The sequence below is a fragment of the Paenibacillus terrigena DSM 21567 genome, assembly GCF_000374845.1.
Lineage (GTDB): Bacteria > Bacillota > Bacilli > Paenibacillales > Paenibacillaceae > Paenibacillus_K > Paenibacillus_K terrigena.
The window spans coordinates 57,672-115,342 of the sequence record NZ_KB895412.1; the positions used below are offsets into that span (position 1 = coordinate 57,672).

Below are 57,671 nucleotides of genomic sequence, written 5' to 3' on the forward strand. Positions count from 1 at the left end.
CAATCAGGCGATGAAGATTGCCAATGAGATTATCCAAGAAGGCCGCGTCATTCGCGCCTACATGGGTGTCTATACGATTGATCTGAACAATGAATATGCGCCGATTACGGAGGAGCAGCGGAAGAGTCTGAAGCTGCCGTCGTCCGTGAAGGATGGCGTGATCGTCATGGAGGCGAGCGGTCCTTCGGAGAAGGCGGGACTCGAGCTGAATGATGTCATCGTGAAGCTGGATAACCAGGAGATCGACTCGACGCTTGCGCTTCGCAAGTATCTGTATCAGCACAAGAAAGTCGGCGATACGATGCTGGTCTCGTATTATCGTGAAGGCAAAGGAATGACCACAGAAGTGAAGTTAACCGATCGGCCTCAGGAGTAGACAGGGGTCGAATCGGATACGCTAATAGCAGCTAAGAGAAAGAGGGACATGTGCATGTATGTCGTATGTAAAGATCACGTTGAATTAGCCATCGATCGATTTGTCGATGAATTCGAGGATGCACCGGATGTGGTGGATCTGAACGAGGTGGATTTCCCGCAGTGGAAGCCGCCGGTCAAATGCATGGAATGCGAGCATGAAGCGAAATTCTTAATTGTGTAGGTGAAGGGCCCGAGAGATCGGGTTCTTTTTTTTGTGCGTTGAGGGCTGTGGATATGTTGGCGAAAAGGCGTTTGGACAGAAATTTATAGATATCCACAGGGTTTTAGGGTGGTTTTTAGGAGGAGATTGTGGATAATGTCCTCGATTTGGTGTGGAGATCATGGCTCCCCAGGGACTTGGATGCCTGAGAGGGCGCAGAATGCGTTGTAAGGCTGATTTGAGGGAAGAGGGCATTTGGCAGTAGGTTCACGCACATGAAGGCTGATAGAGGGCAATTAAGTCGGGTTTACGTTAACAAAGCTTGTTTAAAGTATCATCCTAATGGCATTATTCGTTACTCTTCGTTTTAACGATCTTCTCAATTGCTATAACCTCCTTGTATCCCTGTGATTTAGCCGCATTCCGTTTAAATCGATTTTATATCGTATAGTACGCCTGTCGAGCACTAAAATCGTTCTGAGAGTACGCCGTAATTAGGCATTTTTTTTGGCAATTTCGTGAGGGAGAGGAGGTCAAATGTACTGAATTATTATATTACATACAACTAACATAAAAATGAAAGTATATGTTATATCATTTTTGACCATTTGTAATTATCATCCAAACGATGTCATGAATCATTTCATCCCCTTCCTCTTTTTGCGGTTTTTCACCCTATTTTGACGATTTTTTTGGTTTTTCGCCCCGATTTTGCATCCAAATTTTGCGACGGTTTACTTTTGTAAGATATTAGGTGTCGTTCTTTTTGTCACCACTATTGCATAATTAGTATTACTGTGACGAACCACTATCCTCAAGGTTCATTGAAATCCCTTTGCTTATGGTATAATGATGCGATTATAAGGGTCGAATCAGACAACGTAGAAGGAGCGAATTTCTTTTGAATATACAGATCGTGTGCGTAGGTAAGTTGAAGGAGAAGTACCTGGTACAAGGCATTGCGGAATATAGTAAGCGCTTGGCACCATATGTGAAGCTAACCGTGCATGAGGTGCCTGACGAGAAGGCGCCGGAGAACATGAGCGACGCAGAAATGCGCCAAGTTCAGGAGAAGGAAGGCGACAAGATTTTGTCGCATATTAAGCCGGACACCCATGTCGTGGCGCTCGCCATTGGCGGTCAGTTATGGTCGAGCGAGGACCTCGCTGCACATATGGACAAGCTCAGTACCTATGGTACGAGCACGATCGCCTATGTGATCGGCGGCTCGAATGGCCTCTCCGAGGCGGTGCTGTCGCGTGCGCAGTCGAAGCTCTCTTTCGGCCGCATGACGCTGCCACATCAATTGATGCGACTGGTGCTGGTGGAGCAGATCTATCGGGCGGTGAAGATTAATCGGGGGGAACCGTACCATAAATAGGACGAAAACATAAAAAATATGGTAAAATATTGTTGAAATTGTTATATGTTGTGTTGTGAAAAAATGGGGGGGGAAGGAATATGTCATTTTTCAGTATAGATTGGGGAAAAGATGAAGCTAATGGAGATGAAAAGCTAAAGGAATATTTTTATCCAATTCCGGGGTATGAGGGGATAATTACAGGGGATAAAAGATATGTAATTGGAAGGAAAGGTACTGGAAAGACTGCTATTTGCGAAAGACTCAGAATAGAAAGTAGTTCAAATTCACACTGGTATACTACAAATTTATCGCTTCGTGGATTTCCATTGGGGTCATTTCGGACTTTAAGGAATCGTTCCTTTAAAGATAAATCGCAATACGTTCCGATTTGGAAATTTCTAATGCTCACGGAAATGGCAAGATTAGTTTTAAGTGATCCAATACAAAACTACGCATTGGAGAATGAAGGATTAAAGAAATTTATTTTTTCTAATTTTCCTTTTGGCACTTTTTCTGAAACGTTGCAAACTTTAGAAGATCAAAATGGTAACGTAATTATAGAAAGTTCATTAATAAACCCGACGTTACAAGGTGAAACAACAATTCGTTTTGAAAAAGTTATACCATGGTTACAAGATCAATTAAAGAAAATTCATAGCGATTCAAAATATTTTATCCTGATGGATGAACTTGACGAAGGATACTCAGCAGGGGATAGCAGTTTAAGATTAATTTTGTTGGCATTATTAAGGTCAACAGAAGAATTATCTTTACTGCTTCAAAAAGGGGATGTATCTGCCAACTATAGATTCCTAGTAGTGTTAAGGTCAGATATTTATGGAAACCTAGAAGATAATGATTTAAACAAACTAGATGATGCATTAATAAAGCTTAGGTGGAATTCAAGTCCTACAGCCTCCTATTCATTAAGGTCAATAGTAAATGCTCGTATTAAAGCTTCTTTAGGAAGCAAAGTGAATGACGCTTGGAAGCAAGTTGTAATAGATAGTGATCCAGAATTGCCGACTTCTGTTGCAACGGTTTGGAAATATATTTCTAATAGAACATTTGAGAGACCACGGGATTTATTAAAGTTTCTTAAATATTGTAGTTCAATACAAAATGCCAACCCTCAATTATTATTTAAGGTAGTTAGGGAGGCAGAAAATGAATATTCCGATTGGTTTTATAATGAACTAAGGGATGAAATTCAGGCTCATTTGAGTATATGGTCAGAATCTTTATCGTGTCTTACCAAAGTTGGGAAAGGTATAATGAGTGTTGATGATTTAAAGAAGGAATTAAGTAGAGATAGGGATGTATATGAATGGATGAAGAATAACAATAAATCAGAGGATTTTATTTTAGAAAAATTATTTGACTTTGGTGTTATAGGTACGCTTGTTCGCAATACTACTTGGGCATTTAAATATAAAGACCATACTTTAAAGTGGAACTCAAATGGGAAAATTATCGTTCATTTTGGATTACATAAAAAGTTGCGACTGCGTCAGGGGAGAAATTCATAGAATAATAAGGTGGTAATAGAAGTATGAGAGATTACTTAAGTCCGACATTTCGAAGCGGAGCCTTCAGTTGTCCACACTGTGGGGTTTATTCACAACAAACATGGGGGACTCTAGCTTGGCAAAATGAACTTGGTGATGAAATATATGATTGGGAAGCCTCTCTATGTCAGCACTGTAAAAAGTTTTCATTATGGATAAAAGAGCAATTGTTTTTTCCGGTTAATGGTCTTGTTCCGCCGCCTCATCCAGACATGCCTGAAGATATTAAAGAAGATTATAATGAAGCATCAAAAATTGTCCAAATTTCCCCGCGTGGTGCTGCAGCTCTCTTAAGACTATGTGTTGAAAAACTTTGTAAGTCTTTGGGGAAAGATAAAATGGATATCAATGATGCGATTAAGGCTCTTGTTAATGAAGGTTTGCCAGAAATAGTCCAACAAGCTTTAGATAGTCTTAGGGTTATTGGAAATCAAGCAGTTCATGCTGGTAAAATAGATTTAAAAGATGATAAAGATACAGCGCAATCGTTATTTCACTTATTAAATTATGTTGTTGAGGATCGAATAACGAGAAATAATTTAGTGAATAAGTTATATTCGTCTTTGCCAGAAAGTATTAGAGATTCAATTAATAAAAGAAATGGAGTCGCATAGTTATCAAAGAATAAAGGGGCTGCTGAGGCAGCTCCTTTCCTATCATTATATTTATCAGTGAAATGTGAGACGAGTCGTATTGCAATGATTTGTATTATTGCTGATAATATATAGGGCGTTTTAGCAACATAAATTTTCGTTTTCAAGATGATACGGTGAGTCTTACCATAAATAAAGGAGATACAAATAATGTATACAGAAATAATTTAATTTAATTGTTTTTCGAAAAGAAAAAGAGTATGTCGAGAAAAGATGCTTCTCACATAAAAGATAACCTGCTATCACGTGGAAACGTAGCAAGCGTTAAAAGAGCGTGGGGTCACATAGAGTATGTCAGGCAAAGGAAACTGTTATGATAATGCCGTTATCGAAAGCTTCTTTGGTAATAATCACAGGCAGATTAAATCAAAACTAAAGGGCATGAGCCCGGTACAGTACCGGACTCACGCCCTCAATGTCACCTAACAATATAGTGTCTAACTTTTTTGGGTCACTTCATTTCAGAAGTGGCTTTGTTTTATATGGAGATGTATATTTTGGCAAGTTTTTTGTCGTGGACCTTTATTTTTTGACCACAGGCACCCAAAATTCACCGTAGAAAGTGCCGTCGCCGTTATCTTTGCGATACGTCGCATTTGGACCGCCAATGTAAGCATAGTCGGTGATTTTGGCTAAGACTTCGCCAAAAGCACGGTAAGTCAGCTGATCAAACAAAGTTTCCTTGTCGCCATTTCCTGCGACCACGATATAATCGCTCTCCGGAAACTCGATGATTCGCGTTGCGTCAGCCACTGATTTTCCAGCTTCTACAGCGAAATAATTCCACGGTTTGCCTTGATAAACCTCATTAACTGACCATTCGAGATCGTCCTTTGCGGCGTCTTTAAGCTTAGTGAACCGCCCGTCAGCCTTGAGTTTGCCCCAAAACTCGGCTTTTTCCTTTTGCATAGCCGGCATGTCTTGAAAATTCGACTGGATTGAAAAACCATAAGCGGTCAATGTGAATGATTTTTTGTGTTCAAGCGTGTAATTTGTCATGGGATTGCTCCTTTTATCTAAGAGATTAGCGGTCAATTTTTTTTGCGCGAAGCCACATTTCGCCGTAGAAGTCACCGTTTTCAGCTGATTTGACGAAAGTAGAGTTACCGGGCCCCACGTATTTGTAGTCCGTGATTTCTTGCAGTATGCTGCCGAAAACTTTGCCTGTGATTTCGTCAGCAAGGCGGTCTTGGTCCGTGCCTGTGCCAGACACGACGATGTAGTCTCCTGCGAGGAAATCGAGGACGACCGAGCCTTCCACGTCGAATTCGCCCATCACGCCGAACCCGCGCCAAGCCTTACCGTCGAGGACGTAGTTGATTTGATATTCTTGCCCGTCAGCGAGCGCGAGGAGTTCGGCAAGCTTGCCGTTCTCGGTGATTTCAGCTTTTCTCGCTGCAGTTTTTGCTGCATTACCTGTCCAGTCGTTGTAGTCTTCAAGCGTAACACCGAAAGCCGTCATTTTGTAGTTTTCTGATACCGTTTGGATTGAGTAGTTAGACATATAATTCTCTCCTCTGTGGGATTTATTTCTTACAAGACTGATTCTATTTCCTTAATGTATCAAAAAATGATACTTTTTATTTGTTACATTTTGATATAATAAAGTCATGAAAAAAACAGAACGAGTGAACCTGATTATGCGCTACATCAATAACCGCGCGCATTTTACGATTGCCGAGATTCAACGGGAATTCAAGATTTCCCGCGCGACGGCGATCCGCGACATTAACGAGATTCAGGCGTTGGGTTTTCCGCTGACGACTGAGCTTGGGCGCGGCGGCGGCTATTATGTCCTGCAGAATCAGTATCTGCCCTCCGTCCGCTTCACGCCAGAAGAGCTGAAGGCGATTTTTATCAGCTTTATCGCCTCGAAAAATTCGCAGTTGCCTTATTTGCATAATCGCCGCTCAATCACTGAAAAACTCATCGGCATCGCGTCGCAATCCCAGCAAGACGAGTTGATTGAGCTGAATAACATCTTGCTTTTTGAAAATACGAACCCTGCCAATCCGAATCTATTGGAGCTTGATGATGCGGCGCCCGCGGAGCTGAACCAGTTGATTTCGCTTGCTGTGAGGGATAAGCACTTACGCTTGACGTATGAGATGAGTCCCGGCTGGCCACAGTTGATGGATGTTTTTTTGCTACATATTTTTAACTCGAACGCGCAGTGGCTGGTCGAGGTGTACGATCTGGATACGGATGAGTTTCGTTATTTACCTGTTGATATGCTCCGTGATTCGGCAATTTCTGAGCGGGAGATGAAATGGTCCGAGCAAGAAATCCGTAGCAAAAAACGGAACCGTGCACGTGAGGCCAATCTTGTTGTGAAACTTGATGCGTCTGGGATTCAACGCTTTAAGCGTATGCACCCGCCCGGGATCATTTTGTCGCTTACCGGAATGTTTCAGTCGAGCGGGATTTTCAATGTTCAGCTAGATGTGATTGATGCTGAGGCGCTAGCGTACTATGCGGATTGGCTTTTGTTTTTGGGGAAAGGGGTCGAGTTTGAACGGATTCCCGAAGAGCTGCGCATCATTTTGGAGGAGCGTTTAGCCAATTTAAGATTTTCTTGAGGTAGTTTTTCACTTCAGGAGCGTCTCATGCCGCTTCAGACAGCGCGGGGAGCCTTATCATGCGTAGCGGCATTGTTTAGGTGATAGTTCAACAAAGAAAGATCAAAGAAAGGGCCATCCCACAAAGGCTCACCCGTCTGATGCTTCATATTTCCACACGTCCGGCTCGAATGTCACGTGATTGGACGGATCCAACTCCACGTGGGTGCTTCCGCGATCGTCGGTCAGCACGAGCAAGCGCGAACCAATGATGGGGACGCGTTCGGCGCTGGTGCGCATGTGTGCTAAGACGACACGTGTCCTGCCGTCGACGTTGTAGCTTACCTAGACCGTGAATATTGGGAGATTGAAGAGCCATACAAATGGATTGAAGTTGGTTGTAAACAGTGTTACTCTTACAACGGTAAACTCAAACTCTATGCTCTACGATACTTTCAATAATAGTCACAAATCTAGTAATAAAGAAAGGTAATACCATGATAAAAGTTGAAAACTTATCCTTCTCATTTCCACAAAAAGAACTATATACAAACATTTCATTTACGTTAGAAGAGGCACAGCATTGCGCTTTTATAGGAACAAGTGGCAGTGGTAAAAGTACACTGATCGATATACTGATGGATCCAGAAAGATATTTGTTCGAGGGCAAGTTAGAGATAGATCCAACCTGCACAATTGGGTATGTAAGTCAGTTCTCCCAACTAGACAGAACGAAAGAAACAACCGTTTTTGAATATATTGGAGAAAAATTTATTAAAATACAAAATGAAATACAATCTCTTTGTACTGAAATGGAAACATCATCGGATATTGAGCCGTTACTCGAAAAGTACCAATTAGCTTTAGATGCGTTTGATGCAATCGGCGGCGATAATTTTGAAAGCAACATTAATAAAAAACTAAATCTAGCAAACCTCATGAAGCTAAAAGATGTTAGGGTATCCGAACTGAGTGGTGGAGAATTCAAACTTATTCAAGTGATGAAGGAGATGCTTAGTAGTCCCGACTTGATGGTTATGGATGAGCCCGATGTATTTTTAGATTTTGAAAACCTAAATGCGCTTAAAAATCTTATTAATTCTCACAAAGGCATACTGCTAGTTGTTACCCACAACCGATATCTATTGAATCATTGTTTCAACAAAATTATTCACCTTGAAAACATGGAGATCCAAGAGTTTGATGGGCGATATATTGAGTATAATTTCTCATTACTTCAGACAAAAATTGAGTTGCAAGAAATCGCAGTCGCTGAACAAGAAGAAATTGAGAGATACGATAACATTATTGATAATCTAAGAGCTATCGCAACTATTAATTCAGAAGCATCTAGAGGGAGAGCGTTAAAAGCTAGAGTTAGATTTCAAGAGAGATTGGAAGCGCGTAGAATTAAAGCGCCATTTGTTGATATTAAGCAACCGAATATTAGTTTTGATATTGATCATGAGATTGAAGACACCATTGTTATAAATGTCAGTAATTATAGTGTTGCCTTTGATGAGCTGCTTTTAGACAATGTTAGCTTTGAGATAAAATCTACGGATAAAGTAGCCATTATCGGTCCAAACGGTACCGGAAAAACGACTTTACTCCGAGATATCTTTAACAATAATCAAGATTCCATTGAAATAAATGCGGATGCTAAAGTGACTTATCTATCTCAGCTTCAAGGCGAAGTGTTAAAGGATTCTAATACAATACTAGAAGAATTCATTGATGCTGGGTTTAGCACTTATGATGAGGTTAGATCGTATATATCTCACTATGGCTTTGAAGGAGAAATCGTTAATCAGAAGATAGCATCTTTATCTGGTGGAGAAAAAAATATACTCCAATTGGCTAAAGTTTCTGCTAGTAAGGCAAACGTATTGCTTCTTGACGAACCTACAAGCCATTTAGACACCTATACGCAAATCGCGCTGGAAAAAGCCATTGAAGATTATAAAGGTGCGATTCTCATGATATCTCATGATTTCTATTCTGTTGTAAATGGTATGGATTATGTATTAATTATTGAAGATAAGACGATTAGAAAAATGACTATGCGAAAATTTAAACAGATGATTTATGCTAGTCATTTTGATAAAGACTATTTAGAAGCGGAACAAAACAAAAAAGCAGTTGAAATGAAAATAGAATTGGCTTTAAAAGATACTGATTTTGAACTTGCAAAAGTATTAGTTGATGAGCTAGAAGAGCTGATTAAGTTGCTTTAAATTACGACCCTCTGATTGAAATGAAGACCCCACAGGAATTAGAAGAGAAGGCACCCGATCGGGTGCCTTCTCTTTCGCTCAATAGATGATTTGCTGATCCGTATCATAAATAGGGGTAAAGCGGAGAATCAATATTAGTGGGGCGGGGTCCCGAGCGAAGTGGATAGGGCCGCAGGATCAACCGTCTTGTGCTGCATATTTCCACACGTCCGGATCGAATGTCACGTTATTTGACGGATCCAACTCCACGTGGGTTCTTCCGCGATCGTCAGTCAGCACGAGCAAGCGCGAGCCGATAATGGGGACGCGCTCGGCGCTGGTGCGCATGTGCGCTAAGACGACACATGTCCTGCCGTCGACGTTGTAACTTACCTCGACCGTGAATATTGGGAGATTGAAGAGCCATACGTTAGTAAAGTTCACGGCGGTCAGCGTTCCGATGAATGACGATCCCTCCATGCGGAGGCGCTCGATGTCCGCTTGACGCCGTCGGGCGTGGGCGACCGAGCCTGGTAGCCGCAGGAGCAAGATCGCGGTCCAGAGGGCACAGCCAGCTCCGACGACTGCGCCGAGCTCTGGCGGAATCGTTGGCGACGTTGCTATCGCTTCGAGGTTGAAGGGTCGCGATGGATCGCTTGTCAGCGTCCAGAGCAGGAGGATTGCTGCGACGACGACGAGTCCTCCTGTGAAAGCTAGCCTCGCGAACAGGCCGCCGATCCTGGTCTGTCCGAACTGCTCGACCGCCCTGGAGTACACTCCGCTCGTCACACCGATGGAGACGAAGAGCAGTACCACAGCGACGCTCACCGTGACCGGATGACCGAGGAATATGCTGATCGCCGGTGTCGGCGCTAGGCCGAGCAGGGCGCCGAACGGCACGGAGCCTGTTAGTGCCCACGGTGCAGCGGATGCGAGCAACCACGGCAGCAGTGGAGCCACTCGTCCTATGCGATGTCCCGGCTGGAGCGCAGTCATCCGTCCGTTCCTGTCCGTGGTGGAGAACAATGGTAGCGTCACGATGTGCTCTTGCTGCCCGTGCTTCTGTTGCCCCTCTTCTGCATCCCTCATCAACAACATAGCCCTCCCGAAGAATATTCTCGTAAAAATCATCTTCTCATTATCTTCATATATAGCGATACACACCTTCACGCCTGAAAAATTTTCTATATTTTACCACAAGAATGTCGTCCACTGTAGATACTCTATGTAAAAATATTTCTTGACTAAATTGTAGTTATAGACAACGCGCAGAACCGTACTACAAGTAGCGGCAAATAAATGGGTTGTTTGCGAAGGGGGTTTTTGTGGATAGTGGAATAGAGTGTGTTTTAACCTCTTCGAACTTCTGGTTTAAGGGGTTTTGTTTTGAAAAGAGATGAATATTTCTCCATATAATTTCACCATGTGATATCATAAAAGTGATGAGAAATGGAAAAATCTGATCGACAGTGCGTTACAGACGGTAGTGAAAACCGTCTGTTTTTATTTGATTAACTTGTGGACTACTTTATTGTTGAAAGGACGGTCTTTGAGTGACAAAACACAAGAAAAAAATGAAAAGGATCAACAAGATTCTCCTGACCGCGATAGGTGGCATTATACTTATCTTGGGTTCATTGGCGGGTTATATTTATTTCTTCATGCTTGAAAAGCCTGCTGAACCGGATAAATGGGCTGCTGCGGAGCGCTATGTCTGGAATAAGATCAAGTTTGACCAGGATGCACAAGTCATTTCTGCCGACGGTTCGGAATACTATTTACTTGCCAATAAGGGAGCAGCTGATGAAAATAAATTGATCATTTATTTTTCTGGGGGCGGTGTGGCCTGGGATGCGGTGACTGCCGCGCATCCGATCAGTCTGGGTAATGTAATGATGAACGGTAAGATCAAATATTACTTTCCGAACATTCCATTCTTTAAGGTAAGTACGCTGGGTGGCCTGTTGAAAAATAATAACCCTGACAATCCGTTCAAGGGTTGGAATATTGTATATATCCCTTATTCTACTGGTGATCTGCATATCGGGAATGTATTCAAGGAATATACGGACGCCAAAGGCAAGCCGTTCACAATGCGTTACAACGGTCAAGCCAATACGCGCGCAGCATTGGAATGGATTACAAGTTATTTCGCTGCGCCGGAGAAGATCCTTGTCGCTGGAGAAAGTGCCGGGGGATTCGGGGCTGCCTTTTGGGCGCCTGAGATTGCGAAACGCTACCCAGATGCCCGCATTTATCAATATTCAGACAGCTCTTACTTAAACACCGACCGCTGGCCAGATATTATTGATAACGAATGGAATGCCAACTTTGCAGCAACCTTTGGATATGAAGTCCACGGCGATTTGATCTCGTCCGTATTCACGGCGAACCGCAAGCTGCTCCCGAACAACGCGGTACTTTTGCAGTCCAATACACTTTATGATGAACTGCTGTTCGACTTTGAAAAGGATCTGAATGGTGACGTTTCGGATGACGGCGAATATGTGCATCGCTGGTCGGCGCGTATGCTGGAATCTGCCCGAGAGCTAACTGAAGTATTGCCAGGCTACTATTATTACATCACGGATTACGGTCTTAACGAGAAGACGGGCAGGACACCCCATACACTCTCCCCAGTAAATCATTTCTACAATGCCCAACAGGACGGGGTGAAGCTGATGAAGTGGCTGGACGATGCCGTGAATAAGGATGAATATTACTCCGTGGGGCGGCATTTTGTAGCAAAATAACTGAATCATCGATAACTAGGCCGCCGTGTATTTCGACGGCCTTCGGTGTATGTGTATGAGGCTTGATTTAGCTATTAGATCGGGTATAAAGGGTTGGCGGTCATGCGCCGCGGTGGATTTTTCGCCGATAGACCCGTTAAGCTGTACCATATCACAAATAACGCATTTTTTTGGTATAAAAGGGTGATAACCCTTCGGGAATAAGGTTTTTCTGGAGTTTCAGCAAAGTGCTAGTACTCTACGTGAACAGCAATACCCTTCTCCACAAGGCAGACAAGTCATTAAATTTCTTTTATACCTCTTTGCTCAAATACATTCATTACTTGTACCATAGCGCTGCATGCTTTTGGAAAACCAACATAAGCGGCACAATGAATAACAAGTTCAACGATTTCTTTTGGACTCATCCCCACATTGAGCGCTGCATTAAGATGAAAACCCATTTGCTCAAAAGCACCCTGCGAAATTAATGCTGTCAGCGTAATTGTTTCTCTTTGCTTATAATCCAATGTTTCTCTGGAGTAGATTTCTCCAAAACCAAACGAAACTAGAAAATCTGCAAAATCGGGATAGAATTTTTCGAACAATTCTATCGCTTTCAAGCCTGGTGCTCCAACCATCTCATTCAGAACTTCAATTCCCTTGTTATAGTGATCTGAATCTCTACTCATATTTATCCCCTCTTCATTGTTGGTGGAATTTCGAATGGATCAATCATAGCCTCAATAACAACCGTTCTATTTGCAAGTTTAGCTTGTTCTATCGCATCTGCTAGCTCCTCAGCATCGAAACATTTGAAAGAAAGAGCCCCCATGGATTCTGCAAACTTTTGAACATCTAACATCGTGTTATAAACAGTTCCCACAGCTTTTCCTAAGTGCAAAGTCATTCCTGTATCAACCATATCGATTTTGCCATTATTGAAAACGACAAAAATGACATTAGCACCGTAGTTTACAGCAGTAGAAATCTCAGTTCCATGCATAAAGGTGCATCCGTCCCCGGTTAAGCAAACAATCTTAGCTTTGGGATTTGAAAGCTTGGCTCCAATAGAATACCCTATAGCATGGCCCATTGTACCGAACACATCATCAAAATAAAAAGAACCGGGTATCTTGACGTCATAATATTTTATTGCGTAAAAAGTATGGCTTCCATCATCGCCAAAAATGATCGTATCTTCATCTAAAGCAGCACTCATTACTTTAACAGCTTCAACTGCAGACATTGGAGTTTTACTTTCAGTAGAAGGTTCTTTGATTTTATAATCATCCATATTAAAGGGCATTTTAGTTATTTCTTTGTAATTAAGTTTATCAAATAGCGCATTTAGATTTGTTTTAATATCACCAACAATAGGTAATGTTTCTACCTCAATAGTTTTACCTATGAAAGTTTGGTCAAAATCGAATTGAATGACGTTTTTCGGAAAATTGGAAGGTTTTAGACCGGCAATGGACATATCGGAAAGCTTGGTTCCAATGACGATCATCAAATCTAAACCGCATTCAACGTATGTACTAGATTCCTCAGTCCCCCCAAGACCGTATGCCCCCAATGACAAATGGTGATTACTCTCAAATACGCCCTTACCTCCTGGCGTGGTCATGACTGGAATGTTGAAAATCTCGGCTAACATTTTCACTTCTCGATATGCCCTGCTCGAATGTACGCCTTTGCCTAGAAAAATAACTTTTTTACCAGGACGATTTATTAAATCCTTACACTTATCTAAGTTTGGAGCAACAGGATAAATAACCTCAGGTAAGTCAATTTCAAATTCAGCTATACTTTCAGCTAAAACGTCTGCGGCTATGGATAGATGAACAGGGCCTTTAACTCCTGAGTAGGCTTTTTCTATGGCATGCTGAAAATAAGACTTAAAAGTATCCGCTCTTTCCACTCTGGCGCTAAACTTTGTCACAGGTTCAAACATTTTAACAATATCCGTTCCAAACATCGTTGAGTCTTGACCTAATGCTTTACCTGAATCTTTGATAGAAGGATGTCCAGTAATAAATAGAACAGGAAGATGAGATGCTCTTGCTTGACCGGCAGATGTCAAAAGATTAGTACCACCTGGACCCGATGTACCAATAGCAACGGCCAATTTATTAGTCATTAATGCATAACCAGCAGCCTCGAATCCAGCCCCCGACTCATGCTTGGACAATACGAACTCAATACCGTTATTATATAAATCAAGAATGAGTGGAGTGACTGGTTTGCCTGGAATGCCAAATATGTGGTTGATCCCCCACTTTTTAAAGTGGATTGCTAATATCTCGGAAATTTTTTTCATTTTAACCATCCATTTCGACTGAGTAATTGATTTTTATATCGTCATTCAGTTGATAAAACGACTTTTCAAAATCATCGACAGAAAGAGGCTTACTAAAATAATATCCTTGAATAACATCGCATTTTTTCATTTGTAAAAAATTGAGCTGATCTTTTGTTTCTACACCCTCTGCTACAACATCTAAATTTAAATTGTGTGCCATTGAAATAATTGTGCTAACAATATTTGAATCATTTTTATCCAACATGATGTCTCTGACAAAGGATTTGTCTATTTTTAAAGTATGAATAGGGAACTTCTTTAAATAATTCAAAGAGCTGTAACCGGTACCGAAATCATCAATACTAATTCTTACTCCTAAAGCGTTCAATTGACCCAAAACATTTATCGCACGCTCAACATCCATGGTCATCGTCTCCGTAATTTCTAACTCCAAATAATTAGGATCCATTCCGGTTTCAATTAAGGTATTGGAAATGACTTCAACTAAGTTATCCTTTAAAAATTGCTGTGAAGAAAGATTGACCGCTATTCTAAATTTAGGAAACCCCATTTCAACCCACCGCTTACTTTGATCACAGACCTCACTTAATACCCATTCACCAACTTGAGAAATTAATCCGTTTTCCTCTAAAATCGGAATAAATACATCTGGCGATACAATACCATAGTCTGGACTGTTCCATCTTAGGAGAGCTTCTGCTCCAATGATTTTCTTATTAATTAAGTCAACTTGCGGTTGATAGTACACGATAAATTCTTTATTTTCTAAAGCCTCTCTTAATGAAACTTCCAATGATAGTTTATCTTTTTCATTAGAATTGGACTTCATATTTGAATCGAATAGGGTATAATTATTCCTTCCCTTTGATTTCGACTTATACATTGCATTATCTGCGTAAACCATAAACGTTTCAGCGTCAGTCCCATCATTGGGATAGATTGCTATACCGATACTCGCAGTTACATGGAACTTGGAACCATTAATAGTGAAGGGAGTGTCAAATAAGTCAATAATTTGCTTACCTATGTGAGTAACTTCTTTTTGCCCATTAAGGTTATGAAATAAGAAAATGAATTCGTCTCCGCCCATTCTGAATACCTTTCCATTATCACCTAAAAATTGTGTCAGTTTACTGGAAACTTGCTTTAGTAATATATCACCATTGGAATGTCCAAAAGCATCATTAATCGTTTTAAAGTGATCTAAATCCAAGAACATAAGTGCCAAATCAATATTTTTGCCAGAAGTTAGAGATGAAGAAATATGATAATTTAATGTTTCATGAAGTGAGCGTCTATTTGGTAATGATGTTAATTCATCGTGATAGGCTAAATAGTTGTGCCGTTCTTCATTTAAATAACGTTCTGTAATATCTCTAAGTTGAGAGTATGAACCAATAAAATTATTTGTTTCATCATAGATGGGTTGAGCGTCGAATAAACAAACTACTTTTTGATTATCTACGGTTCTTAAAATCATTTGCACATTATCAAAACTCTGTTTGTTTTGTATTACTTGTTTCATGTGACTACTTACTAGACATTCTGGGTTGTGTTCACTTCTATCAACAATATTGGTATCTTTGTGAATACTGAATGTTTCGACCACAAAATCGTTTACTGAACTAATGATGCCATCAGCATTTGTGATGATAATGCCATTTCTATTTTTATTAACCATAATCTGATTTAACATATCTAGCTTTCTATTCTGTTTCCTAAGTAAAAGCTCTCTCTCAATAGAGTCAACAACTGTAGATAACATGGTTAAGAAAAATGGATTATGCAATTCAGTTGCAGTCATAATACATATACTTCCAAGTAAATTGTTGATATCTGTGTAATGAAAGGCCACTCCATAGCACGCTGAGTCATGAAGGATCGTATGGAAATGATTTGAACCTATGATTTGAACCGGGTGGCATTGTTGAAGAGATAAGCTCACGACATTCGTACCCATATCTTCTTGAGTAAATTGTGCGCCTACTTGTATACCTAATTGTTGAATTGTTTTTTTTATGGTTTCATCGCCAACCATATGTAGCAAATATCCATTTTCGTCAGATATTACAATTATTATAGGTGTTCCGCTTAACGAGTTTAAAATCTTTTTTGAGAAAAAATCAACAACGGATAAAATTTCACTATACGTGTTTCTTTTTTTCAACAATTCTTGTTCTGACATAGAACGTTTCGGTATTCTAATTTCATTTGGATCCATTCCTGCCTCAATACATCTCCGCTTAGACTCAACAATATAGTCCTGTTCATGATTCAGTTGTGTCATTATAATCACCACCGTTAATTTTTAGCTTTTTATTTAACGTGAATCCATGAACTCTACTTCATGAAATACATAGAAGCTATCAATTTTACTGTTTTTAAACATCCGAGACATAACCAGTTTGTGAGTGAATGCAGAATCTATTTCTAGTAATCATATCTTCCATTGTTATTCGACAAAAAGAGACATTACCCTGCAACAATAAATTTAGGACTTTAGCAATAATTGATATTGCAGTTAAGGTTGCCTAACTTTATTTCGTTAGTTAAGTTAGCGCAATGGTTCTCTGAGCTGAGTAGATGAACTTCGAGAAGGTGTCGCTTAGTGTTTAATGGGTATTTACATACAATAACGGCCCATCCGCCAAGTTATTGGCGAAACAGGAACCATTAGCTCCTGCACCGCCTTTTTGCTTAAAGCAGTTAAGCCCCTTTATTATGAAGTGACCCTATAAATTTCGCCGTTAGACCCGTTACGCTGAACCGTATCATAAGTAGGGCGAAATTTTTACATTGACCTCCTTCTAATCGTTGTCCAACAGTGCATACTGAACCACGCTGCCGAATACTTAGTATGGTGCTGACGCCTTTCATAATGCATAATAAGTGGAAGGGAAGGGGGAGTGATTTGTGCCGAACATTAAGGTGCTTATTGCCGACGACAATTCATTCATTCGCGAAGGGCTGAGAATTATTCTAACCACGTTTGAAGGATTTGAGGTTGTGGCCACGGTTCAGAATGGACAGGAGGCTGTTGCCTATTGCGAGCGGCATGAGGTCGATGTAGCGCTGCTTGACGTGCGAATGCCGGAAATGAACGGAGTGGAAGCGACCAAGCTGATCGTCGAGCGTACAGCAACAAGGCCGCTGATTTTGACGACGTTTGATGATGACGAATATATAAGGGATGCAATTACATACGGGGCCAAGGGCTATTTGCTGAAAAATAACAACCCCGAGCGGATCAGCGATGCGATTAAAACCGTGTATTACGGTCATAATGTGCTGCAGGATACGGTATTAGACAAGTTGAAATCGGATGTTGCTGGGGGAAAGACGGTGAAGGACACAGAGCCGCCCGCACTTAACCAAGGGCCCGGGATCGACAAGAGCCTCTTTACGGAAAGAGAACTGGATATCATGGCGCTGATCGCCAAGGGACGGACAAACAAGGAAATTTCCAAACAGATCTATATCTCTGAGGGCACCATTGCCAATCACGTTACTTCTATATTAGGCAAGACGGGCCTCACGCACCGCACCCAAATCGCCATTTACTATTTGACAGGTGAATTGACCTGATGAGCGAACCAAGAGATGCATCGGAACTATTGAAGATCGGCTATAAAGTGGCCCTACTTGTCTTTACAGTCGGCCAATCCCTATCATCTGAAACGAGCATAACGCCCTGGTATATTTTATCCGTATTATTATATCTAAGTACGAACCTGCTGTTTTATATGTTGAAAAAAGAGAGCTTTCGCCTCCTCGTCGCTGTGCTATCCATAGGAATAGCTATCGCCATGTTCCAGGATCATCCGCTGGTGATTTTGCTGCTTCCGGCTCATCTTTATGAGTTGGCGTCAATCTTTGTCGGTAAACAAGGAATTGCGTCGTCCCTCCTCATGATGATCCCCTTATTACTCGTGCCACGGCAACTAATGCTTCTCTACATACTCATTGCGGCAGTGACTCTGATCTATTTTTCCACACTAAAGTTATACGATAACAAGCTGCGCGGACAGCACTCCGAACTGGAGCGAATGCGCGGCGATCTTGAACGGGTGCACACTCGGCTGCAGGAAAATAACGAGTTTCTGCGGCAAGCGGAATATACGCTTAAGCTGGAGGAGCGCAACCGATTGTCCCAGGACATCCACGATAACATCGGACACGCGATGACCAGCGCACTGATCCAGATGGAGGCGGCAAAGCGTTTAATCAAGATCAATTCAGACCAAGCGTCGTTGCTGCTGGACAATGCTATCCATATATCGAAAGAGGGCATCGAAAGCATTCGTTTCGATCTGAAGAAGATGAAGCCGCCTACGGAACAGATGGGCGTCAACCGGATGAAATTGTTCATTGATGAATTTTCGGACAAATACCCGATCCGTACGGCATTTACCTATGAAGGAAATATGGATTTCATCTCGCCGATCCATTGGAAGATCATCCAAGATAATATGAAAGAGGCATTCACTAATATGATGAAGTACGCCGGAGCTACCGCGGTTTCAATCCATGTTCAGGTGCTACCTCTACTAATTAAGGCTACAGTTACTGACAATGGCCAAGGGAAAGGAAAGATCGTGAAGGGACTCGGTATTATTGGAATGGAGGAAAGGGCGGCGACAGTAGGAGGAAAGGTCATTGTCGACGGTTCGCGGGGGTTTTCGGTCACAACGTTAATACCATATACCCCATGAATGTTTGAAGGGTGATAACATGAATAAATTCATGGGAAGAGGATGAACTTGTGCACTTCTGCAAGGACGTCCTTTTTTTGTACGATAAGAACATCAGAAACGGACATAACGGGAGGGTGAAACAACGGTGAACATGCTGGAAATCAAACAGTTAACGAAAAAATTCGGAGAATATACCGCCGTGGACAATTTATCGCTATCGGTGCAAGAGGGAGAAATTTTCGGGTTTTTGGGCCCTAATGGCGCAGGCAAGAGCACGACGATTCATATGGCTACTTCCTTGCTCTCCGCGACGAAAGGTGAAATCGAGATCATGGGCCGGAATATCACCAAGCACAGTAGGTTTGCGAAGCAGGCGATCGGCTTCGTGCCACAGGATTTAGCGATCTATGAAGATATGACTGCTTATGAGAATGTACACTTTTTTGCCGGGCTATATGGATTAAGAGGAGCAGAGCTGAAACGCAGCGCAATCGAAGCCTTGGAATTCGTAGGCCTTGCTGATCGGCAGGGGAGCTATCCGAAGAGCTTCTCAGGTGGAATGAAGAGAAGGCTGAATATCGCCTGCGCGATTGCTCACAGACCTAAGCTGATCATAATGGATGAGCCGACGGTGGGTATCGATCCGCAATCCCGCAATTATATCTTGAACTCGGTTCGGAAGCTGAATCGAAGGGGCAGTACAATCATTTATACGAGTCATTATATGGAGGAAGTTGAAGAAATCTGCTCGCAGATCGCGATTATCGACCATGGGAAGATCATTGCGGAAGGGACGAAGGCAGAGCTTAAGGCGATTATTACGAATCAGAAAAATATTAGCATTACAGTTCGATCGACCGAACGTCTTCCGATGGAACAGTTGAAAAGCATTGTCGGTGTGAACACGGTCGAAGCGGCGGAACAGACGATTAACATCAGCTCCGCTGTAGAAATCAACAACTTAAATCCAATCATTCAGCTGCTTGTGGCAAGCGGCGTGGAAATTCGCGGCGTGGAAGCACAGGAGCCCAGTCTGGAGACCGTGTTCCTGACTTTAACCGGCCGAACGCTGCGAGACGAGTAATCAAGGGTCATATTACGAATACGAAAGAGGAAGGGGGCGGGACGAATGAACATTCTGCGGATCGCCGGGAAAGAATTGAAGGTATTTAGGGATATCAAAATGCTGCTGTTTATGTTGGCGACACCTGTCCTGCTGATGCTCATTTTGGGAACGGCGCTCTCCGGTAATTTCCACGGAACCGTGAAGGTCGATCCGATACGCGTGTTATATAGCTATAACAGTACTAGCAGTGCGGTAGGGAAGCAATGGGAGGCTTTTCTGCTGGAAGCGAAGGCCTCCGGCATTCGCTTCGAGGAGGCCACAAGCAGAACGGAAACGGACGTCGTCAAGGATGTGCAAAATGGTCTTTATACGGGTTATGCGCGGATCGCTGATAAGGGAATCAGCTATTACGGCAACAGCGGAAGCGGGAAGGAAAATGGTATCGTTCAGGGCCTATTGGCGGCGTTAGCGGATCGCTATAGATTGACGATAACAGAGACCGGCCTTTCCGCATCAAATGGAAATTATGTGACCGAAGCCTCGGTCGATGCGGTTAGACAGCCTGGGGGCTTGGACTATTTTGCCGTTGCGGTGACAACCATGATCATCCTGTACAGTGCATTAACGGCTGGGCAATTAATCGAAACGGAAAGAAGCAGGCATACCGATCTCCGTCTGTTGGTATCACCGGTCACGAAAGGAGAAATTTTCGCAGGGAAAATCGTCGGGACACTCGTGCTTAATGCAATATTTGTCGCGATTATCGTGCTGCTCAGCAAATATATGTTCGGCGCGAATTGGGGAGAACATCTGTGGCTTGTTTTCCTTGTCTTATTAACTGAAATTGTATTGGCCCTCAGCCTTGGACTCGGCGTAGGCTATTGCCTGAAGGGCAACGCAGCTGGAAGTGTACTTATGATCGTTATCCAAGCGGCGGCGTTTGTGGGAGGGGCTTATACGCCGGTCGATCAAACGACGGGAATGATGAATTTCCTTTCCCGATATTCCCCGTTGCATTGGTCTAATGATGCTATTTTGCAAATTATTTATGCGGGGAACCTTATGGCGGCGCCTCCGGCCATGATGCTTAACCTGGGATGTTCGATACTGCTGCTTGCCCTGGCAATTGTCCTAATGAGAAGAAGGGAGGGGTTGTAATGAGAGAGATGATCTGGGTAGTCCGCAGGATGGCGTTAAGCACGGTCAAAAACTATAAAATAATGCTGTTATATTTATGCTTACCGGTTCTTGGCATAGCGTTGGCTTCGTCAATCTACAGCGGCTCCGAAGAGAGCCCTTTGAGAGTCGGCGTGGTCAATCACGACGACGGTCAGGCGGTAACTGTGGATATGGTGGAGTATATCCGCAAGCTTGATCAGGTGGAAGTCCGGGAAGTGCGGACGGAGGAGGCGGAGGGGCTCCTGGCGAGTGGGAATATAGATGCGGTGTTAACATTCCCTAAAGGGTTTGCAGGTAGTATGTTGTCCGGCCAACCGGCAAACGTCGGCCTGACATCCGTTCAAGGCTCGCAAGTCACAGCTTATATCAAGTCGTATTTGAATGCATATATCGGGAATCTCTTGTCCATCGGCCGATCGTCCAGAGGGGAGCAGGCAAAGTTCGACCAGATGTACAAAAGCTATCTTCAAGCAGAATCCGGACTCTCGGTCGAAACGGTGGAGGATCGCTCCGTTCAGCACCAAAAGTCGGCTCAAACGGTAGGCTACCTGGTCGTGCTCATGCTGTTCTCAGCCGTCAATTTGTCCGGGATGATTCTGAAGGAAAAAGAAAACCGGACCTATTTCCGAGTGTTTGCCGCACCGGTGACGGGTCGCGCATACGTGGCAGCTAACATCATTGTGAACGTTGTCGTCATGCTGATCCAGATTGCTGTGACTTTAGTGGTTATGACCCGGTTCTTTCATATTGATTCAGGAATACCGGTTCTTCAAATGTTCTTGCTGCTTGGTCTGTTTGCCCTGGTGGCGGTCAGTCTGGCTTTGGCCATCATAGCGTTCTCGTCAAGCTCAATGGTGGCGGGCGGGATACAGACTATGGTCATTATTCCGACCTGCCTGGTGGCTGGATGTTTATTTCCGATCACAACGATGCCAGCGTTAATGCAGCAAGCCGCCCATTTTCTCCCGCAATACTGGCTATTGGATACGGTCAGTCGGCTGCAGCAGGGAGAGCCGCCATCCGGCGTGCTGTTGAATCTGGCCATTCTACTCGCCTTTGCGCTCGTCCTAGCATTAACAGCCGCTTATAAATTCGGAAGAAACAGAGAGATGCACTCGTTTATTTGATATGATTGCCTACAATCGGACGTTTTCGATGTCTGTTTGATGAAAAATATAGTAAACCAAAATGGAGTCAACCTTATTGGTTGGCTCCATTTCGATTACGCTTGCTTATCGTTAGCAAGGGGAAACTTTAGAAGGTACTGGCTTTACTCGTATCCGGACACCAGCGGGATGAGCGATAAAAACGGATCAAGATATCAACTGCTTCTTCCGTTCGCAGATGGGTGAGTGCTTCCGCTGCATAAGCTCTGACGTAACGGTCATTGCTGTAAAGCGCTTGCTCCAAGGAACGGACAACTTCTTGTACATAGCCTGATTTACCTATGCGAAGCAGGGAGAGCGCTGCCGTATATCCGATTTTATTGGTAATGTAGGTCTGAGATGCTGCGTAATTCACCGTCTTATTCGCTTGTGAAGCATCGTTAGTTTCGCATTTTAGAGAATCCATCAATACATTTGCTAATGCCGAACCTGCCTGTTCACCAGTATGTTTGATCATACCTAATGATTCAACGGCATTTCGACGAACCCATTCGCTCTCATCCTGTAAGCTTGCGATAAGTGAGGATACCACTTCACCCTCGGATGATCCGATCATCCCGAGTACAAAGATCGCCAACGCCCTGTGCTTATCATCCTCATGCTTCATAACACGAAGAAGCTCGGGAATTGCCTCGATGCTAGCACCTTGCAATCCATATGCAGCCCGTACTGCTGTCAGGTTCGATCCGTTAATGATTTGCCCGATCAGTTCCTCGATCCCTTGTATACCAAGTTGTCCAAGCTCATAGGCTGCATTCAATGAGGTGATCTCCTCCTCTGCCTCAAGCTCTTGCCGTAATGCCAACAATCGCTCTTCACTTATTGTGCCAGCTTGCTTTGCTGATTGTTCTCCGCGAAGCCAATCCCATACATCTTGCCATAAATTCAAGTGGATTGCTGGCGTTCCTTCCGGCACAATCATCTCACTGCTCTGATGATTCCAGGTCGGAATCTCCGGTGCGCTCAATCTGAGAAATTGAAACTTAAGCATATAACGATCTAGTTCGGATACATTAAGCGAAGCTTTATGCCACAAGTCGAAATGCACGAGTACCATAGTGCCCGCTTTCCCTGTGGGAAGCAGTGTCTCACCCCGGTCGCCGAGAAATTTTTCGTAGTATTGGGTGCCTGGCATGATTGCAGTAGGTCCTAAATCTTCGGTAATATCGTGGGTGTAATAGAAGATCATCGCCCACCAAGGTCGATGGCTGCGCATGGAAGACCAATAGCCGTCTTTATGCCATTGCCCGCCACCTGGCGTCGCATTTCCCGGTTGGTTGTAATGACAGTGGCGATGTGGATGCATGTAATAATCAGAACCTAGTACACTGCTTAAGGCTCCCTTGACGGTAGGTGTATCGAAAAGCTGCTGTATGTCCGGAACACGGGGTAGTATATTGTTTCCAGGATTGCCCTCATTATGCATAACGTAATTGATTTGGTTCATGATGCTCTGATGAAGCTGTTGAGGAATATCGTTCTGAAGTACAAGATAGCCTTTCGTAATATATTGCATCATTTGCTCATCAGTCAACAAATAGTTACTTTCTAACATGGTAGTACCTCCTTGGAGATCTATCTACTTTCTTCTAAATGTTACAACGCAATGAAATTTTTGTATTTGCAAAATCGTCAATTATTTATACAATCGTCATATCAATTATTAAATTTTTGAACAAGGTGGTGATCGTCTATGGATTTCGCCAACTTACATCCTTACGTGTACTATGCAACCAGGTATCCATTCTCCATGGGGCAGTCTGCCAACAATCGGATCTGTTATGCCTCCTCACTTTATTTGATCAGTGAGGGAAAAGGTGTCATTCATACGTGTGGTCGTACTTATGAAGCAACAGTTGGCTCTCTCGTGTACATACCAGCAGGGCAGCCCCATCATTGGGTTGCCGACAAAGAAGACCCGATGGTCCACATCTGCTGCTATTTCGACTGGTCATACATAGATCGTCGGGTCGAGTTCATCGATCCTAGTAGGATTTGTTATGATGAATCTACTCTTGTTCCAGCTTTAATCGGACCAGCTTTCCCCTTTTCTTTACCCGAGCATATGAATGTCGAGAATCTACGCTTGTGGATAGATTACTTTGAAAAGTTTTATATCGAAAATAAATATACAAATGAGCGGACGTTCGTTCGCAGCTTAAAGGTGCAGAGCAATTTCCAGCAGTTTATCGAGTTTTACCTCACATTTGCGCTGAAAGAGGAGCATATCCCCAATCTTCGCATGTCCAAGTTGCTCGAGCGATTGGATCAGGACTTGATACAAGGCAGTCTGCAGCCTTTGGAAGTCTATTACAGAGAGCTACGCATAAGCCGTGGTTACTTTTTTGAATTGTTCAAACAGGCAACTGGATTGCCACCTACACAGTATGTCACCCAATTCAGAATTAATCGGGTGAAGGACGACCTCCTATTTACGAATCTGAGCATTACTGAGATCGCAGATAAGCATGGTTTTTCATCTTTGCATTATTTTTCGAAGCTATTCCGCAAATTAATTGGACTATCACCACGGGAATACCGAGAAGAGAACAGCGAAGTGTGATGACGAAGCTTCCCCTAAGAAATTGGCAAAAGACCGCCCCTTATAAAATACTCGAATCGGGATTAGTGCCGCTTGATACCAAATGAATTATTCCAAGACAATACCTATGTAATTAAGGAAACATTAGATTAACGTAAAGCGTCTAAATAATATAATCGTTCTAGAAGGAGAAGAGGGCAGTGAAAGTAAAAAGAAGTTTGCGAGTGTTACTTCCAATTTTGGGGGCGTGTACGATTTTTGTCGGAACTGCTGTGGCTAGCAATTCTGTTGGTCTGTTCGTTAATGATAAAGCGCTGAGTCCTAAAGAAACTAAACTTGATCATTCGGTAAACATTCAAACAGGAATTACAAAGGATATGGTTGAAGATTGGATACGAAAGCAAGGCAATGAAAAGAGGGACTATTATTTTGATGGTTTATCCTTTGAAGAAATGAATGTAGATGGGGATTCCGAACCAGAAGTACTTGTGCGAATTGATGGAGGGGTACATCTTGGTGATTTCTTCATCTTTGACAAACAGTCCAACGGTTCATATAAATTAATCTTTGAGAAACCGTGGCATGTCGAATCTTGGAACATTGAGAATTTTCGAGCTGACGGAATGAATCCTTTATTTAATATCGTCACACGCACAGGCGGAACAGGTGCCGATGTTAGAGAATCTCATCTAATGTATATGAACGATTCTGGAGTATGGACAGAAGCTTGGAAAGGTACTCTTAAAGACCGCTCTGTATTTCAAGGTAAATATCATGTTGCCATGGGTAGTTACCAGTTCAATGATGATAATGGGGAACTTTTCTATTGGCAGACCGAAATGGACGCATCCTTAGAGGACAACAAGCAAGAGGGAGACTCAAAGACCACGATGAAGATTTTTAATCTTCAACAGGGAAAGTTTATTGAGAAGAAGTGAGCATCTAACGAAACAGTCATCAGGGGGAATGATCGTCATGAAGAAACGTATTGCTGTAAGCTTATTTATTTTTATTTTTGTCCTAAGTTTGGCCCTTCCAGGACAAGCTTCGATGGAAGCGTTTAGCCAAGAATCGATTATTAAAGATGGAAATCTCGAAAAAGCGATTCGTTCATGGATAGTTAAAAAAGACGATGAACCACTTACCAAAGCGGATTTAGAATCTCTCACCGTTGTATCTTTATCAGGTAAAGGAATTAAAGATCTGCAGGGATTGGAGTATGCCGTCAATATCACGGATCTCGATTTAGGCATTAATGAAATTACTGATCTTACACCGCTAAAGAAACTCTCAAAGATCCATACTCTCAGCCTCAAAGCAAATAAAATTTCATCGATTGAGGAATTGTCAGCTCTGAAGGAGATGAAATATCTAGAAATAAGCTGGAATCAGGTCTCATCCCTGGATGTAGTGAAACAATTGCCTCGTCTAATTGAGTTGGACGCCGACCACAATCAAATTTCGAATGTTCAAGCACTCTCTAGTGCCGCAGAATTAGCGTATTTGAAAATGAGCGACAACGCGATAGAAGACATAGTTCCCCTCGGCAACATGAAGAAGCTGACATATCTTAATGTGTCTTACAATAAGATTAAGGATTTATCGCCGCTACGGAAGCTATCCAAAAGTCTGACGTATCTGGGGATTAGCGGAAACCGGGTTACTGATCTTAAGCTGCTAGAAGGATTCAACAATCTCGAAGGTCTCTCTGCCAACAACAATAACATCGAGAGTCTTGCCCCTTTAGCGAAATTAACTAACTTGTCTACATTGGATCTATCCTCCAACGAGATTAAAGATTTAGACCCGTTAAAACAATTGAACAAGCTAGATATCCTCTACTTGGATAACAACCGAGTGTGGAATTTGGAACCGTTAAGAAATTTGAAATCCCTAAGAATTCTAAATTTGAACAATAACCGGGTATGGGATCTGGAGCCGATTCAAAATAATAGTTATGACTTTCATTGGGATACGGGGGCAGAACGCTACGGACTGCAGTTGAACGATAACTACTTGGACTTAAGCCAAGGAACCCAAACCTATAAAATATTTAACAAATTGAATGCGGATCGTTATGGTATTATGTCTCAGCGTAAGACTCAACGCTTGATGATCGGCAGCAAGACAGCCTATGTGGGCGACAGTATCTACAATATAACAGCAGCGCCATTCATTCAGATAGGCCGTACCTACGTACCTATTCGTTTCATTTCCGAGAAACTTGGGGCAAAGGTGAATTGGAACCAGAGTACGAAAGAGGTAACGATTCAAAAGGACGGTAAAACGATTCGTTGGTCTGTGGGGAATAAGCAAGTTAAGATAAACCAGCAAACTGTGATGTCCGACGCTCCTTTACTACTGAGAAATAACAGCGCTTTTGTTCCTATACGCTTTGTGTCGGAGCAGCTTAATACTTCTGTTGAATATTTAGGTAGCAAAAAAATGGTTATCATATTTGAGAATAAGACCGCATAAAGAATTCAATCTAGGGCGCATTGATCTAATAGATCAAGCGTCTTCTTTTTGTGTCAGATTGTATAATTCTACGGACCTTTCTTGAGAGAATATATGATAACGTAAATTAAATGAATTTCATACTAATGAAATTATTTCATTATATATTGAATGTTTCTCTTATATATATTACATTATTCATAAATATGAAATTTAGGGTGAAGTAATGAATATAGGAATGGAAATAAAGAAATTAAGGACTGAAAAAGGAATTACTTTGAAAGAGTTAAGTGAAAAAAGCGAACTATCTGTTGGATTTCTGTCTCAATTAGAAAGGGGGCTTACGACCATAGCCGTTGATTCACTTGAAAAACTAGCTGATATTTTGGAGGTACATTTAACACACTTTTTTGATTATCCACTTAAAAGGAAAGATATGGTTCTAAGAAGTTATGAACAAGAAATAATGGACGCAGAAGGTGGTTTTATTAAATATAGTTTAAGTACAAATTTGGAAAATAAACAACTTGTCCCAAGGCTTATAGAAATTCTTCCTCAAAGGAAAGATGAAGAAATATTATCCTATAAGCATGAGGGAGAAGAGTTCATTTATGTATTAGAAGGTATATTAACAGTCTACATAAATGGTACGAGGCATGAAGTATATCCTGGTGACAGTGTTCATATGGACTCAAATATTGACCACAATTGGGCTAATTATACGAATAAAAAGGTCAAGCTTATCGCTGTTAATACGCCTAATTATATCTACAATAGTCGGGTTAACAATGGATAAATTTATATTATACCTAATCGGTTCTTTTTTTGTAATCGGAGCTATTGATTATATTACCGGAAATCATTTGAAACTGGGTGGGAAATTTGAGGAAGGCATAAAGACCATGGGGGCTCTAGGGATTGGCATGATAGGAATAATTTCTTTAGCCCCTATATTTACAAATTTTCTGTCCGCTGTGATTATTCCAATCTGTAGCGTGCTTCATTTAGATCCTTCTATCGTTCCTGCAGCATTGTTAGCTGTAGATATGGGGGGCTATCAAATCGCTAATAAGCTAGCATTGACAACGGAAATGGGGGCATTCTCAGGGATTATCATCGCATCTACATTAGGAGCCACAATTAGTTTTTCAATCCCGGTCGCGTTAGGGATGCTCTCTAAAGAGGATGAAAAATATTTCTCTAAGGGTGTGCTGGTTGGAATTATTACTATACCGATAGGATGTCTTGCAGCAGGCATATGGCAAAAAATAAATTTCGGCATATTAGTATGGAATCTGGCACCTATATTTGTTTTTGCCATTATTTTAGGGGCCGGATTACTGAAAGTTCCTCATGTTTTTATAAAAGTTTTTAATGGTTTTGGAAAGCTTATCATGAGTTTGAGTATTGTTGGATTACTTTTACAAGGTATAGATGTGATATTTGGCGTAAAGCTTGTCTCAGGATTAACACCCCTATCTGAATGTACAATTATTGTAGGCAAAATCGCATTGGTCTTAGGTGGAGCATATCCTATGCTAGCATTTATTAATCGAATTTTTAAAAATAGTTTTGAAAAAATAGGGGAGAAATTTGGAATTAATTCCGTATCAGTAGCAGGCATTCTAGGAAATTTGGCTAGTAATCTGTTGATATTTGGAACATATAAAGAAATGAACCCTAAAGGAAAAGTGGTATGTGCTGCCTTTGGAGTAAGTGGAGCATTTGTATTTGGTGGTCAACTTGGCTTCGTGTCAGGAGTAGCCCCTGAAATGTTAGGAGCGTTTATCATATCAAAGCTTTCAGCCGGAATCATTAGTATCGTACTAGCCGTATGGCTGTATGATCGGGAAAGTAAAGAATTTAACCTTAAGAAAAATGGAGGTATTCGTAATGAGTATCAGGGATAGGGTCGCAAAGTTAAGGCAGCTAATGAAAGAAAATCAAATGGATGCTTATATTATTCCCAGTTTTGATGCACATCAGAGTGAATATGTAGCAGAACATTGGAAATCTAGACAATGGATATCAGGATTTACAGGGTCTGCAGGTACTGTAGTTATTACATTAGAGGATGCTGGGCTATGGACAGATGGCAGATACTATATTCAAGCTGAAAAGCAGCTTGAGGGATCAGGAATCAGATTGTTTAGAATGATGGATCCTGGGGTACCCTCTTATACCAAATGGCTAGCAGATGTTCTTAATGAAGGAAGCATTGTGGGCTTTGATGGAAATGTTTTTTCATTGGATATGGTTAAAAAGATGGAAAAAGATCTACGAGCAAAGAGAATCGAATTAAAAATGAATCAAGATTTCATTGGTGATCTGTGGGAAGATAGACCGGAGATTCCTAAAGGATCAATTTTTACTCATGACGTAAAATATGCAGGCAAATCGCGAGTAGAAAAATTAAACGAAGTAAGAGAAGAAATGAAAAATATAGGAGCCAATTATTATATTTTAACTTCCCTTGATGACATTGCATGGCTTTTGAATATAAGAGGGGCCGATGTGCCTAACAATCCAGTTGTCATAGCAAATGTAATCGTAGCAGAACATAAATGTTATTTATTTATTGATTCTTGCAAGGTTCCCACTTTGGTTAAAGCAGAACTGGAGGCTGAAGGAATCGAGTTAAAAGCGAATCATGAAATACAAACATTCTTGGAGAATCTTCCAAGCGGAGATGCCATTATGTTAGATTCGAATAAAACAAATATCAGGTTACATCATGCCATAAACAGTAATACAAAGAAAATTGAAAGTCCTGACATCACGACGAATTTAAAAGCTATTAAAAATGAAGTTGAGATAAAAAATTTAAAATGGTGTGAAATAAAAGATGGTTTAGCCATGGTGAAATTTATAAAGTGGCTAAAAAACGTTGTAGATAAAGAAGAAATTACAGAGATTGCTGCAGAAGAAAGATTAGAAGATTTCAGAAGGGGGCAGGATGGATTTGTTGGACCTAGCTTTGATACGATAGCAGGTTATCAAGAGCATGCTGCGATGATGCATTATAAAGCCAATAAAGAAACGCAATTTACACTTAAGAATGAAGGTCTTTTCTTAATTGATTCCGGCGGACAGTATTATGATGGCACAACAGATATTACACGAACAATTGTGTTAGGACAACTTACCGATGAACAAAAGAGAGATTATACTTTGGTGTTAAAAGGATTTATTGCATTAAGCTCAGTCAAATATTTATATGGAGCAACAGGCTCTAACTTAGATGTTTTAGCAAGACAACCCATCTGGCAGTATGGATTGGACTATAAATGCGGGACAGGACATGGGGTAGGTTTTTTCTTGAATGTTCATGAAGGGCCACAAAGCATACGAAATAATAATCATGTTACATTAGAAAAAGGCATGATTATTACGAATGAACCGGGAATATACCTCGAAGGTCAATATGGAATTAGAATTGAAAATATGATGTTAGTCGTAGAAGACGAGAAAACAGCGTTTGGTCAATTTATGAAGTTTGAAGCCATCACGTATTGCCCTATTGATTTAGCCGGTATCCAGATGGATATGGTAACAGAGAGCGAAAAACAATGGTTAAATAATTATCATCAAGAGGTATACACAAAGCTAGCTCCTTATTTAAATGAAGAAGAGAGCGTATGGCTAAGGGAAGAAACTAGGGAAATATAAATAGGTACTGCCGAATACTACTAGTCACGGAGAACCGTACCACAAGTAGGGTGAAAAATTTGAGTGTAAGAGGGCCTGAGGCCTGTAAGCATGATGAATGATAAGAATTCCAAGCCCTTAAATTGAGTTAGGGGCTTTTTTATATAGGAAATAAACGATAATGTTTCCATCTTGTGGTATGATTTTGCTAGTAACAATTATGTTTCATTATGATAGCTATTGAACGCAAAGCGAAGACCTATACTAGGAGAGTGACATAGGCTATACAACCATATCAACTTCTATCTGAACTCCTATCCCGAATAGAAGAAAATGTTTCTGGTACGAGCGAGACAGAATATCTGAATGATCTCCCGGTCTCCACGGTTCATTTGCGTCGGCTTTTCAAGTTCGCTTTCGGCGTGCCGCTACAAAGCTATATTCGCTCTCGAAAGCTGGCCGTCAGCTTAGAGAATTTGATGCAAACGGAGAAGCGGGTCCTCGACATTGCCATCGAATGCGGTTATGAACATGAACAAACCTACATACGCGCGTTTAAACGCGAATATGGGATAACGCCAGGCGAATGCAGGGAATCCGGCAAAAACATTCACGTAACGCCTCCTCTGCATCTATTTCCAAAGAACGATGTTTGCGGAAATATGGTATACGGGCCGGATCTGGTCATGATTCCATCCTTTCATGTCATCGGGCGAATGTATCAAATTGAGATCGTTGAAGCGCCGACCCAAGCGCCCGAAGCTGCCAAACAGTTCTGGTGGGACAAGCGGCATCATGTGCCTAATCCGGTGGAACCCAATATCTATTACGGTCTAACGAGGGCACCTGATCCATCGCTTAGCTGGACGTACTATCTACCGTCTATGCGTGTAACGGATCTGAACGATATTCCTGACGGCTTCACAGGCGACACCGTCCCAGCTACCATGTGCGTCGGCTTTCGCTATATTGGGAACCATCATTACGAGGAGATTAGCGAACTACGCGCAGAGGCGCTGTACACTGCCATCGATAGGCTTGCCAAGGAGCACAACGGGAGATACGAGCTTCTGGATAGCGAATTCTTCTTCGAAAAAATTGATACGGATGCATATGATGGGGAGTATTGCCAAATGGAATGGTTTGCGCCCATCAGGGTGAAGAACACTTAAGATGATCAAAAAAGTCCATTGAGCTTGCCGCGATTGAGGTATGCTCTTTTTGTATTCATAAATAGATGGTTGTACGAAAAGGAGAGATAGTTATAAATTATAACGAAGTTGTTGCAATCGGAGATACCTATTTACTTACAGTCGTATCAGAGTTGTTCGGATTAGAAGGCTATGAAATCCAGCGGATTCCGGCACATGATGGAGGGCGAAATGTCGTTTATACCTGTGAAAAAGAGGGCGAGGGCGCTAAAATACTTCGAATCGCTTTCTTACCAGACAGGTGTCGAGAAGATTTCCTAGGCGAAGTGGAATTTGTTCGGTATCTATTTGAGCACGGAGGTAGTGTCTCAAATGTCATCAGCTCCCGGAATGGGAATCTACTGGAGGAGATCACCCACAATAACCACACCTTTTTTGTCTGCCTGTTTGAAAAGGCCAAGGGCAAACTGCTTGTAGAAAATAATTATCGGTACCGAGAAGGGGCTCCAATTACCGAATATTATTATAACTGTGGCAAGACCCTGGGGAAACTGCACCACATATCGAAAGGATATACGCCTGTCCATCGCCGGTATAGCTTTTTTGATAAATATAATGCTGAATATATCGATAAACTGATCCCCGGCTCCTTATCCCTGCTTAAGGAAAAGCTGGTAGAGCTCCTTAATACTTTAAAAGGATTGGACAAGAATCAGGAGACTTTCGGTATGATCCATTTTGATTATAACGATGGGAATTATTCGATAGATTTTGATAACGGGCAAATAACGGTATATGATTTCGATAATTCTTGTTACTGTTGGTATATGTTTGACTTGGCCAGTCTCTGGTCAAGCGGAGTGGGCTGGATACAATTTGAACCCGATGCCGGCAAACGCCAACAGTTTATGGATGATTATTTTACAACAGCCCTCGAGGGATACAGATCTGAGACCAGGATCGAAGATTCAATGCTAGAAAATTTACCCTTATTTATCCAAGTAAACCTCATGGAGAATATTATAGATGCATTCGAGGTAATGCGGAACAATGGCGAAGAGCCGGAGTGTGATGAGAGAGTGTCGTATCTCATAAAATGCATGGAAGAAGATATATCGTATAGAGGATTTTTCGATAAAATTTATTCGTTTGATGAACCCTTTGAGTATGAGGAACGAAATATGAGAGACTCATCCGCATGCACCCAGAACTAAGCCGCCAAGCTCCTGCGATATATATGTGGCATCGATAGATAAAAGCCGATTTTTCACCTTTTATAAAGGAGGAAGAATCGGCTTTTCAACTATATTATACAATCGTTAAATGGTATTTTTGACTGTCCGGGCATTTCCTTTGACAATCAAGCTCCCAATAGCATAGAAAATAGCAGAAGTAACAAGGCCAACGACAGCCACGGATAGCTCCGGTGCGTAGAAATTTACAACTAATGAGATTGCTGCAGACAAGATCCACACGATAAATGCCATTGGTCTCCAAGATACTAAATCAGCAGAATCATTTTTGCGAAAAACCAAACGGTCCATAATCATAATGGAACCAATTGGTGGAATAATGACCCCAAGAAGGACAAGCCAGTCGAAAAAGTGATTATAGATACCGGATATCGCAGCGATAAGACCAACGACACCAATAATAAGCGTGATTGTTCTCATTTTTTTACCGGTCATATGTGACCAGCCCACAGCGCCATTATACAAGCAGTGTGTACCTACAGAACCTAAATTGATAAATACGAACAGAATGGATAAGATCGTGAGCAGTGGACCGTGTCCCGCTAGTACAGACATAAAATCGCCGCCAGTTGAAGTAGGATTAGGAATAACCCCCGTTGCTACAACAATTCCCCCAACAAGCTCCGCAATGAAGTTCCCGATGGGGAAAGCGAAAATGACGGATAAAGCACCTTCACGGCCGTTTTTTGCCCAACGTGTGAAATCGGCTGTCATGGTGCCAGAATCGGCAAATCCAGCGAATACTAAGGTAACAGCAGCTCCAAAAGACATAGCGCCGGTTACTTGCGGATGGTAATTCAAAATGTCCGATTGACCGCTTTTTACAGCCATAGCAATGACAATGATTGCAATAATAATGTAGAAAGGTGCAGCAATCCAGCCAAGGACGGACAACGCTTTAATACCAACATAAGTAATAGCGACATAGAGGATTCCGCCGACAATCGTCATTAATAAAAGGCTGGCGCCAAATGATCCATGCATGGTGGAACCGGTAAGGCCTACTTGTAGGGCGAACCACCCGATAACAACCGTAGAGAGTAAACCGGAAATGATATAATATCCGGAACGTCCAAAGGTTTTTTGCGCTGTCAGTGAAAAGTTCATTCCAGAACGACCGGCATCATAGCTTAGCAAACCAACCATGACGAACAGAAGTAGGTTGCCAAGGAGCATTGCTAATGCACCGGCTTTAAATCCAAGCTGTGCTGTAATAAGTCCGCCAATGACAGCACTGGTTAGAACCATTGGGAACCCAAACCAGACCGCTGCGACAGAGGATAATTTTTTTCGATACTCCTGAGGTACAGGTGCGTGTTCAAATTCCGGATCTAGTAATTTTTTATCAACATTTTCGGTTGACATACTTTTGCCCTCATTTCGTATGGTATTTATGTCCGCCTTCGCTCAACTTCATAAAAGCGCTTACAGTGCTTATTGTAGGTGGGAATGGGACTCGCGTCATTGTATAATGAGACCAAAAATTGATGATTTCTATTGGGCACAGTGTACAATGATAGGTTCTCTTATTTAAAAATATGATAAATAACGGAGGTACTCATGAGAGAATTCGAACAATTAACAAGCATTGCGTCAGCGAACGAATTTATCCAGCGCCATAAACTATCGTTTCTTTTTATTTTTGGCACGGACTGTAGTGTCTGTCATGCATTGCAGCCGCAGGTCCAGAGATTAATGATGAAATACCCAGAAATCGCACTGGGGGCTATCAATGCACAAGAAGTAAAAGAAGTCGCCGGGAGGTTCTCTATTTTCACTATTCCTGTTCTATTGCTTCATGTGGAGGGAAAAGAATATATACGAGAAGCGCGAATCGTGCATCTGGATCTGTTTGATGAAAAAATCCGCAAGATCTATGATTTCGTGACGGGATAATCCCTAGGTGCAAGCGTCCTGGGAAAGGGGCAAGCCGGTCGAACGATGAGACTGGCGACCTGGACAAGAAGCACACCTATACGTTCATCCACGACTTCGGTAAGGCGCTTGTCGCATTGGGAGGTCAGGAGGATACCTACGGACAAGCCTGGCATGTACCGAATGCAGACACCGTTACGACGAGACAGTTTGCCGAAATAGCTTATTGTGCTGCCGGCTTTCCGGCATCCATTCGAACGATGGGCAAGGGCATGCTCCGCAAAGGAGGATTGTTTATTCCAGAGGTGCGCGAAACTATTGAGATGACGTACCAATTCGAGCATGATTTTGTCGTGGACCACAGCAAATTCAGCACGAGATTTGAGCTTCCTGCCACGCCGCTGGAGTATACGATCGCCTAAACGTTGGAATGGTTTCAATTGCAAAATCCTAAGGCAGCTGGCTGACGGATAGTTCATGTGAATAGGGCGGGATCAAGCGAGGGAATGTTGGTGACTGTGATGAATAACGTGATTATTAGGCTCCTGAGACCTCGTGGTTCAGGAGCTGCATGTACTTGGTGTCCTATAGTTACGATGGAGAAAAACGATTCTCCTGCTGTTTAAATCATGTGTTATTTATGATTCCTTTCAAGGAAGAATCCCACAAAGAAAACAATTAAACTAATCAGAGTACCGATAAATGTCCAAGTCATTACAGAAGTATCTTCGGTGGGACCATATGTTACAACGTAAATTACTGCAGTTACAGTATAAATAATGGATGTCACAACCTGAGTAACATGATTGATTTTAAGAAATATTCTTGCCTTCTTAGCATCTATTTTCACTAATAGCAAACCAATTGCATCAAGTATGCACAATATTCCAACTGCCAAAAGTATAATAGCGACAATTTGAGGATACATTTTATCATTAATTATTCCAACTAATACATTGAAACCACTAGAATTTGTAGTTATTGTTCCTGTTGTTATTGAAGCAAATGGAAAGGCTAAAGTAAGTATTGTCACAAGCGAGAGCAAAAGAGCGACATTTACATTAAAGACTACAAGCTTGTTTTTGTTTTTTTTCAAATTAGATCACTCCAGTTTAAGTTGTGAAAGATCTATAATAATCGTTCTTAGTTAACCTTGTTGTCGATAAAATCCGGTTAAAATTGTTTCCGAAAGGGTAGAGGTTCCTCCACGTTCGCAGGTAAATAGACGGTAAATGTCGTGCCTGTACCCGGTTGACTAGCGACACGAATGAAACCGCCGTGGGCTTTGACAAAGTGATGGGTAATAGACAGTCCGAGTCCCGTTCCGCCCGAATGCCGCGAACGGGCTTCCTCCACCCGATAAAAACGATCGAATAGGTGTGCAAGATCTTCCGCCGGAATGCCGATGCCAGTGTCAGCTATGGAAACACTTGCAAAGACCGCATCCGACACAACAACTTGGTCTTCTATTTCAACGGATATCGTTCCTCCGCCGGGCGTATAACGGATCGCATTGGTTAGCAAATTAATGAAAACCTGCGTGATCCGTCTCACATCGGCCAACACCATTACCGGCCTTGTTCTCGAAGAAAGCTGGACTTCCAGTCCGAATTCTTCCGCTTCATGCATCACGTCTTCAACGATCTGTTCGAGCCGTGCCGTCAGATCGAGCATCTGACGGTCGAGCGATAAACGGCCCGCCTCAGCGAGGGACAAGACATGAAGATCCTCCACCAGTAGGCTCAGACGGATAACTTCATCATGAAGTCGAAGAAGCATTTCCGGAGGGATGTCATGTCCGTCCTGCTGGGCATTTTCCAGTTTGAGCTGCATGATGGATAGCGGTGTGCGGAGCTCGTGAGCGACATCGGCCACCAATCGCCTGCGGGCATCCTCGGCTTCTCGGAGCCGAAGCGTCATATCGTTGAATGTTTGGATCACTTTACCGTATTCGTCTCTCGTTTGAACAGGAACATTTACATCCAGATCCCCTTGCGCAACGCGTTCGATGGCTACAACGAGTTTTCTAAGCGGAAGTGTCAACACCCCCGAAATCCATAAACTGAAAAATAATCCGATCGCTACGATAAAAATCCCTTTCCCAAATCCGATCAGCTTCATCTTACCCATCATATATGTTTTCATGATCTCGATTTGTTCGCCAGGTGCGGCGTTCAAGTAAGCTTCGTTGATTTTGTCCTTGTGAAATTGATCAAACAAGAAGTTCATGTAAAACTGATTGATCAAGGAATGAGTGATGCCGATGATTAATACGAGGAGTCCCATATAGGCGAATATTTTTTGGCGGACTGTCATGGTTGTTCACCGAAGCGATACCCAAAACCGTATACGGTTTGAATATATCGAGGCTTGGTCGCATCATCCTCTAATTTTCGGCGGAGATTGCGGATATGGGAATCCATTGTCCGATCATATCCGATGTACTCATCCGTCAGAGCAGTCTTTAATAATTGCAATCGGCTGAAGACGATTCCTGGCCGCGACGCCAATGTATACAAAATTTTAAATTCGGTCGGTGTCAGCGCGATTTCTTCGCCGTCTTTGAATACCTGACATTTGGCCTCGGAGATGGTCAAGTTATCCAACTTCAATAGCCTCGGCTGATCATCCGGGCCCCGCAGTCGGCGAAGCACGGCTCGAATCCGCGATGCGAGCTCGCGCAAGCTGAAAGGCTTGGTCAAATAATCGTCTGCGCCGATTTCCAGACCGACGATTTTATCCGATTCATCCAATCTGGCCGTAGCCATAATAATGCCGCAATGCGATGTTTGTCTTAATTCGCGGCATACATCGATACCGCTTTTCTCGGGGAGCATCCAATCTAGCACGACAAGATCAGGTTGCTCCGAACGCGCAATTGCAAGCGCTTCCTTACCAGTTCGGGCTAACAATACGTGGAATCCTTCACGCTGCAAGAATGTCTGCATCTCATCCAGCAGATCCGGTTCATCCTCCACAAGCAACAATTTGATCTCCAAAGTCAGTCCCTTCTTCCCGCTTAGTTTGAAACCATTATACCCTGATATTTGGGGAGAGTGACGAAGTCCTCGCAAAAAGAGAAAGATCTGCATATGATCTCGACATTTGTTTTGTAAACTGAGTGGGAAGAAGCTATCCACATGATACCAATGGGAGGAACGGTTATGAAAATTACAGTCATTGGCTCTACGGGACGAACGGGTATGCATGTTCTCGAGCAAGGTGTTCGTCGAGGACATGAACTGACTGCATTTACACGAAGACCGCAATTATTGGCAAATTTCAACGGTATAAAAAACGTAGTGACAGGGGACGGCCTTCTTTTATCTGATGTAAAAAAAGCTATAGAGAAGCAGGATGCCATCATTGCCATTGTAGGAGATAGTAAAATTCCGATTGCGACCGATATTACTGGAACAATCATTCAAGCTATGTATGAGTCAGATGTAAATCGCATTGTGTGTGTGAGTTCTTACTTACTTGGATCAACGCGTCCAAGAGTGATAACCCCTCTTTTCCAATGGTTATTGCGTCATTCTTTGGCGGATCGGTTATCTGCGGATCAATTAATCCAATCCAGTAAGACGGAATGGACGATTGTTCGTGCTACGAGATTGCTTGATAAACCAGCAACCGGTAACGTGCGTCGGCTAAAAGCAGGGCATGAATTCGAATTCGGTCCGTACGAGATTTGCAGGGCTGACTTGGCGGCCGTCCTTCTTGATATCGTAGAAAGTAGAGACGACAGCAAGTCTATTATCAACGTCACTTGGGGGAAAAGAAGATGAACAATCAAGCGATTACCAGAATGCAACTGGTTTTTAAATGGATGGCATGGATCTGTGCGATTGCATTTTGCTTCAGGTGTTTCTCGCTGGTCTATCCTTATTCTGGGAAAGTTCCTACTGGGCAAGTCATCAGGCCTTTTCCCGAGTGGTCACCATTCTGCCGTTGCTAATGCTCGTGACTTCCTTCATTGCCCGACTTCCTGTCTCCATTCGCCTGCGTAGTGCAGGACTGGTTGGCATGATCATCTTAATGGCAGTTACCGCCAATTTATCTTCGGGAGTTGCCTATTTATCGGCGCTTCACCCGGTAATCGCAGTCGTATTGTTCTTGGAAACGGTGTCCATCGCCCGAAAGGCCAGTACTCTCACAAAAGTAGATTAGCAAGCATCAAGAGAGCAAGTATTTTAGAGAATTACGCTAACCATCAATAATAATGGAGGTTGAAATGCTGCCCTAATCTATTTGATTATCTATTTCTCTTTCTATTCGTTATCGTGTCTGTCGTATCGCTGCATCTGTCTACGCAAAATTATGGGAAAAGGACGTATCGGTCAAGAACGAAAGTCATTGTGCTGTATAGCATATTCACAATCATTGTCCTCATTTATATGGGTTCAAAAATCATCACGGGAAGCAATATTGGCTAAAATCAGGCAACGGGGAGATGTCGCAATGAAGAAGGATATTGGAATTGAAAAATGGGTGGCTGGTCCAATAACCCGATGGGTTACCTTGCTTGTTTGGATGGTTGCAGTGGGGCTGTTAAGCACGCTGCTACCTTCCATTAACAAAGAAGTCGTAAACAACGTTCCCCCTCTGGGTGACTTCAAGCCTTCCATACAAGCGGGTGCTTTGGCTGCTAATGAATTCTCGAATGCCGATGACATTCCCGCACTTATCGTGTGGCAACGACAAGGCGGATTAACGGACGCGGACCTGCAGAAGATTCAGGCGCTTATGGAGACGTTGACGACAAATCCTGTGCCTAATCAAACATTCGTACCACCACTGCATCAAACATCTTTGCAGGCATTGAAAACGAAGCTCTCGGAGGATGGTAGTGCAATTGTCACACCATTATTTTTTAACAAACAGGCAGATGGAGTACAACTGGAAGAAAGCATAACCAAGGTCAAGGAGGATGCAACCGTGTTGTTCGGCTTAGATCCGTTCAACGTTGCCATCAACTCTTCAAGCAACCTCCACGCAAGAGTAACCGGTCCAGTCGGCATCCAGGTTGACGCCGTCGGCTTATTCGGGCAAGCCGACAAACCGCTGCTTATCGGTACCGTGCTGCTCGTACTGGTATTACTCTTGCTTATCTACCGTTCACCGATCCTGGCGCTCATTCCGCTCGTCGCTGTCGGCTTCGCTTATCTTGTCATCAGTCCGATTCTAGGCTGGATGGCGCATGAAGGCTGGATTACGGTGGAATCTCAAGGGAAAAATATTATGTCGGTTTTATTGTTCGGCGCCGGAACAGATTATTGCCTGTTCCTCATTTCTCGGTTCCGTCAACTGCTGAGAATCGAATCTGATAAAGGCAAGGCGTTGCGTGAAGCCATATCCGGTTCATCCGGTGCGATCGCGATGAGCGGCTTCACCGTCGTCCTTGCGCTCATTGCGCTGCTTGCCGCGGAATACGGTCCGTACCAACGATTCGCTGCTCCATTCAGTATCGCTATCCTCATTATGGGATTGGCCAGCTTGACATTGGTCCCCGCATTGTTGGCCATTCTGGGTCGTGCTGCTTTCTGGCCATTCGTTCCCCGGACGACGGCCATGCAAGTTGATCGCGCCAAGCTTAAGGGGCGTTCCGCGCCAATCTTGTCGGTATCCTCCCGCAACCGTGTCGGTTCGCTTGTCGTACGGCGGCCATGGTTGATCATGATCACTGCCATCATCGTACTTGGCGGACTGGCATTATTCACGACCCCAATTCAATTCACCTATGACAGGCTATCCTCCTTTCCCAAGGACATGGCTTCCCGAGAAGGATTCGCTGTCATAGGCGAGCAATTCTCGCCCGGCGAATTGGCTCCAGTTAAAGTAATGATCGATACCTATGGGAAGGAGTTGGATGTCGGGAATACTTTAGCCTCACTTCCTTATGTTAAGCATGTATCCGAGCCGCAGACCGGGAAGTCGAACTCCGAAATCTTGGCTTACGACGTACAACTCAACATGAACCCTTATTCAACGGAAGCGATGGATCTCATCCCGGAAATTCGTCAAGCAGCCGAGGAAGCGCTCTTACAGATCGGTGTCTCCGATGCAGCGGATCATGTATGGATTTCCGGACAGACAGCTGAGCAATACGACACGAAAGTAACGGGCGAGCGGGATATGCGCATCATCTTTCCCATCATAATTGGATTGATTTCGGTGCTTTTGTTTGCTTATCTTCGCTCTTTGATTGCTACAGCGTACCTCATTCTAACCGTCATCCTATCGTATTTATCGGCGCTGGGATTAGGATGGTTGGTCATTCACTACATCTTCGGGGCGGATGCTATCCAGGGAGGCATACTGTTATACACATTCGTATTTATTGTCGCGCTTGGTGAGGATTATAATATCTTCATGATTTCAAGTATCTGGCAGAAGAGCAAGCGTATGCCTTTGAAGCAAGCGGTCCAAGAAGGCGTAGGGGAGACGGGAGTAGTCATTACATCGGCAGGTCTTATTCTTGCGGGTACGTTCGCTGTTCTGGCCACTATGCCGGTTCAATTGCTTATGCAGGTCGGTGTTATTGTAGCGATCGGAGTACTGCTCGATACGTTCATCGTCCGTCCTTTTCTGGTACCAGCTATTACGCTGCTGCTTGGCAAATGGGCTTTCTGGCCCGGTCGTCGTAATGCGGCTGTGGTCTCGGAGTCACTATCTAACGAAAAAGAAATTGCAGGGAGAGTATGAAGAAGTGGTTGTTGTCATTCCCAATCACGCTATTCACATCAATGGGTACGATAAAGATACCCGAAGTCCGACACCCATGGAGCAGAAGGGCGTCGGAGGGTGCCGACTCCAGCTTGGTTTGCTAGTCGCAATTGGGGAAGTTGGGCCATCCTTTGTAGGATGGCTTATTTCGTGGTTGTAAAATAGGATTCCCCTAGAAGCTCCTTCACTTGGTAACTGCTTGGTGAAAGTTCTTTTTCAACAAAAGCGTTGACTTCCGACTTTTCAATATCATACATAACTTCAATTTCTTTAGAAAATAATAGCTTTTCTTGTTCAAGCAAGATCGAAAGGGATGGTTGTTGTTCCGGTTGTATTTCTTCCTTATTTAGAATTTGCTGTAGACCCTCAACATAGGATTCTAACGGACGGCTACCGACGATTTTCAATCCTTTATTGTCCTCGTTGATCATAATGATCGTCGGGAAACCTCTAACGCCAAGGCTTCTAGCGAGACTAAAATCTTCGTTCAATAATTGTTGGTCGGATTGTTGTTCGGCATCTTTGACAATGGCTTCTCCATCAAGTCCAAGCTGATTTACGATGTCTATCATGATGGATTCCTCGGCGATATTTCGATTAAATACGAAGAGAGCTTCTCGTGATCGTCTTAAGTAATCATAGGCTAATGCATCGTTATGATTTTTTTGAATCACCTTAAATACTCGAGAAGGTGGGTAGGAGGATTGGACCGGATGGTCGAGCATCAGTGAACCGTCAATCGGCATGCGCGAAAATGCGCCAACCTCTCTCCAGTGACCGAAGACGTCGGCAGGTCCTGATATTCCGTTACGGGGGTCGACAGGCTCATCACTCCATTTTTCCAGCAACCCGCCCATTACCGTATGAAAGTTGAAATATTGTCCATACTGCTCTTTAAATCGACGAAGGACGGGATCAAGCGCCCAGCAGTGAGAGCAGATTGGGTCCGTTACATAATACACGTCAATGGATTTTTGGGGTTGATTAAAATCGATCATCTCCATATCGTCCTCCCCCGCTACACCACATACACCTGTCTCTAAATCACAAATCATATGATGATCGCTCGCCATTCGTTTATCCTCATTTGCCATGATTGTTGCCTCCCTGCAGTGGTTGTTTTTCCATCATTCTAGCCATAATCAATCGATCGGAACACCAATAGATCAGTCCATTTGTCGTTTATGCAACACATTGATACAATTGTTTAAAAAGTCGGAGGGACATGATATGACGCAATCCAAGACAGATCCCCGAGTTTTACGAACTCGTAAGTTAATCATGGACTCTTTTATTGAACTTTCAGGTAAAAAAGAGTTCAAGGATATTACCGTTAAGGATATTACAACAGAGGCTAAGATTAATCGCGCAACGTTCTATTATCATTTTGAAGATATATATGACTTGCTCGACAAAGTATTATCGGAAGTTTTATTGATTAATTTGAATGCCATCGATTTCGAGAAAAGCGAACTAAATGAAGCATCGATTATTGATATCTTCGTGGCCATAACGGACTTCCAGAAAGCTTTATCCAATCGGTGTCATAGAGGATATGATGAGACCATCGCCCGCATTATTAGGGAGCAACTCGAAATCATTTTCTACGGCATGTTGCGAAAACAACAAACAGAAGAGAATGAATCTCTTAAAGTTACAGCCGTCATTTTAAGTTGGGGCATTTATGGCGCTTCTGTGGAGTGGAGGAGAAATCGTAACGAATCATCCCCGGAAGCATTTATTAAGTCGGCCATTCCTTTTCTGATGTCTGGGATTGAACACGTGTAAGGTTGTTATCATGTCGTAACTAAGATAAAGAATGAATTTATTCCAATTGTAAGGATGATCTGCATATGAAAATTTTATTAGTTGAAGATGATAAGACGATCGCGTCGGGACTGGAATATTCGCTGCAGCAAGATGGTTATCCCACCGTTCTGTGCCATGATGTCGCCTCAGCCAAAAAGACGCTCGCAGATGACATCGACCAGTTCGCATTATGCTTGTTCGATTTACAGCTTCCGGATGGGAGCGGGTATGAATTGTGCAAGATGGTGAAGGAGCGGCGAGACATTCCGGTCATCTTCTTAACGGTGATTGACGATGAGGTCAATGTCGTGATGGGGCTTGACATGGGAGCCGACGATTATATTACCAAGCCTTTTCGAGTTCGCGAGCTGCTGTCCCGAATCAAGTCCGTCTTGCGGAGATACCAGAAGCCGTCCCAAGCCAGAGCGATCATCGACATCGACCATGTCCGAATCAACACACTGGAAGGCAAGGTACATAAGAACGGCGCCGAAATTTCGCTCACCGCTTTAGAGTATCGCTTATTGCTGATCTTCGGCAGTCACATTGGACAGGTTCTCACAAGGAATCAGCTTCTAGAGCAAATCTGGGACGTGGCTGGTGACTTCGTGAACGACAATACGTTAACAGTCTATATCAAAAGGCTGAGGGAAAAGCTGGAGGATGATCCAGGGCATCCGACTTTGATCAAAACGGTACGCGGTTTAGGCTATAAGGTTGGTGATTAGATGTTACGTAATCGAGAAATTCAACGATTATTGCTCTTCATGGGCTTGATCAGCTTCACAGCGCTCGTCGTCGCTGCTTTCATTTCGTCCGTCACAGTAGCGCTCGTCTTCATCCTATCCATGCTGCTTATTGGCACAAGTTTGTTATTCACGAGATGGAGATATCGTGAGCTAGCGAAGCTGTCCGTCTATTTGCGGGAAATTAGCAACGGCGATGATTCCCTCGACGTTCGCGATAATCAAGAAGGCGAGCTGAGCATTCTCAAGAATGATATTTATAAAGTAACGCTCATGCTATCGGAGCACCGGTCGTTATTGCAGCGGGACAAAATTCAACTGACGGATGCCATCTCCGATATTTCGCATCAGCTTAAGACGCCACTTACCTCCATGACGGTGATGGCGGATTTGTTAAGCGCCCCTGACCTGCCTCCGGCCAAAAGATCGGAGTTCACCCATCATATCCGCGTCCAGCTTGATCGCATCGATTGGCTGGTTTCTTCCTTACTCAAGCTATCGAAAATGGACGCGAAGACCATCCCATTCAAAAAAGATCGAATCCTTGTTAAAAACCTGATCCAAAAGGCATTAGAGCCGGTACTGATTCCGATGGATATTAAGGGACAGTCGGTTTCCATCGCGGGCGATGACGACGTCTCTTTTGTCGGCGATTTCAATTGGACCGCTGAAGCGGTCATCAATATTTTGAAGAACGGCGTGGAGCATACGCCTGAGGGCGGAGCGATCACCATCGCATATTCCGAAAACGTGTTATTTACGGAAATAGTCATTGCCGACAACGGCAAAGGCATTCCGAAAGAAGATTTATCTTATATTTTCAAACGTTTTTACAAAGGAAAGAACGCTGGCGAAGGAAGCATCGGCATAGGACTTGCGATGGCTCACAGCATCATAGCCAGCCAGAACGGCGTGATCGATGTAACGAGCGACGGCGGGAAGGGTACGCAGTTTCGGATTAAATTTTACAAACAAGTGATTTAGCGACACGCCATAAGTGACTGAATTGTCACCTCCATCGTCACTGGAAAGTCATTTTAGACAGATAGAATGATATTCATCAGCTAAGCGATGGAGGTAAGACAATGCAATTGAAGCAACACCGAAAGATGATGTTGGCTATAACCATATCTTATACCCTTTTAATTCTTTATTTTCTGTTTTTCGCTTTCGGTAGAGTAGGTAAGGTAGATCAAATCACCGAGTACACTTTTATTTTTTTGCCGGACGGTTTCTTTAGACTGCCGGGTCTATCCGATCTTCTACATCCTACGCTGATGGACTTTGTGGGTTTCGGGAACATCGCAGCTTTCATCCCTTTTGGCATCTTGATTCCGTTGTTATATCGGACCAACTTTATTCGATTCATGACATGGTTCATCCTATCCATTCTCGTGCTGGAGACGATTCAGGCACTAACGTTTCTCGGCAGCTTCGATATAAATGACGTCATACAGAACGCATCGGGCGCGGCCATTGGATTCGGGGCGTATAAGCTTGGCTTTCGTATGAAAAACGACTGGAGAAATATTGTTGCTACGGGCATTTACAGCGTTGTCTTGATGCTTGGGGTATGGGGGGTCTTCGGGCTGGTTGACCAAACGTTCACCAAAGAAATGGGTCCCGTTATGGCGATCAACGAATTGAAAGATAGTAACGGGAATCCATCGACAGGTACCAAACGGTACAGTCTCAAGATTGGCGGTCAAAACGTAGAACCCAGATATCATGCGTATAGCGTCGAAGGCAAAAAAAAAGAAACGTACACGTATATGTGGGGCAATAAGGAGGAGACAAATCTCTCCTTGAATTATGGAGAGGTGTAAAATGAATTTTATTAATGAACGAGAAAAGAAATTTACGAAACGACAAATTATATTACTTATACTAATAATAGGATATTATTCCCTTTTAATAATGGCTACCACATTTGGTCGTTCAGCTGAGAATATCTTTGTAAGAACAATTGATTTCGATGTACTGAGCGAGTATCAACAAGCATGGAATCAATTTTCATTTCATTCTTTTTTTCATATCATTGTTAATCTAGGTATGCTGTTTCCGCTAGGGATTTTATTATCTTTATTTAGTAGAGTTTTTTTAAAAGCAAAATGGATGTTAATCTGTTCGATGACAACATCTTTATTTATTGAAACGCTTCAATTTATAACGCTTCGTGGAAGTGCGGAGCTAGACGATTTACTTCATAATACCGTAGGAATGATGCTGGGGTATTGCGTATTAAATATAGCTCTTATTATTTTGAAAAAAAAGGGACCATACAAACAAATCGTCAAATATTTAATCTTACCTACTGCAGTAAGCTTCGTCGCACTTGGAATAATTATTTCATATCAAATGAAGGAATTTGGTAATATGCCGTTTGATCCTTATGGGAAAACGGATATGTCCCATGTCACGATAAAAACATCACTAGAGTTAAGTGATGAAGGTAAAAAAATGCCTGTTTACGATTCCAAAGGTCAAAAAGTGCGAGACGTTGAAATTATTTCTCCAAATGAAGCATTTCAAAAATTGAAACATGGAGACATTTATCCTATGGGACCTTTCGGAGCGGGTGAAGAATTTGAAGGTGAGACATTGGTCGTTACAGAGTATAAATTAGAGCACACCACGGATACAAAAGGATTTTCTCAGCCTGTATATATTTTTCGCGTACAGTTAAAAGATAATGACGTCATTCTTACGGCTCCACCTATTTCCGCAAGGAAATAATGTGAAATGAAACACAAGGAAAGGAGGTATGGCCATGGATATTTTAAAAATCGAGCATCTGTCTAAAATATACGGCAAAGGCGAATCGGCGGTGAAGGCGCTCGACGATGTATCTTTTTCGATCCAGAAAGGCGAATTTGTCGCGATTATCGGCCCGTCTGGATCGGGAAAGTCGACGCTCCTCCATATGCTGGGCGGCGTGGATCGGCCGACTGGCGGTAAAGTTTATGTTGAGGATACGGATATGTATGCCTTGAACGAAACACAGCTGGCCATCTTCAGGCGCAGGCAAATCGGCCTGATCTACCAGTTTTTCAATCTGATTCCCGTCTTGACGGTGGAAGAGAATATGACGCTGCCGCTCTTGCTGGATAACCAAAAGGTAGATCAAAAGCAATTGGATGGCCTTGTAAATACGTTGAATTTGCAGCATCGACTAAACCACCTGCCGAATCAGTTATCGGGTGGGCAGCAGCAACGGGTCTCGATCGGCAGAGCACTCATCGGCAATCCTGCGATCATGCTGGCCGACGAGCCGACGGGGAACCTGGACAGCAAGAATAGCAGCGAGATCGTCGACTTATTGAAAATGCTAAATAAAACCTATCATCAGACGCTGATCGTTATTACGCACGACGAACGGATCGCCTTGCAAGCCGACAGGATCATTTCGATTGAAGATGGGAGGATCGCCAAAGACGAGGTGATCAGGCGATGAATATTGTTAATACGCTAACCATTCGGCATCTGAAGCAGAACAAGAAACGAACGCTCGTAACCATTATCGGCGTCATCATTTCGGTTGCCATGGTGACCGCTGTCTCTACGCTTGTGTTTTCCTTTTCGGATTTAATGATCAGACAAGCCATTGTGGATACTGGAGAGTGGCATGTCCAATATCAAGATGTCACCAAAGAACAGCTTGCGGCGATACAGGGCGATGATGCAACCAAATCCGTTGCGATGACAAGAGACTTTGGCTATGCCCTATTAGAAGGGGGGCAAAATCCCAATAAGCCGTACTTGTTCATTAAGGCATATGATGCGCGTGGTTTCAAACAATTTCCGGTCGAGCTGAGCAAGGGGCGTCTCCCGCAAACGGACAAGGAGGTCGTCATATCCGATGCCGTTGCAATGAACGCCAAAGTAAAGTACGACATCGGCGATCGCCTAACCCTTCGCGTCGGCGAGCGATTCGAGCAAGGAGGCAATCATCCCTTGGATCAGACCGAGCTGCTGCGTTGGGAAGACGGCGCATTGACCGAAACGTTGCAGCATGTCAAGACAAGGGAGTATACGGTGGTAGGCTTCATTAAGACTGCCTTAGGGGAAACGGCCTGGTCCCCGGGGTATACGATCCTTAGCTATGTCGATGAAAATAGCATCGGGGAAAACGGTCGAGTCGATGCGTGGGTGGCATTGCAGCGTGTCAATCCGTTCTTGTTCGCTCATGCGGAGGATTTGGCTACTAAAAACCAAATTGAAAAGGTCCAATATAATAACAGTTTGCTACGTTATTACGGCTTGTCCAAAAGTGAATCCTCGTCCAACATGATGTTCTCCTTATCGGCGATCATTATGGCGGTCATTATGATCGGCTCGGTGTCGCTGATCTATAATGCTTTTGCGATATCCGTCTCGGAACGTTCCCGCCATTTAGGGATGCTAGCGAGCGTGGGGGCTACGAAAAGGCAGAAGCGTAATTCGGTGCTGTTTGAAGGTGTCGTCATTGGCTTGATCAGCATTCCCATTGGCATCCTATGCGGACTTGCCGGGATAGGGATCACTTTTTGGTTCATGAATTCCATGATTCAAGGGGCATTATGGACCAATGAGAAGCTGACGCTTATCGTCACGCCGTTATCGCTCTTGATTACTTGTGTTGTATCGCTGTTGACAATTTTCATTTCGACGTATCTCCCGGCGATCAGGGCATCTAAGGTATCGGCGATGGACGCGATTCGCCAGGCTACCGACGTCAAGCTTACGGCCAAAGCGGTGAGAACGTCGAAGATCATTCGTAAGTTTTTTGGGATTGAAGCGGAGATCGGGCTGAAAAACTTAAAAAGGAACAAACGGAGATATCATACCATCGTATTTTCGCTCGTCATCAGCATCGTTTTGTTTTTGACGGTATCATTCTTTACCGCCGGTATGCAGCAATCCCTGGAACTGTCGCGGGAAGGCATCAATTACGATATTGAAGTATTGTACGGCAACGGAAAAAGAATAGACGATCGGTTGATACAATCGATTGCATCACTAGACGGCGTAACAGAGTTCAACGTGATCCAAGCGTTATATAAGAATGCTTGGGTCGATGAAGCGTTCATCGCCGATGAGTTGAAAGAGAAGGTTAAGGCGGATAAGCAGTTACTTCAAGACGGGAAGTATCCTTACGATATTATGATTCATGCATTGAATGATGCGAGTCTGCGGACCTATGCCAGCGCGGTCGGCGCAGATTACGAGCAGCTGACGGATCCTGATCATCCCGCCGCGATCGTGATGGATAGGATTCACTACAAAGATATGGACACGGGAAAATACGTCCAGACGAAGGCCATCTATACGAATGTCGGAGAGCATATCGCGTTAACGAACTTCTATAAAGAAAATGGGAAAGAATCGAAGGCAAACGAAGTGACCGTTGCCGCGTTAACGGATCAAGCTCCGATGGGGATGAGCCCGATAGAAGTAGGCGGGTTAAATATGATCGTGTCGGAACGCGTCATGAATCGATTGGCAGACGAAGAGGATCTAGGTAACGTTCAGATGTATCTCCATTTGAAAAGCACGGAACCGATGAGAACGCAGCAGGAAATCGAGGAGATGCATGAGGCCAATCTGAATGTCTTCAATGTATATCAATCCAGAAAAAGTGAAGAACAAAATATTCTAATGATGTCCGTCTTTTCTTACGGTTTTATCGTATTAATCTCTGCGATTTCCATTGCGAACATTTTTAATACGATTTCGACGGGCGTGGCCCTTCGCAAACGGGAATTTGCGATGCTGAGATCCGTCGGCATGACGCCAAAAGGCTTTGCGAAAATGATGAACTATGAAAGTGTTTTTTATGGGGTCAAGTCGCTGCTGTTTGGGCTTCCCGTCAGTTTCGTCGTGATGTATTTAATCTATAGGGCATTTTCGAACAAATTCAGCTACGGGTTCGCCCTTCCATGGATGAGCATTCTGTCCGTCATCGTCGCCGTATTTGTCATTGTCGGTTCTGCCATGTTATATTCCGGCGCGAAAGTAAAAAAGGAAAACATTATTGATGCATTGAAGCAAGAGAATATATGATTAGCTATTGGCCCTGACTTGGTTGAAGTCAGGGCTTACTTCGTTCTGGTGGGTCTCAACGCCGATATATACGCGGGTTTTATTTTGTGATGGAAGAGGGCGATGATTTTGCTCGGTACCAGGCAAAGGACTCGGTTATGATATCGAGCAATGCAAGCACGACGATGGCGTTTACGAGCCATTCTTTCACCCTGGGCCAGTTCGACACTAGGGTTTTGAAGTCATTTCCTTCGGTGGGCATAAGGCTCGAGGCAGTTAAATCTTGGATGAAATGAGGATTCCATAGTGCATTATCCGCAAGCATGATGCATACAAGTATCGTTGTCATAATTGTCATCGCAATATGGAAAGCCAGCAACTTGCTCGATCTATAACGCACAATAATTCGGGCAATTTCCCTTATAATGGCTAACGAGGCTGCGATCCATAGAAGTGGCCAATAGTGATGGAATACATCGTTGTTCAGAAACGGAACGATTGTGAACACGCCATCGTGGTTCCTCTAAATTCCGAGCAGATCGGCAGAATTGATGCAGAGCACCATGACCACAATCGTAAAGAATATTCCCAATATCGGCCTTCTCTTTTTGATTTTCATCTTGGCGTCCGGAATCCGTGGCAAATCGGAGGGTCTCCACGCTTTATTCCTGCTGCCGCTGCCAGCACTATTTAACCGCTGCCTATAGTCCATCCAAGCGAATACAACGGTGACCCAAAAGAATCCTTGTGCAGCACCCGATACTAGAGAAATCAGGTAGCTTGTAACCGGTTCTAACCTTTCCGAATGTGAAAGAAACGTATCAATTATGAAAAAGGCGGTTAGCCCTATGATGATCGAGGTCAAAACAATCTTGAGCGTAGTCAAGTAAGCGTCGATCAGCATCGGACCGATGAAGTAACGCTCGTACCCGCGATACTTCGATGCCAGCTCATTCGGTGAGCCTAGTTCAAGCAGTACGCTTTCGACATCCTCTTCAGATGCTTGGCTAGTCGATATGCGCTCCTCCAGCATATCTTCAATTAGGCTTTGCAATTCTCGTTTAATATCCTCTCTTTGCTGCTCAGGCAAACGCTGCGTCACCGCATAAATGTAACGGTCAATGACTTCCATACTACTCTCCTCCTTCAAGATCAATCAGAACGCCTTCCATGCTGGCGACTAGCTTGCGCCACTCCTGATTCAGTCCCGCATATACTTTCTTCCCGAGGGGCTGAGCAAATAGTATTTACGGGGGCGTGATTCATTCGTATCCCATCTGCTCTCGAGCAGCCCTTGCTTCTCCAGTCTGCGAAGCAAAGGGTACAAGGTGCAGGGATCGACGGCGATTCCTTTTTCCTCCAATAAGGGTACGAGAGAATAGCCATACCGCGGTTCGGACAATTGACTGAGCACACCAATGACAATCGTGCCTCGCCGCAGCTCGCTTAGTAAACCCGTTATCGTTTCATTTACATCCGCCATATGATCAGCTCCTGGAAAATATCATACACTATTGTAAATGGAACAGTATCATTGTTTTTACTTGTGTGGTTGGAATTGAAAAATGAACTGAATAATGTGATTGTATGGCTCCCGAGACCTTGAGGTTCAGGAGCTAGTTCAGTGCTTTCTGACTTGAAAAGTCGCCTGCTATTTTCCCAGGTTATGGTATGATAAGTAGTGGTAGAGGATACGCACAGACATAGGTTGAGAGGAAGGATGCTAGTGCATAGAAATCCATACTACTCTATAGGGCAGACGGCGAAGATTTGCAATATCTCCATCCAGACCCTGCGATATTATGACAAGATTGGCCTTATGAAGCCTAGTGAAATTGATAGGAGCTCTGGCTATCGGTATTATTCCAATCTGGACATCCTGCATATTAAAATCGTTCAAGATATGAAATCGTTAGATTTTTCACTTGAGGAAATTCGTTATACGTTACAAAGCGAGAGCCTGGATCGTCTCATGGGGTTGTTGAAAGCCAAACATGAGGAAGCTCTGCAGGAAAAACTTCGACTGGAGCGCATTACGACTTCTATTGAACAAAGAATCAAGCAAATTGATGCTCTGTTGGAGCTGAACAGCGGTACAAAGGATTCCGAAGTTCTTATTGAGTTGAAGGAGCTCGAGGATCGTTATGTCGCTTTTGACCGGAAGCGATCCGTTTGTAGAATGGAGACTTCGGTGCTGCGGTTTACCGAGCTATTTGGAAGGATCTATGAAAACGGGATGCTTCCTAGCGGATATATCATGACGATCTACCATGAGAATATTATGACGTTCGATCGGAACGATACCGATCTTGAGGTTGCTATTCCCATCAAGAGGGTCGAGACAAACCGCAGCTTCACACGCGTGATTCCAGGGGGGACCTATATTACGGCACTGTATACCGGGATTCCTACGGAACAATCGTACAAATGCATATATGGAAAATTACTGGAATGGATGGCCATGAACGGCTACTGTGAGAGTGGTCCGGTCGTGGAGAAATATTTGGTGGATATGACGCAGATGACAAAGCATGAAGATTATTTGATCGAGCTCCAAGTGCCTGTTAATCAAAAAAGATTGACCCTATAGCTGCTATAGGGTTTATTGTATTTGGCAGGAAGACTTGAGAGGGGAGACTATCATGCACGTCATATTAGGAACGGGGCCGTTAGGGATGTCCATCATGAGAGAGCTTATAGACCAGGGAGAGCGAGTAAGAATGGTTAGCTATAGCGGGAAGGCTGCACTGCCTCCCGGCGTACAGCACGAGAAGGCCGATCTCCTAGATGCGGAGCAAGCTGCAAAAATCATGCAAGAGGCGAGGGTCATCTATCACTGTGCGCAGCCGGCATATCATCAATGGGGAAAGCTGTTCATGCGAATGCAGGATAACATCGTATCCGGTGCGATGGCTGCCGGGGTGAAGCTGGTAGTGGCCGAGAATTTATATATGTATGGTTTGGTCCAGGGAAGTATGCACGAACAATTGCCCCATGCGGCCACGACCAGGAAAGGAGTTCTCCGATCCGAAATGTCCCGCAAGCTGTTGAAGCTGCATCAGGATGGATTGCTTCAAGTCGTTATCGGAAGAGGGTCCGATTTTTTTGGGCCGGGCGTTCTTGGTTCTGCGATTGGGGAGCGCTTTTTCAAGCCAATTGTAGCGGGCAAGCCTTGTACGGTGCTTGGCGACCCGGACAAGAAGCACACCTATACGTTCATCCACGACTTCGGTAAGGCGCTTGTGGCATTGGGTGGTCAGGAGGATACCTACGGTCAATCCTGGCATGTACCGAATGCAGACGCCGTTACGACGAGGCAGTTTGCCGAAATAGCTTATTGTGCTGCCGGTTTTCCGGCATCCATTCGAACGATGGGCAAGGGCATGCTCCGCATAGGAGGATTGTTTATTCCAGAGGCGCGCGAAACTATTGAGATGACGTACCAATTCGAGCATGATTTTGTCGTGGACCACAGCAAATTCAGCGCGAGATTCGAGCTTCCTGCCACGCCGCTGGAGCATGCGATCGCCCAAACGTTGGAATGGTTTCAATCGCAAAATCCTAAGGCAGCTGGCTGACGAGTAGTTCATGTGCATCCTGTAAGATCGATGACTTATAAGAAATTCTAGCCCTTAAAGTGACTTAGGGGCTTTTTTGTATATGCATGAAACGACAATGTTTTCCATCTTGTGGTATGATTTTACTAGTAGCAATTATGAAGCCCCTGTGAGTTTTATCTCGCAAGGGCTTTTTTTCATGCGATTGTATGCCAATAACACCGCAGCCGAATGAGGTTTGAGCCTACCACGAACGTAATTTGCTTCCAAAGGCTGTTTAAAAATTAGCCCGGTGCGGCATTTTTTGTTCATATATGTTGACAATGATAATCATTATCAATAATGTGTAAATAGACGAGAGTCCTCATGCCTCTCGATGCCAATGACTTCGAGCTGGAACAGCAGCTTGTTGAATCGTATGTACTGCTTGTGGTCAAGAGCTGCACAGGATGTACAACGATCATCTCAGGATTACCAGTAAACTACGATTGAAATGAGGTATGCAATGTGAAAATCGACGTAAATCAGTTAGCAGAGCATTTTGCACACACTCCTTTTCAAGTAGAAGGAGTATATCGATATGCTAGAAATCCAGGTGTCCCTTACGCTGACTATACAGATTCTTTTCCTGGATTTGTATTTCCACTTACAGGGAAGATACAATTTCAATTTAATGGCACGCCTTATATCTTTTCGCCAGGAAAAGTTGTGCATGGGGGTGCAAAAATGAAACTAGATCAAAAAATGTTTGGTATAACGAACTGGGAATATATTCTTGTTCAATACCGGATATGTAATTCAGAACTAGAAGAGTCAAGCTTTTCTCATCAGCATTTTGAATTATCAACAGGACAATCTCCTCGTCTTATCGATTTAATTATGCGTCTTTGGCATGTGTATAATCAGCGTGGGGGTATTTCGATGTTTCAGACTGAAATGCTGTTTCGCGAAGTACTGAATGAGACCTTATTATGTGTTATGAATAGGGAAGATAGCTGTGAAACAACACATACTTTATTCGAACGGGTATCTAATTATATTCATGAATACTATAATCAAAGCCTTACAATAGCATCGCTTGCAGAACAAAATAACGTTAATCGAAATCGACTTTCTTATGTATTTAGAAGACATGCAGGTATGGGACCAGCAGAATATTTATTAAAATATCGTATAAACATGGCGCAAGAAATGCTATTTACAAGTGATGCGCCTGTACAACAAATTGCACAAACTGTTGGAATTGTTGACCCCTTTTATTTTAGTAGAGTGTTCAAGAAACAATTTGGTATTTCTCCTACGGAATATCGAGAGAAGTTCATTAATAATCCATGCTAATTTCAACAGGCATCCATTCAAATCTAAAAATTACTTTACTATACTAATGGCAAACGAAGGAAAACATGATGTTGGAGGAATTTCGTATGCAAAAAATGAAAGGGCTGCTAATTCCAATGCTAATATTAGCAGGCATATTAGCAGCTTGTAATGGAACACCTGTTGAAAATAAAGGATCAATGACAGAAGGCGCATCTACATCAGCAGTTAATATGGATGCAACGGATCCGGATTGGCCAAGAACATTTAAGGATGCCTTAGGTAAAGAAATTATTATCGAGAAAAAACCAGAAAAAATAGCCGGGCTATGGTATTTTTATCCTGAAATATTAGTTGCATTAGGTGAGCCGCCTGCTGCTTCTACTGAAAAAGAATATCTATCTTCTTTATCTTATTTAAAAGGTAAGCTGGATTCAACTGAAGACCTAGGAGATAAAACGGCTCCTAATATTGAAAAAATTCTTTCTATTGCGCCTGATTATATTTTAGCAACAGAATATCATGAAAAATTGTATGATTCACTAGAAAAAGTTGCGCCAGTCATTACGTTAAAAACCAAGGACATCTATGAAGATTGGCAATATGGACTCCGTACAGTAGCCGAGATTATTGGAAAAGAAGACGAAGCGGAAAAAGTAATTGATAGCATGATGAAAGAAATCACAAACGGGCGTGAGGCATTAAAGACGATGCAAGGAGAGTCAGTAGCACTTATATTGTCTTGGGATGGAAAAACTTTTAATGTTCTAGGTGAAGGAAATCCTGTCTATACACTTGCGTTTGATAAAGAAAAGGGACTAGGGCTTACACCGGATGATGCATATACAGGTACTAATAATGAATTTGTTTCGTTTGAAGGAATGTCAACTGTTCAAGCAGACCATATTTTTCTTATTGGTGACATTACACAAAAGCAAAAATTAATGAATGACTTAAAACAAAGTAATGTATGGAATGCTATGAATGCCGTAAAGAAAGGCAATGTCTATTTAATGGATAATTCCGCTATTACTGGGGGCCCATTAGCCATCGAATACGCTTTACAAAATATAACAAATGCCTTGCTTAAGCTCTAAAAAGGAGGAATTAATATGCATTACCAAGCTATTAATCTGAATGAGAAGCTATCTAAAATTAACGATCTTTGGTCTCCGAATGTCATTGGTGAATTGAATGACTATCAATTTAAACTCATTAAGATTGCTGGGGATTTTGAATGGCACAGTCATCAAGATACCGATAAGGTATTTATGACGCTCGAAGGGGAAATGATCATTGATTTTCGAGATGGTCAGGTTAAAATTTCCAAGGGTGAGATGTTTATTGTCCCAAGGGGAATCGAGATGAAGCCTTCCGCCGAAAAGGAATGCCATATCATGTTGGTGGAGCCTAGAGGCGTAGTAGACACTGGCGGTACTGAGTCCGAATAAACAGCAGCCAATGATACTTGGATCTAGTGTTTTTTACTTGTCAATCAAGGAAGTATTATTACGGACGCAGGCGTCTTCGCTACCTAGATGGAGCAGAGCTTCCAGTTGGGCCATCCTTCGTAGGATGGCTCTATTACAAAATAGTTTTCTTCATTTTGAATGGCTTATACTCATCAGAAGCTGGATTTCATGGTAATATAGTATGCAAACATTACCAATTCATAGTTATGGAGGCGCATACGTATGGACCAACAATTGCAGCAAGAGGGGTACTTTGGGGAGTTCGGGGGCAGCTTTGTCCCACCGGAATTGCAGGAAGTGCTGAACTATTTGAGCGAGCAATTTTACAAGTTTCGAGACGACCCGGAGTTCAAGGAAGAGCTTAGCTATTACCTGCGCGAATATGTTGGTCGCCAGAGTCCGCTAACGTATGCTGAGCGGTTATCCGAAGCTTGGGGAGGCCCCAAAATCTACTTAAAGCGCGAGGATCTGAATCATACTGGAGCGCATAAGATTAACAACGCGATTGGCCAGATTCTGCTCGCGAAGCGGATGGGGGCGAAGCGGATTATCGCCGAGACCGGTGCCGGACAGCACGGTGTCGCTACGGCAACGGCCTGCGCCATGTTTAATATGGAATGCGTCATTTACATGGGAGCGGAAGATACGCGCCGCCAGGCGCTTAACGTGTTCCGGATGGAACTGCTCGGCGCAACCGTCATTCCGGTTCATAAAGGACAGGGACGACTGAAGGACGCGGTGGATGAAGCGCTAGATGATCTGGTTCGAAACTATAAAAATACGTTTTATCTACTCGGTTCCGCGGTTGGTCCGCATCCGTTCCCGACGATGGTCAAGCACTTCCAGGCGGTCATCAGCGAAGAGTCGAAGCAGCAGATGATGGAGAAGGAAGGACGATTGCCGGATGCGGTGGTGGCATGCGTGGGCGGCGGCAGTAATGCGATTGGTGCATTCGCTCACTACATCGACGAGCCGAGCGTACGCTTGATTGGCGTCGAA

The 57,671-nt window shown here is 43.3% G+C and carries 53 protein-coding genes and 3 pseudogenes (2 of these 56 cut by a window edge); 41 read left to right on the forward strand and 15 right to left on the reverse strand.

The features are described from left to right. The 6 genes and pseudogenes from C558_RS0100310 to C558_RS33540 form a co-directional block, all read left to right on the forward strand. On the forward strand, nucleotides 1–376 hold the end of the coding sequence (locus C558_RS0100310) for a S1C family serine protease (protein ID WP_026263649.1). 860 nt of this gene lie to the left of the window's left edge; only the last 376 of its 1,236 coding nucleotides appear in the window; the start codon falls outside the window, past its left edge; it ends in the stop codon at nucleotides 374–376. Between the two features lie 54 nt (nucleotides 377–430). Further along, nucleotides 431–598 carry a CxxH/CxxC protein gene (locus C558_RS32955; RefSeq protein WP_018754203.1) on the forward strand — a complete coding sequence of 56 codons (168 nt, stop codon included), beginning with the start codon at nucleotides 431–433 and terminating at the stop codon, nucleotides 596–598. Between the two features lie 880 nt (nucleotides 599–1,478). Next, nucleotides 1,479–1,958: a 23S rRNA (pseudouridine(1915)-N(3))-methyltransferase RlmH gene (rlmH, locus tag C558_RS0100320; protein ID WP_018754204.1), complete on the forward strand. Its 480-nt coding sequence runs from the start codon at nucleotides 1,479–1,481 to the stop codon at nucleotides 1,956–1,958. A gap of 80 nt (nucleotides 1,959–2,038) precedes the next feature. Next, nucleotides 2,039–3,469, forward strand: a complete 1,431-nt coding sequence (locus C558_RS0100325; RefSeq protein ID WP_018754205.1) for a P-loop ATPase, Sll1717 family — start codon at nucleotides 2,039–2,041, stop codon at nucleotides 3,467–3,469. A 23-nt stretch (nucleotides 3,470–3,492) separates the two neighbouring features. Continuing rightward, nucleotides 3,493–4,122 carry a DUF4145 domain-containing protein gene (locus C558_RS0100330; RefSeq protein ID WP_018754206.1) on the forward strand — a complete coding sequence of 210 codons (630 nt, stop codon included), beginning with the start codon at nucleotides 3,493–3,495 and terminating at the stop codon, nucleotides 4,120–4,122. Nucleotides 4,123–4,449: 327 nt separating this feature from the next. Further along, nucleotides 4,450–4,587 (forward strand): annotated as a pseudogene (locus C558_RS33540) (IS3 family transposase); the annotation flags it as partial. Nucleotides 4,588–4,683: 96 nt separating this feature from the next. Here C558_RS33540 and C558_RS0100335 read toward each other — a convergent pair. Together C558_RS0100335 and C558_RS0100340 are read right to left on the reverse strand one after the other, a co-directional pair. Beyond that, nucleotides 4,684–5,160: a GyrI-like domain-containing protein gene (locus C558_RS0100335; protein ID WP_018754207.1), complete on the reverse strand. Its 477-nt coding sequence runs from the start codon at nucleotides 5,158–5,160 to the stop codon at nucleotides 4,684–4,686. A 25-nt stretch (nucleotides 5,161–5,185) separates the two neighbouring features. Then, nucleotides 5,186–5,665 carry a hypothetical protein gene (locus tag C558_RS0100340; protein ID WP_018754208.1) on the reverse strand — a complete coding sequence of 160 codons (480 nt, stop codon included), beginning with the start codon at nucleotides 5,663–5,665 and terminating at the stop codon, nucleotides 5,186–5,188. 106 nt (nucleotides 5,666–5,771) lie between these two features. On the opposite strand from C558_RS0100340, the gene C558_RS0100345 reads away from it, so the two are divergent. Then, nucleotides 5,772–6,740, forward strand: a complete 969-nt coding sequence (locus C558_RS0100345) for a helix-turn-helix transcriptional regulator (RefSeq protein ID WP_026263650.1) — start codon at nucleotides 5,772–5,774, stop codon at nucleotides 6,738–6,740. A gap of 476 nt (nucleotides 6,741–7,216) precedes the next feature. Continuing rightward, nucleotides 7,217–8,956, forward strand: a complete 1,740-nt coding sequence (locus C558_RS0100350; RefSeq protein ID WP_018754210.1) for an ABC-F family ATP-binding cassette domain-containing protein — start codon at nucleotides 7,217–7,219, stop codon at nucleotides 8,954–8,956. Nucleotides 8,957–9,133: 177 nt separating this feature from the next. On the opposite strand, the gene C558_RS0100355 is transcribed toward C558_RS0100350, so the two are convergent. Beyond that, a complete protein-coding gene (locus C558_RS0100355; RefSeq protein WP_245583710.1) occupies nucleotides 9,134–10,105 on the reverse strand; it encodes a hypothetical protein in 972 nt (323 codons plus the stop codon). A 404-nt stretch (nucleotides 10,106–10,509) separates the two neighbouring features. Here C558_RS0100355 and C558_RS0100360 point away from each other — a divergent pair, with 404 nt between their 5' ends. Further along, nucleotides 10,510–11,688, forward strand: coding sequence for a pectin acetylesterase-family hydrolase (locus C558_RS0100360; protein ID WP_040674189.1), 1,179 nt, complete (start codon nucleotides 10,510–10,512; stop codon nucleotides 11,686–11,688). A 281-nt stretch (nucleotides 11,689–11,969) separates the two neighbouring features. On the opposite strand, the gene C558_RS0100365 is transcribed toward C558_RS0100360, so the two are convergent. Genes C558_RS0100365 through C558_RS0100375 form a run of 3 tightly spaced genes read right to left on the reverse strand, consistent with a single transcriptional unit; the run spans nucleotide 11,970 to nucleotide 16,280 of the window. Then, complete coding sequence (locus tag C558_RS0100365) at nucleotides 11,970–12,359, reverse strand: carboxymuconolactone decarboxylase family protein (protein ID WP_018754213.1); 390 nt, start codon at nucleotides 12,357–12,359, stop codon at nucleotides 11,970–11,972. 2 nt (nucleotides 12,360–12,361) lie between these two features. Continuing rightward, nucleotides 12,362–13,990: a thiamine pyrophosphate-binding protein gene (locus C558_RS0100370; RefSeq protein WP_018754214.1), complete on the reverse strand. Its 1,629-nt coding sequence runs from the start codon at nucleotides 13,988–13,990 to the stop codon at nucleotides 12,362–12,364. Between the two features lies 1 nt (nucleotide 13,991). Beyond that, the gene (locus tag C558_RS0100375) at nucleotides 13,992–16,280 is read right to left on the reverse strand and encodes an EAL domain-containing protein (RefSeq protein ID WP_018754215.1); all 2,289 of its coding nucleotides are present in this window, start codon (nucleotides 16,278–16,280) and stop codon (nucleotides 13,992–13,994) included. A 626-nt stretch (nucleotides 16,281–16,906) separates the two neighbouring features. On the opposite strand from C558_RS0100375, the gene C558_RS0100380 reads away from it, so the two are divergent. The 5 genes from C558_RS0100380 (at nucleotide 16,907) to C558_RS0100400 (ending at nucleotide 22,059) form a co-directional block, all read left to right on the forward strand. Further along, entirely contained in the window at nucleotides 16,907–17,578 is a 672-nt protein-coding gene (locus tag C558_RS0100380) for a response regulator transcription factor (protein WP_018754216.1), read from the forward strand. Beyond that, on the forward strand, nucleotides 17,578–18,705 hold the full coding sequence (locus C558_RS0100385) for a sensor histidine kinase (protein ID WP_018754217.1): 1,128 nt from the start codon (nucleotides 17,578–17,580) through the stop codon (nucleotides 18,703–18,705). The genes C558_RS0100380 and C558_RS0100385 overlap by 1 nt, the downstream gene beginning before the upstream one ends. Nucleotides 18,706–18,832: 127 nt before the next feature. Further along, on the forward strand, nucleotides 18,833–19,771 hold the full coding sequence (locus C558_RS0100390) for an ABC transporter ATP-binding protein (RefSeq protein ID WP_018754218.1): 939 nt from the start codon (nucleotides 18,833–18,835) through the stop codon (nucleotides 19,769–19,771). 45 nt (nucleotides 19,772–19,816) lie between these two features. Beyond that, a complete protein-coding gene (locus C558_RS0100395) occupies nucleotides 19,817–20,911 on the forward strand; it encodes an ABC transporter permease (RefSeq protein WP_018754219.1) in 1,095 nt (364 codons plus the stop codon). A 29-nt stretch (nucleotides 20,912–20,940) separates the two neighbouring features. Next, nucleotides 20,941–22,059 (forward strand): ABC transporter permease, encoded by a 1,119-nt coding sequence (locus tag C558_RS0100400; RefSeq protein ID WP_245583721.1) that lies wholly within the window; start codon nucleotides 20,941–20,943, stop codon nucleotides 22,057–22,059. A 127-nt stretch (nucleotides 22,060–22,186) separates the two neighbouring features. On the opposite strand, the gene C558_RS0100405 is transcribed toward C558_RS0100400, so the two are convergent. Further along, nucleotides 22,187–23,653, reverse strand: a complete 1,467-nt coding sequence (locus C558_RS0100405) for a HEAT repeat domain-containing protein (RefSeq protein ID WP_018754221.1) — start codon at nucleotides 23,651–23,653, stop codon at nucleotides 22,187–22,189. Between the two features lie 138 nt (nucleotides 23,654–23,791). On the opposite strand from C558_RS0100405, the gene C558_RS0100410 reads away from it, so the two are divergent. From C558_RS0100410 to C558_RS0100445, 8 genes are all read left to right on the forward strand, one after another. Next, nucleotides 23,792–24,661 (forward strand): helix-turn-helix transcriptional regulator, encoded by an 870-nt coding sequence (locus tag C558_RS0100410; protein ID WP_018754222.1) that lies wholly within the window; start codon nucleotides 23,792–23,794, stop codon nucleotides 24,659–24,661. Between the two features lie 179 nt (nucleotides 24,662–24,840). Then, the gene (locus tag C558_RS0100415) at nucleotides 24,841–25,578 is read left to right on the forward strand and encodes a hypothetical protein (RefSeq protein ID WP_018754223.1); all 738 of its coding nucleotides are present in this window, start codon (nucleotides 24,841–24,843) and stop codon (nucleotides 25,576–25,578) included. 37 nt (nucleotides 25,579–25,615) lie between these two features. Further along, nucleotides 25,616–27,118 (forward strand): leucine-rich repeat domain-containing protein, encoded by a 1,503-nt coding sequence (locus C558_RS0100420; protein WP_018754224.1) that lies wholly within the window; start codon nucleotides 25,616–25,618, stop codon nucleotides 27,116–27,118. Between the two features lie 205 nt (nucleotides 27,119–27,323). After that, a complete protein-coding gene (locus tag C558_RS0100425) occupies nucleotides 27,324–27,893 on the forward strand; it encodes a helix-turn-helix domain-containing protein (protein WP_018754225.1) in 570 nt (189 codons plus the stop codon). Continuing rightward, entirely contained in the window at nucleotides 27,886–29,007 is a 1,122-nt protein-coding gene (gene eutH / locus C558_RS0100430; protein ID WP_018754226.1) for an ethanolamine utilization protein EutH, read from the forward strand. Before C558_RS0100425 ends, eutH begins: the two co-directional genes overlap by 8 nt. Then, a complete protein-coding gene (locus tag C558_RS0100435) occupies nucleotides 28,991–30,766 on the forward strand; it encodes an aminopeptidase P family protein (protein ID WP_018754227.1) in 1,776 nt (591 codons plus the stop codon). The genes eutH and C558_RS0100435 overlap by 17 nt, the downstream gene beginning before the upstream one ends. Nucleotides 30,767–31,107: 341 nt before the next feature. Beyond that, nucleotides 31,108–31,917: a helix-turn-helix domain-containing protein gene (locus tag C558_RS0100440; protein WP_281167094.1), complete on the forward strand. Its 810-nt coding sequence runs from the start codon at nucleotides 31,108–31,110 to the stop codon at nucleotides 31,915–31,917. A 65-nt stretch (nucleotides 31,918–31,982) separates the two neighbouring features. Then, the gene (locus C558_RS0100445; RefSeq protein WP_018754229.1) at nucleotides 31,983–33,110 is read left to right on the forward strand and encodes a phosphotransferase enzyme family protein; all 1,128 of its coding nucleotides are present in this window, start codon (nucleotides 31,983–31,985) and stop codon (nucleotides 33,108–33,110) included. 105 nt (nucleotides 33,111–33,215) lie between these two features. Here C558_RS0100445 and C558_RS0100450 read toward each other — a convergent pair whose 3' ends face one another. Next, complete coding sequence (locus C558_RS0100450) at nucleotides 33,216–34,514, reverse strand: purine-cytosine permease family protein (RefSeq protein ID WP_018754230.1); 1,299 nt, start codon at nucleotides 34,512–34,514, stop codon at nucleotides 33,216–33,218. Nucleotides 34,515–34,709: 195 nt separating this feature from the next. On the opposite strand from C558_RS0100450, the gene C558_RS0100455 reads away from it, so the two are divergent. Further along, on the forward strand, nucleotides 34,710–35,045 hold the full coding sequence (locus C558_RS0100455) for a thioredoxin family protein (RefSeq protein WP_018754231.1): 336 nt from the start codon (nucleotides 34,710–34,712) through the stop codon (nucleotides 35,043–35,045). Between the two features lie 116 nt (nucleotides 35,046–35,161). Next, nucleotides 35,162–35,446: a Rossmann-fold NAD(P)-binding domain-containing protein gene (locus C558_RS30050; protein ID WP_018754232.1), complete on the forward strand. Its 285-nt coding sequence runs from the start codon at nucleotides 35,162–35,164 to the stop codon at nucleotides 35,444–35,446. A gap of 212 nt (nucleotides 35,447–35,658) precedes the next feature. On the opposite strand, the gene C558_RS0100465 is transcribed toward C558_RS30050, so the two are convergent. The 3 genes from C558_RS0100465 to C558_RS0100475 all read right to left on the reverse strand — a co-directional run bounded on the left by C558_RS0100465 (nucleotide 35,659) and on the right by C558_RS0100475 (nucleotide 38,023). Then, nucleotides 35,659–36,120, reverse strand: a complete 462-nt coding sequence (locus C558_RS0100465; protein WP_018754233.1) for a hypothetical protein — start codon at nucleotides 36,118–36,120, stop codon at nucleotides 35,659–35,661. A 77-nt stretch (nucleotides 36,121–36,197) separates the two neighbouring features. Next, nucleotides 36,198–37,340, reverse strand: a complete 1,143-nt coding sequence (locus C558_RS0100470) for a sensor histidine kinase (protein WP_018754234.1) — start codon at nucleotides 37,338–37,340, stop codon at nucleotides 36,198–36,200. Further along, on the reverse strand, nucleotides 37,337–38,023 hold the full coding sequence (locus C558_RS0100475; protein WP_018754235.1) for a response regulator transcription factor: 687 nt from the start codon (nucleotides 38,021–38,023) through the stop codon (nucleotides 37,337–37,339). Before C558_RS0100475 ends, C558_RS0100470 begins: the two co-directional genes overlap by 4 nt. A gap of 165 nt (nucleotides 38,024–38,188) precedes the next feature. Between C558_RS0100475 and C558_RS0100480 the strand changes: the two genes are divergently transcribed. From C558_RS0100480 to C558_RS0100490, 3 genes are all read left to right on the forward strand, one after another. Beyond that, a complete protein-coding gene (locus C558_RS0100480) occupies nucleotides 38,189–38,812 on the forward strand; it encodes an NAD(P)-dependent oxidoreductase (protein ID WP_018754236.1) in 624 nt (207 codons plus the stop codon). Between the two features lie 37 nt (nucleotides 38,813–38,849). Beyond that, nucleotides 38,850–39,194 carry a DUF6220 domain-containing protein gene (locus C558_RS34405; protein WP_018754237.1) on the forward strand — a complete coding sequence of 115 codons (345 nt, stop codon included), beginning with the start codon at nucleotides 38,850–38,852 and terminating at the stop codon, nucleotides 39,192–39,194. A gap of 291 nt (nucleotides 39,195–39,485) precedes the next feature. Continuing rightward, nucleotides 39,486–41,729 carry an MMPL family transporter gene (locus C558_RS0100490; RefSeq protein ID WP_018754238.1) on the forward strand — a complete coding sequence of 748 codons (2,244 nt, stop codon included), beginning with the start codon at nucleotides 39,486–39,488 and terminating at the stop codon, nucleotides 41,727–41,729. A 164-nt stretch (nucleotides 41,730–41,893) separates the two neighbouring features. Here C558_RS0100490 and C558_RS0100500 read toward each other — a convergent pair whose 3' ends face one another. After that, nucleotides 41,894–42,844: a DsbA family protein gene (locus C558_RS0100500; protein WP_018754239.1), complete on the reverse strand. Its 951-nt coding sequence runs from the start codon at nucleotides 42,842–42,844 to the stop codon at nucleotides 41,894–41,896. A gap of 136 nt (nucleotides 42,845–42,980) precedes the next feature. Here C558_RS0100500 and C558_RS0100505 point away from each other — a divergent pair, with 136 nt between their 5' ends. The 7 genes and pseudogenes from C558_RS0100505 to C558_RS0100535 all read left to right on the forward strand — a co-directional run bounded on the left by C558_RS0100505 (nucleotide 42,981) and on the right by C558_RS0100535 (nucleotide 50,347). Continuing rightward, nucleotides 42,981–43,538 carry a TetR/AcrR family transcriptional regulator gene (locus tag C558_RS0100505; protein ID WP_018754240.1) on the forward strand — a complete coding sequence of 186 codons (558 nt, stop codon included), beginning with the start codon at nucleotides 42,981–42,983 and terminating at the stop codon, nucleotides 43,536–43,538. A 65-nt stretch (nucleotides 43,539–43,603) separates the two neighbouring features. Then, nucleotides 43,604–44,287, forward strand: coding sequence for a response regulator transcription factor (locus C558_RS0100510; protein WP_018754241.1), 684 nt, complete (start codon nucleotides 43,604–43,606; stop codon nucleotides 44,285–44,287). After that, nucleotides 44,288–45,289, forward strand: coding sequence for a sensor histidine kinase (locus tag C558_RS0100515; protein WP_018754242.1), 1,002 nt, complete (start codon nucleotides 44,288–44,290; stop codon nucleotides 45,287–45,289). It begins immediately after the preceding gene. A gap of 101 nt (nucleotides 45,290–45,390) precedes the next feature. After that, nucleotides 45,391–46,122: pseudogene (locus C558_RS30060) on the forward strand (VanZ family protein); the annotation flags it as partial. 10 nt (nucleotides 46,123–46,132) lie between these two features. Next, nucleotides 46,133–47,041 (forward strand): VanZ family protein, encoded by a 909-nt coding sequence (locus C558_RS0100525; RefSeq protein WP_018754244.1) that lies wholly within the window; start codon nucleotides 46,133–46,135, stop codon nucleotides 47,039–47,041. Between the two features lie 34 nt (nucleotides 47,042–47,075). Further along, the gene (locus C558_RS0100530; protein WP_018754245.1) at nucleotides 47,076–47,759 is read left to right on the forward strand and encodes an ABC transporter ATP-binding protein; all 684 of its coding nucleotides are present in this window, start codon (nucleotides 47,076–47,078) and stop codon (nucleotides 47,757–47,759) included. Continuing rightward, nucleotides 47,756–50,347, forward strand: coding sequence for an ABC transporter permease (locus C558_RS0100535; protein ID WP_018754246.1), 2,592 nt, complete (start codon nucleotides 47,756–47,758; stop codon nucleotides 50,345–50,347). The genes C558_RS0100530 and C558_RS0100535 overlap by 4 nt, the downstream gene beginning before the upstream one ends. 79 nt (nucleotides 50,348–50,426) lie before the next feature. On the opposite strand, the gene C558_RS34530 is transcribed toward C558_RS0100535, so the two are convergent. The 3 genes and pseudogenes from C558_RS34530 to C558_RS30070 all read right to left on the reverse strand — a co-directional run bounded on the left by C558_RS34530 (nucleotide 50,427) and on the right by C558_RS30070 (nucleotide 51,809). Continuing rightward, nucleotides 50,427–50,834, reverse strand: a complete 408-nt coding sequence (locus tag C558_RS34530) for a hypothetical protein (protein WP_018754247.1) — start codon at nucleotides 50,832–50,834, stop codon at nucleotides 50,427–50,429. Nucleotides 50,835–50,849: 15 nt separating this feature from the next. Further along, a complete protein-coding gene (locus C558_RS34535; RefSeq protein ID WP_018754248.1) occupies nucleotides 50,850–51,458 on the reverse strand; it encodes an HAAS signaling domain-containing protein in 609 nt (202 codons plus the stop codon). A gap of 1 nt (nucleotide 51,459) precedes the next feature. Beyond that, a pseudogene (locus C558_RS30070) lies at nucleotides 51,460–51,809 on the reverse strand (PadR family transcriptional regulator). A gap of 237 nt (nucleotides 51,810–52,046) precedes the next feature. On the opposite strand from C558_RS30070, the gene C558_RS0100550 reads away from it, so the two are divergent. From C558_RS0100550 to trpB, 7 genes are all read left to right on the forward strand, one after another. Beyond that, nucleotides 52,047–52,916, forward strand: a complete 870-nt coding sequence (locus C558_RS0100550; RefSeq protein WP_083927057.1) for a MerR family transcriptional regulator — start codon at nucleotides 52,047–52,049, stop codon at nucleotides 52,914–52,916. A 52-nt stretch (nucleotides 52,917–52,968) separates the two neighbouring features. Next, nucleotides 52,969–53,904 (forward strand): NAD-dependent epimerase/dehydratase family protein, encoded by a 936-nt coding sequence (locus C558_RS0100555; protein ID WP_040674138.1) that lies wholly within the window; start codon nucleotides 52,969–52,971, stop codon nucleotides 53,902–53,904. 345 nt (nucleotides 53,905–54,249) lie between these two features. After that, a complete protein-coding gene (locus tag C558_RS34900) occupies nucleotides 54,250–54,375 on the forward strand; it encodes a hypothetical protein (protein WP_018754252.1) in 126 nt (41 codons plus the stop codon). A 15-nt stretch (nucleotides 54,376–54,390) separates the two neighbouring features. Continuing rightward, complete coding sequence (locus C558_RS0100565; RefSeq protein WP_026263654.1) at nucleotides 54,391–55,221, forward strand: helix-turn-helix transcriptional regulator; 831 nt, start codon at nucleotides 54,391–54,393, stop codon at nucleotides 55,219–55,221. 86 nt (nucleotides 55,222–55,307) lie between these two features. Beyond that, nucleotides 55,308–56,297 (forward strand): ABC transporter substrate-binding protein, encoded by a 990-nt coding sequence (locus C558_RS0100570; RefSeq protein WP_018754255.1) that lies wholly within the window; start codon nucleotides 55,308–55,310, stop codon nucleotides 56,295–56,297. Nucleotides 56,298–56,312: 15 nt separating this feature from the next. After that, a complete protein-coding gene (locus C558_RS0100575) occupies nucleotides 56,313–56,651 on the forward strand; it encodes a cupin domain-containing protein (RefSeq protein WP_018754256.1) in 339 nt (112 codons plus the stop codon). 243 nt (nucleotides 56,652–56,894) lie between these two features. Beyond that, nucleotides 56,895–57,671, forward strand: partial view of a tryptophan synthase subunit beta gene (trpB, locus tag C558_RS0100580; protein WP_018754257.1) — the 5' portion only. Its footprint extends 384 nt past the window's final position; the window shows 777 of its 1,161 coding nt (coding positions 1–777); the start codon lies at nucleotides 56,895–56,897; the stop codon falls past the right edge of the window.

What these genes read in the sequence shown, in the direction of transcription:
- C558_RS34405 (WP_018754237.1), top strand. Translation starts at nt 38,850, where the DNA reads ATGGATGGCATGGATCTGTGCGATTGCATTTTGCTTCAGGTGTTTCTC.
- C558_RS0100330 (WP_018754206.1), top strand. Translation starts at nt 3,493, where the DNA reads ATGAGAGATTACTTAAGTCCGACATTTCGAAGCGGAGCCTTCAGTTGT.
- C558_RS0100525 (WP_018754244.1), top strand. Translation starts at nt 46,133, where the DNA reads ATGAATTTTATTAATGAACGAGAAAAGAAATTTACGAAACGACAAATT.
- C558_RS0100510 (WP_018754241.1), top strand. Translation starts at nt 43,604, where the DNA reads ATGAAAATTTTATTAGTTGAAGATGATAAGACGATCGCGTCGGGACTG.
- C558_RS0100360 (WP_040674189.1), top strand. Translation starts at nt 10,510, where the DNA reads ATGAAAAGGATCAACAAGATTCTCCTGACCGCGATAGGTGGCATTATA.
- C558_RS0100505 (WP_018754240.1), top strand. Translation starts at nt 42,981, where the DNA reads ATGACGCAATCCAAGACAGATCCCCGAGTTTTACGAACTCGTAAGTTA.
- C558_RS0100445 (WP_018754229.1), top strand. Translation starts at nt 31,983, where the DNA reads ATGGTTGTACGAAAAGGAGAGATAGTTATAAATTATAACGAAGTTGTT.
- C558_RS0100490 (WP_018754238.1), top strand. Translation starts at nt 39,486, where the DNA reads ATGAAGAAGGATATTGGAATTGAAAAATGGGTGGCTGGTCCAATAACC.
- C558_RS34900 (WP_018754252.1), top strand. Translation starts at nt 54,250, where the DNA reads ATGCCTCTCGATGCCAATGACTTCGAGCTGGAACAGCAGCTTGTTGAA.
- C558_RS0100395 (WP_018754219.1), top strand. Translation starts at nt 19,817, where the DNA reads ATGAACATTCTGCGGATCGCCGGGAAAGAATTGAAGGTATTTAGGGAT.
- C558_RS0100325 (WP_018754205.1), top strand. Translation starts at nt 2,039, where the DNA reads ATGTCATTTTTCAGTATAGATTGGGGAAAAGATGAAGCTAATGGAGAT.
- C558_RS0100515 (WP_018754242.1), top strand. Translation starts at nt 44,288, where the DNA reads ATGTTACGTAATCGAGAAATTCAACGATTATTGCTCTTCATGGGCTTG.
- C558_RS0100410 (WP_018754222.1), top strand. Translation starts at nt 23,792, where the DNA reads ATGGATTTCGCCAACTTACATCCTTACGTGTACTATGCAACCAGGTAT.
- C558_RS0100405 (WP_018754221.1), bottom strand. Translation starts at nt 23,653, where the DNA reads ATGTTAGAAAGTAACTATTTGTTGACTGATGAGCAAATGATGCAATAT.
- C558_RS0100425 (WP_018754225.1), top strand. Translation starts at nt 27,324, where the DNA reads ATGAATATAGGAATGGAAATAAAGAAATTAAGGACTGAAAAAGGAATT.
- C558_RS0100435 (WP_018754227.1), top strand. Translation starts at nt 28,991, where the DNA reads ATGAGTATCAGGGATAGGGTCGCAAAGTTAAGGCAGCTAATGAAAGAA.
- C558_RS0100370 (WP_018754214.1), bottom strand. Translation starts at nt 13,990, where the DNA reads ATGAAAAAAATTTCCGAGATATTAGCAATCCACTTTAAAAAGTGGGGG.
- C558_RS32955 (WP_018754203.1), top strand. Translation starts at nt 431, where the DNA reads ATGTATGTCGTATGTAAAGATCACGTTGAATTAGCCATCGATCGATTT.
- C558_RS0100500 (WP_018754239.1), bottom strand. Translation starts at nt 42,844, where the DNA reads ATGGCAAATGAGGATAAACGAATGGCGAGCGATCATCATATGATTTGT.
- C558_RS0100420 (WP_018754224.1), top strand. Translation starts at nt 25,616, where the DNA reads ATGAAGAAACGTATTGCTGTAAGCTTATTTATTTTTATTTTTGTCCTA.
- C558_RS0100550 (WP_083927057.1), top strand. Translation starts at nt 52,047, where the DNA reads ATGCTAGTGCATAGAAATCCATACTACTCTATAGGGCAGACGGCGAAG.
- C558_RS0100340 (WP_018754208.1), bottom strand. Translation starts at nt 5,665, where the DNA reads ATGTCTAACTACTCAATCCAAACGGTATCAGAAAACTACAAAATGACG.
- C558_RS0100570 (WP_018754255.1), top strand. Translation starts at nt 55,308, where the DNA reads ATGCAAAAAATGAAAGGGCTGCTAATTCCAATGCTAATATTAGCAGGC.
- C558_RS0100455 (WP_018754231.1), top strand. Translation starts at nt 34,710, where the DNA reads ATGAGAGAATTCGAACAATTAACAAGCATTGCGTCAGCGAACGAATTT.
- C558_RS0100335 (WP_018754207.1), bottom strand. Translation starts at nt 5,160, where the DNA reads ATGACAAATTACACGCTTGAACACAAAAAATCATTCACATTGACCGCT.
- C558_RS34535 (WP_018754248.1), bottom strand. Translation starts at nt 51,458, where the DNA reads ATGGAAGTCATTGACCGTTACATTTATGCGGTGACGCAGCGTTTGCCT.
- C558_RS0100470 (WP_018754234.1), bottom strand. Translation starts at nt 37,340, where the DNA reads ATGACAGTCCGCCAAAAAATATTCGCCTATATGGGACTCCTCGTATTA.
- C558_RS0100345 (WP_026263650.1), top strand. Translation starts at nt 5,772, where the DNA reads ATGAAAAAAACAGAACGAGTGAACCTGATTATGCGCTACATCAATAAC.
- C558_RS0100450 (WP_018754230.1), bottom strand. Translation starts at nt 34,514, where the DNA reads ATGTCAACCGAAAATGTTGATAAAAAATTACTAGATCCGGAATTTGAA.
- C558_RS0100575 (WP_018754256.1), top strand. Translation starts at nt 56,313, where the DNA reads ATGCATTACCAAGCTATTAATCTGAATGAGAAGCTATCTAAAATTAAC.
- C558_RS0100365 (WP_018754213.1), bottom strand. Translation starts at nt 12,359, where the DNA reads ATGAGTAGAGATTCAGATCACTATAACAAGGGAATTGAAGTTCTGAAT.
- C558_RS0100400 (WP_245583721.1), top strand. Translation starts at nt 20,941, where the DNA reads ATGGCGTTAAGCACGGTCAAAAACTATAAAATAATGCTGTTATATTTA.
- C558_RS0100350 (WP_018754210.1), top strand. Translation starts at nt 7,217, where the DNA reads ATGATAAAAGTTGAAAACTTATCCTTCTCATTTCCACAAAAAGAACTA.
- C558_RS0100530 (WP_018754245.1), top strand. Translation starts at nt 47,076, where the DNA reads ATGGATATTTTAAAAATCGAGCATCTGTCTAAAATATACGGCAAAGGC.
- C558_RS0100385 (WP_018754217.1), top strand. Translation starts at nt 17,578, where the DNA reads ATGAGCGAACCAAGAGATGCATCGGAACTATTGAAGATCGGCTATAAA.
- C558_RS0100535 (WP_018754246.1), top strand. Translation starts at nt 47,756, where the DNA reads ATGAATATTGTTAATACGCTAACCATTCGGCATCTGAAGCAGAACAAG.
- C558_RS0100555 (WP_040674138.1), top strand. Translation starts at nt 52,969, where the DNA reads ATGCACGTCATATTAGGAACGGGGCCGTTAGGGATGTCCATCATGAGA.
- eutH (WP_018754226.1), top strand. Translation starts at nt 27,886, where the DNA reads ATGGATAAATTTATATTATACCTAATCGGTTCTTTTTTTGTAATCGGA.
- C558_RS0100480 (WP_018754236.1), top strand. Translation starts at nt 38,189, where the DNA reads ATGAAAATTACAGTCATTGGCTCTACGGGACGAACGGGTATGCATGTT.
- C558_RS0100375 (WP_018754215.1), bottom strand. Translation starts at nt 16,280, where the DNA reads ATGACACAACTGAATCATGAACAGGACTATATTGTTGAGTCTAAGCGG.